Here is a 55,818-nt window from a genome sequence, read left to right on the forward strand (position 1 = left end):
GAGTACGCCGCCGCGTACTCGCCCTTGTGGAAGACCGCCTCGATCCGGTCGGTGTTCAGCGCGGGGTGGAACTCCTGCCCGGCGGTGCCGACGACGCAGTGCACCGGCCACGAGTGCACGTAGTCGGGGGTGTCGCTGAAGTGGTCGCCCGGGTCGATGTGGTGGTCCTGGGTGGCGACCACGTGGTCCCACGGCCCGGACAGCAGCGCGTCGGTCACCCCGGCCGCGACGGCCGCGCCGCCGGCCACCGCCAGGGAACCGCCCTCGCAGAAGTCGTTCTGCACGTCGACAATGATCAGTGCGCGCATCGCTAGTGTCCTTCGGTCACGCTGACGGGGATGGCCGGATCGCCCGGCGACAGCTTGAGGCCCTCCCACGGGATGGAGATCAGGCAGTCGCGCAGGTGCGCCCGGCTCTCCGCCAGCGTAGGCAGCCCGGCCACGACGGCGCCAGAGCGCACGTACGGCCGCTGGAGCGCCCGGTCCCCCGCCAGGGCCTCGGGCACGCCCTGGGACACCACGACCTCCTCGGTGGCCGTACCCGTGGGCTTGTGCCGGCGCACCGCCGTCTTGCGGCCACCGATGCTCGCCTTGTTCTCGCTGCGCTTCACCACGGGCCGGCCGTCGACCTCGACCAGCTTGTAGACCAGGCCGGCGGTGGGCGCGCCGGAGCCGACCACGACGGCCGTGCCCGCGCCGTACGCGTCGACGGGTTCGGCCGCCAGGGCCGCGATCGCGTACTCGTCCAGGTCGCCCGACACGATGATCTTCGTGTCGGGGGCGCCCAGCTCGTCGAGCAGGTCGCGGGACTGCTGGGCCATCACCGACAGGTCACCCGAGTCGAGCCGGATCGCGCCCAACCGGGGGCCCGCCACCTCGACGGCGTTGCGGATGCCCTGCCGGATGTCGTACGTGTCCACCAGCAGCGTGGTGCCCTCGCCGAGGGAGGCGACCTGCGAGGCGAACGCGGCCTTCTCGTCGTCGTGCAGCAGGGTGAAGGCGTGCGCGGCGGTACCGGCGGTCGGCACGCCGTAGCGCTGGCCGGCCGCGAGGTTCGACGTGGACGCGAACCCGGCGATGTACGCCGCCCGGGCGCAGGCCACCGCCGCCGCCTCGTGGGTGCGCCGCGAACCCATCTCGATGATCGGCCGGCCCCGGGCCGCCGTGACCATCCGGGCCGCCGCCGCCGCGATGGCGCAGTCGTGGTTCAGGATCGACAGCAGCAGGGTCTCCAGCACGACGCACTCGGCGAACGTGCCCGTGACGGTCAGCAGCGGCGAGCCGGGGAACCACAGCTCGCCCTCGACGTAGCCGTCGATGTCGCCCGTGAACCGGTAGTCGGCGAGCCACTCGGCCATCCGGTCGTCCACGATCCGCCGGGACGAGAGGAACTCCAGCTCCGCGTGGTCGAACCGGAAGTCCCTGAGCTGCTCGATGAAGCGGCCGGTGCCGGCCACCACCCCGTAGCGGCGGCCGTTGGGCAGCCGACGACCGAAGGCCTCGAACACACAGGGCCGGTCGGCGGTGCCGTCGCGCAGGGCGGCGGACACCATCGTGAGCTCGTACTGGTCAGTGAAGAAAGAGGCCGTCACGTTGATCAGCTTAGGCTCCGGGCGCCACCGGCCCCGGCCACACAGGGTGATCCGCGCCACGGGCCGCGGGCCTGGCCGGGCGCGGGGAGGCCGCCCGCGCCGGTCAGGGCCGCCCGGGGCTCCCGCAGGGCGCACGGAAACGGGCCCTCCCCCAGCTGGGGAAGGGCCCGCGTCACGATCCGTCTACTCCTTGGGGGAGCCACTCACAGCCGGCGGCTTGTACCCGGGGACCAGCTCCGGGAACTTCTCGTCGAAGGCCGGGCGCTCGGAGCGGATCCGGGGCATCGAGTCGAAGTTGCGCAGCGGCGGCGGGCAGGTCGTCGACCACTCCAGCGAGGCGCCGTAGCCCCACGGGTCGTTCTCGGTGACCGTCCGGCCGGCCTTGTACGACTTCCACACGTTCCACAGGAACGGCAGGGTCGAGAAGCCGGTGATGAACGCGCCGATCGTGGAGATCTGGTTGAGCGTGGTGAAGCCGTCGCGCTCCTGGTAGTCGAAGTACCGGCGCGGCATGCCCTCCGTCCCCAGCCAGTGCTGCACGAGGAACGTGGTGTGGAAGCCGATCGTGGTCAGCCAGAAGTGCACCTTGCCCAGGCGCTCGTCGAGCATCCGGCCGAACATCTTCGGGAACCAGAAGTAGATGCCGGCGTACACCGCGTAGACGATGGTGCCGAAGAGCACGTAGTGGAAGTGGGCCACCACGAAGTACGTGTCGGACACGTGGAAGTCGATCGGCGGGGCCGCGAGCAGCACGCCCGACAGGCCGCCGAAGAGGAACGTGACCAGGAAGCCCAGCGAGAACAGCATCGGCGTCTCGAAGGTCAGCTGCCCGCGCCACATGGTGCCGATCCAGTTGAAGAACTTGATACCGGTCGGGACCGCGATCAGGAAGCTCAGCAGCGAGAAGAACGGCAGCAGCACCTGGCCGGTGACGAACATGTGGTGCGCCCACACCGTCATCGACAGGGCCGCGATGCCCAGCGTCGCGCCGACCAGGCCCTTGTAGCCGAAGATCGGCTTGCGGGAGAAGACCGGGAAGATCTCGGAGACGATGCCGAAGAACGGCAGCGCCACGATGTACACCTCGGGGTGCCCGAAGAACCAGAACAGGTGCTGCCAGAGCATGGCGCCACCGGTCTCGGCGTCGAACACGTGCGCGCCGAGGATGCGGTCGGCGGCCAGCCCGGAGAGGGCGGCGGCCAGGATCGGGAAGACCATCAGCACGAGGAGGCTGGTGACCAGCAGGTTCCACGTGAAGATCGGCATCCGGAACATCGTCATGCCCGGGGCGCGCAGGGTCAGGATGGTCGTGACCATGTTGACCGCGCCGAGGATCGTGCCCAGACCGGAGATGATCAGGCCGACGATCCACATGTCCGCGCCGGCACCCGGGGAGTGCGCGACGTCGGTCAGCGGCGAGTACGCGAACCAGCCGAAGTCGGCCGCGCCGTTCGGGGTGGCGAAACCCAGGACGACGATCGTGCCGCCGAACAGGTAGAGCCAGTAGGCGAACGCGTTCAGCCGGGGGAACGAGACGTCCGGCGCGCCGATCTGGAGCGGGACGATGTAGTTGCCGAAGGCGAACACGATCGGCGTCGCGAACAGCAGCAGCATGATCGTGCCGTGCATCGTGAACGCCTGGTTGTACTGCTCCGCCGACAGGAACTGGCCACCGGGCTGGGCCAGCTCCGCGCGCATCAAGAGGGCCAGGAAGCCGCCGATGATGAAGAACGCGAAGGCCGTGACCATGTACATGATCCCGATCTGCTTCGCGTCCGTGGTACGGAGCAGCCGGGCGAACGCCGATCCCTTGATGCCCTGGTGCACTGGCCAGGGGCGGGTCACTATCGGCTTCGGCTCGACAGCAGTCACGATCCGTCCTCCATCGCTGCTGGTGTACTGGCAGGCCAGAAATAGCCTGGCCGTATCCCGGACGCAGAATAGTCCTTCAGGGCCGCTCCCACCCCAACGGGTGGCAAAAACGCGCCGAGAGATCGTTTGGTTACCACCAGTCACACCCTACCCACGAGTAGGTAAGGAGGGTATGTTACCGGCAAGTAGAGGAGGATGAATGTATGACGTGATCATCGTCGGCACCGGCTTCTCCGGGCTGGGAATGGCCATCGCCCTCAAGAAGGCCGGCCGGGACAACTTCGTGATCCTCGAGAAGGCCACGGACCTCGGCGGCACCTGGCGGGACAACACCTACCCCGGGTGCGCCTGCGACATCCAGTCGAACATGTACTCCTTCTCCTTCGAGCAGAACCCGTCCTGGACCCGGGCCTTCCCCCGGCAGGAGGAGATCTGGGACTACCTGCGCGCCACGTCCGACAAGTACGGGGTGACCCGGCACATCCGGTACGGGCAGGAGGTCACCGGGGCCGAGTTCGCCGACGACCACTGGACCGTCACCGCCGCGAACGGGGAACAGGTCAAAGCCCGCGCGGTGGTACTCGGGATCGGGGCGCTGCACCTGCCCTCGTACCCGAAGATCAAGGGGTTGGAGACCTTCGAGGGGCCCGCCTTCCACTCCGCCGAGTGGGACCACGGCGTCGACCTGCGGGGCAAGCGGGTCGCCGTGATCGGCACCGGGGCCAGCGCCGTCCAGTTCGTGCCCCGGCTCGCCGCCCAGGTCGCCCGGCTCGACGTCTACCAGCGCACACCCCCGTGGATCATCCCGAAGGCCGACCGCCGGGTCGGCAGGTGGGAACAGGCCCTCTACCGGGCCGTACCCGCCGTCCAGAAGCTCTACCGGGGCAGCGTCTTCTGGCGGCTGGAGGCCAGGGCGCTCGGCTTCGTGCACCCCCGGCTGATGGGCATCGCCGCCATGGTCGCCCGGGCCCACATGCGCCGCCAGGTGCCGTCCGCCGACCTGCGCGCCCGGCTCACCCCGGACTACACCATCGGCTGCAAGCGGATCCTGATCTCCAACGACTACTACCCCGCCCTCGGCCGGCCGCACGTCGACCTGGTCACCGACGGCATCTCGCACGTCACCCCCACCGGCATCGTCACCGGGGACGGCGAACACCGCGAGGTCGACGCGATCATCTACGGCACCGGCTTCCACGTCACCGACGCGCTCAACGGCCAGCGGATCACCGGCCGCGACGGGCTCGCACTCACCGAGGCGTGGAAGGACGGCATCGAGACGTACCTCGGGATCGCCATCGCCGGCTTCCCGAACGCGTTCGTCCTGCTCGGGCCGAACACCGGCCTCGGACACAACTCCGTCGTGTTCATGATCGAACAGCAGGTCCGGTACGTGATGCAGGCCCTCGCGCTGCTCGACGACGCCCGCACCGTCGAGGTCCGGCCCGCCGCCCAGAAACAGTTCAACGAGGACATCCAGCGCAAGCTGCGCGGCGCGGTGTGGAACGCGGGCGGCTGCCAGAGCTGGTACCTCGACGAACACGGCGTCAACCGGACCACCTGGCCCGGCTTCGCCTGGAGCTACCGCACCGCCGTCCGCCGACTCAACCGAGCCCACTACGAGGTGAAACGATGATCTGCCTGATCACCGGAGGGGCCTCCGGCATCGGCCTCGCCCTGGCCACCGAACTCCTGGCCCGCGGCGCGCGGGTCATCATCGCCGACAACTCCCCCGCCACCCTCGTCGTCGGCGAGAAGCTCGGCTGCTCCGCCGTCGAACTCGACGTCACCGACGCCGCCGCCGTCCAGTACACCTTCACCGACCTCTGGGACCGGCACGGCCGGGTCGACGTCGTCTTCAACAACGCCGGGATCGCCTCCGGCGGCGTCGCCGAGGAACTCACCCTCGACCACTGGAACCGCACCATCGACGTCAACCTGCGCGGCGTCATCCACGGCGTGCACGCCGCCTACCCGCTGATGCTCCGCCAGGGCCACGGCCACCTCGTCAACACCGCGTCGCTGGCCGGCCTCACCCCCGCGCCCCTGATGGCCCCCTACACGACCACCAAGCACGCCGTCGTCGGCCTCAGCCTGGCGCTGCGGGCCGAGGCGGCCTCCCGGGGCATCCGGGTCAGCGCCGTGTGCCCCAGCTTCGTCGACACCCCGCTGCTCGACAACGTCAACCCCGATCTGCCGGGTACGAGCATCGGGCGCGACGTCAGAGCCAGGATCCCCGTTCCGCTGTACTCCGCGGAGAAGCTCGCCCGGGACATCCTGCGGGGCGTGGCCCGCAACAAGGCGTTGATCGTGGCGCCGTTCTCCGGTCGGCTCGCCTGGTGGGGCTCGCGCCTCGCGCCGGGCCTGGCGACGCGGATCGCGGGAATGCAGGTGACCAGGCACAACGCGGCCCGCTAGTCGTCGCCGTCGGGGGTCCGCACGCAACCGGGTGGCCGGAATTCGTCCGGACTCCTAATGTGGACAGCACTCGATGACTGGGAGGTCTGCGATGCGGACGGCGGCGCGGACCACCGCGGTGACCGCGTGCCTGCTCGCCCTCGCCACGGTGCTCTACTCCGCGTCCACCGGCGAGGGCACCCTGCTCTGCCTGCTCGCCCCGCTCGCCGGGATCGGCATCCTCGCCGTCGCCGCCAGCAAGCACTCCGAACGGCCCGGCGACGACGAACGGTTCGCCGTCAAGGAGAACCGGCTCTACCAGGAGATCCAGGAGACCCGGGGCCGGGGCGAGGACCTGTTCCACCACACCCGGGCGAGTCTGTCGCTCTACCAGTTCGTCGAGTACCCGGACCCGATCCAGCGCCGCCAGCTCAGCCTCGCCCAGCTCCGCCGCTGCGAACAGCTCTTCGAACGCCTGATCCGCCGCGCCGAACTGACCGGCCAACCGCACACGGCGGCCGGCCTGCTGACCCTGGTCACGGAGGCGGCGCTCAGCGGGCGGCTGTGGCTCCTGGCGGACTGGGGGGACGCGCAGCTGGAACGGGCGTTGGGGGACTACGTGCGGCGCGGGGAGCTGCGGCGCGGCGACGGCACCGAGGTCAGCTTCCGCGCCTGAACCGGCGACGAGATCGCCGGAGGCGGCAGCTGGGAACCTGACCCGGCCGGCGGCCCGTCACCGCGAGGCGGCCCGGCGCCGGGTGCGTCGGCTGGTCGGCGATCCCCGCCTGGTGCGCGGGCCGTTGTCGTGACCGTCAGGTGGCCCGGACGCGGTGGGCGTCGAGGTGGGTCATCATCGTCTGGTTCGCCGCCCAGCCGTCCGGGAACTTCACCGGCACGTTCAGCGCCACCGGCCCCGCCGCCGGATGCGCGTCCAGCAGCTCCGCGATCCCCGCCCGCGCCACGACCAGGCACGCGTGCCGGTGCCGCGACGCCAGGACGCACAACCGGCCCGACTCCAGGTGGAACGCCGTCGCGTCCCGTCGGCCGGACAGCGGGTGCAGGACGATCGTCACGTCGTACTCGCGGCCCTGGAGTCTGTTCGCCGTGTCCACCGTGACGTCCACGCCCCGGTCCGCGAGCGCCGCGCGGATCGCCGCCACCTGGTCGCGGTGCGCCGCCCCGACCGCCACCCGGGCCGGGGTCAGCGGGTGCGCGCCCTGCTCGGAGTGCCCGACCGCGCCCCGGGCCAGCAGGCGGGCCGCCAGGTCGGCGACCGCGTCCACCGCCTCGGTGTCCGTGCGGATCGCGTGCCGGGCCGGCAGCTCGTAGAGGGCCCAGCCGGTGTCGGCGGCCAGGTCCAGCGCCCGGTCGAGGGGGGTGTCCGAGCCGGGGCCGAGGTCGAGGCGGCGGTCGCCGGGCCCCGTACCCGAGGAGAAGCCTGTGAAGGGGTAGAACGCCTCCGCGACCACGGGCGCCGCCGAGGCGGGCAGCCGCCAGGAGACCGGCAGCCGGTGCACGGGCAGGTCGGGATTGTGCCGGAGCAGGACGGACACCGCGCTCTGCAACGGGTCCCAGGACAGCCCCGACCAGCGCTCGGCCTCCACGGTGGAGAACGGATCGAGCTGCCCCGGGTCGCCGACGAACAACGCGCGCTCGAACCGGGGCGCGATCCGCAGCAGAGCGTCGGACCTCATCTGGTACGCCTCGTCCACGATCGCCCACGGCCACGAACCCTCGGTCAGGGTGCCCCACTTCGCGGCCGTCGCGATCGTGACCCGCGCGCCGTCGAGCTGGGCGACCTTCTGGCCGATCCGGACGTTGTCCCTGGTCACCCGCTCCGACGGCCGGTACGCCGAGGAGGACAGCCGGCCGATCGTGACCGTCGGGTCCTTCGTCGCCAACCGGTCGATCAGGTCGTCGACCTGCTCGTTGGTCTGCGCGACGATCATCAGGTCGCCGGTGAGGTGCAGGGCGGCGCGGACCACCAGGGTGGACTTGCCGGCCCCGGGCGGGGAGTCGACCACGACACCCCGGTGCCGGGTACTCGTCAGGTCGGCCAGGATCGCCTCAACCACGGGTCACCTCACCCCCACCGTGGGTCCAGGGGGTCTCGTCGGGGAACGCCGCCGGGCGTTGGAACGTCTCGCTCAGGGACGTGTACACGAGCTCCTCGCCCACCTCGGGCACGCTGCCCGCCGCCGGCACCGCCCCGCGCCCCATGCCGCTGGTCAGCGTCAGCACCACCCGCAGGCCGTCGACCTCGGTGATCTCGGCGGCCTGCGCGCGGCGGGCGGGACTGGTCACGGCCCCCCGCAGGTGTACGGGCCGGGCCGTCTCCACCGTGATCCGCGGCCGGAGCTTGCGCCCCTCCTTGCGGTCGGGCTCCGTGTCCACCACCGTGCCCCGGAACGCCGCCCCGGTCAGCTGGTGGCCTGCCATCACCAGCGGATCGTCGAACGCGCGCTGCGCCTCGACCCGGGCCTGGGTCCGTTCGAGGCGGTCGAGGCGCGCGGCGGCGGCCACCGGGGAGTCGCGGACCGGCTGGGGCGCGGACCCTGCGACGAAGCCCGCGTACTCCGACACGTCCCACAGCCAGCGTTCCGGCACGCTCCGGGCCTCGGGCAGCGCGCGGAGCAGGTCGACCGCGTGCCAGACCTGGGCCCAGACGGGTTCGAGAAGGGCACCGACGGCCTTGGCGATCTGGGGGGCGGCCTCGGGGTCGCCCGCGTCGTACGCGTCGATCAGCGGGGCGAGGACCTTGTTGTCGAAGTCGGGGTCGGTCTGCGGGCCGGCGGTGGCGGCGGCCTCGTCGGGGACGAAGGGGTGCCCGGCCAGCGCGGGTGGGTCGGCCGGGTCGGGTGACGCGTCATCCGTCGACCGGGGTGCCCCACCGGCGGGGAGGCCGTCGATCCAGGCGAGGACCGAGGCGAGGTGTGCGTCCTCCACGGCGCTCTGGCCGGTGGCCCAGTGGCTGGTCAGGGCCTCGGTGACCGGCAGCAGGAGGGACGAGTCGGGGTGCTCGGAGCGGTCGGCGAGGAAGGTCAGCCAGCGGCCGATCCGGTCGCCGTCGCGGAAGCGGGTGGCGCGGCCGAGGAGGCGGAGGAAGTCGACGCCGGACCGGTTGGGGACGATGACCTGCACGTCGGGGCCTGCCAGCTCGTCGGGGGCGGGGCCGTCCGGCTGGGCCCCGTCAGATTCCGGCCCCGAAGGCGCCGTGGTGCCCGGCTGGGCCCCGTCAGATTCCGGCCCCGAGGGCACCGTGGTCACCGGCCGGGCCCCGTCGGATTCCAGCGGGGAGGGAGACCCCGGGTGCTCGCCGCCGGAGTCGGAGACCCCGGGCAGACCGCTCCCCTGGGTACCCGGCTCCGGGGTACCCGGCTCCGGGGTTTCCGGCTCCGAAGTGGTGGCCAGGTCGCCGACGAGGCTGGTGACCACCCGGCACAGGTCGTCGAAGAAGGCGGCCCGGAGCGCGCGGTCCCTGGGCTGGGGCACGACGAGGAGCCGCGGATCCGACCGGTCGGTGCCGAGCAGCACGGCCAGGGGCGCGGCCGCCTCCCCCGCCAGCGCCAACGGGATGAGCACGAGGGGCCGCCCGCTGAGGTACACGTGCCGCACGCTCGCGATCGGCTGCGCCCGGCCGACGGCGAGCGCGTCCACCTTGGCCAACGCCGCGAACAGACTCACCGGCCACCCTCCGCTGTGCGGCCCACCGGACCGGGCCGCCTCACGGGGTCGCCTCCGCCCGCAACGCCCGCGCCGTGGCCAGCAGCTCCGCGATCTCCGGATGCTCCGCCGAGGTGCCCCCCGCCGCGAGCGCCCGCACCTCGGCCACCGTCGCCACCCCGCCGACCGCGTCCCGCACCGCCCGGCCCAGCGTGTCGGTCTCCCCCGCGCAGCGGGCCTCCTGCCGGCAGTAGAACGCCAGCTCACAGGCCGCGAGGCACTCGGGCGCGTACCGCGCGGGCACGCGGGCCACCGCCTCGTCCGCCGTGGCCCCGTCCGGCAGCCCCTCGGCGAGGTCGGACACCCGGGTCAGGCGGGCCAGCTGGCGTTCGAGGACGCCGAGTTCGCGCCGGACGTCGACCAGGTTCGCGACGGGGGCGTTGGAGAAGTTCTCCGGGCACACCAGGTACACCTCGTGGCTGGTGTCGTGGCCGAGGCGGCGCAGGGCCAGGACGTGCACGGCGGCCTGGCGCGCGGCGGCGGCGACCTTGTCCCCGGGGGCCTGGCCGTCGACGACCGCGAACGACTTGACCTGGACGACGTGCAGCCGGCCGGCGGCGCGCAGCACGACCAGGTCGGGTTCGAGGGCGGCGGGCTCGCCGGCGATGTCGATGGTCAGCTCGACGGTGACGACCCGCGCGCCGTCGAGGGCGACGGCGGCCAGCAGTTCCGCGTACCCGTCGGCTCTCAGACGTGCCTCGAAGCCGAGCGTGCGGGTGATCGCGAACCGGGACTGGCCGAACCGCGCGGGGTGGCCGAGCCGGTCCGCGAGGGCCTTCTTGTCCACGCCGGCCGCGTCGAGCAGCCCGCGCCGGGCGCAGCCGGGATTGGCGGTGAGCGCGGCGATGGTCCGGGCGGTGTACCGCACCGGCGCGGCCCCGCCCCGCAGCCAGCGCAGCCGTTCGGCGAGCTCCGTCACGTGGGTGTCCTCCCTGATCTGCGGAGATTAGCAGCGGGCACCGACAAGTCCCCGGATCCGGGGTGACAATGGAGCCCATGACGACCTGGTCGGCGGACCCGCATCCGGGCGAGAACCGGTTCGCGGCGAGTACCGCCATCGCGGTGATGATCGCCGCGCAGGTCGCGTTGAACCGGGAGCTGACGTTCCAGCCGTGGTGGCTGCTGCCCGGGGTGGAGTGCGCGCTGCTGGCGGTGCTGGTGGTGGCGAACCCGTCGCGGTTCGTCCGGGAGTCGACGCTGATCCGGACGGCGAGCCTGGCGCTGATCGGCGTGGCGAGCCTGATCACGGCGTGGGCGGCGGCCCGGCTGGTCTGGATGATCGCGACCGGGCACGCGCCGGGCGACCCGGCGGTGCTGCTGCTGAACGGCGCCGGGGTCTGGCTGACGAACGTGGTGGTGTTCGCGCTGTGGTTCTGGGAGTTGGACCGGGGCGGCCCGGCCGCGCGGGCGAAGGGCCGGTGCCCCGATCCGGATTTCCTGTTCCCGCAGATGTCGACGCCGGAGCTGGCCCGGGAGGGCTGGCACCCGCAGTTCATGGACTACCTGTACGTGTCGTTCACCAACGCCGCCGCGTTCAGCCCGACGGACACGATGCCCCTGTCGCGGTGGGCGAAGCTCACCATGATGGCCCAGTCGGCGATCTCGCTGGTCACGGCGGCGCTGGTGGTGGCCCGGGCCGTCAACGTCCTGCGCTGAGGCCCGGGCCAACTCCCGAGGGGCGCTACTTGAACTGGTACCGGTAGGTGACCGTCCACACGTGGGTCGCGCCGGAGTCGATCGCCTCGTCCTGGGCGATGGTGGTCTGGGTGGTGCCGTTCCAGCCGCCGGGGCTCTCGACGCGTCCGCCGTCGCCGACCACGCCGGAGGACACCAGCGTGAGGGTGGGCGGGATCTGCAGGGTGTCGCCCAGGGTGTAGAAGCATTCCTCGGGGCCGTTGTTGGTCACCGACAGGGTGTGCTTCCGCTCGCGCTGCTTCGGGAAGCCGGGCACGGGCGTCGGCTTCTGGGTCTCCTTGCGGACCAGGCTCAGGTCGCAGGGCTCGTCGCGGGCCGGGGAGGCCACGTGCGAGCCCCCGGTGCCGGTCCCGACCGCGCCCGCCGGGCCCCCGGTCAGCAGGACGCCGAGCAGGGTGACGGCGAGCGCGGTGAACACCTTTGCGTGTACAGATCTCATGTCTTCCCCCGTAGGTCGTTTACGGGCACCATAAGACCAATTCACACTATATCGCTAGGAAACGCACCCTAGTTGGCATGGGAAAATTCCACTTTGTCGGTACCGGCCTCCGCGAACGCCAACAGCCCCGCCCCCTCCTCCGCGAGCGCCTCCCGGTCGGCCGGCCGCAACTCCTCGAACGTGTCGACCAGGAGCACCCCGTCGGCGATCTTCCAGGTGCCGGCCACGAACCCGTCGACCAGGACGGTGGCGGGGATCAGCCCGTTGACCGTGAAGATCCGCTTGCGGTGGCCGTCGTCGAGGATCCGGGACCGGTCGGAGTGCGACAGGATCAGGTTGTCGAAGGCCGCCACGAACCGGGGCCGGACCGGCAGGTCCCCGCCGGGCAGCGGCGCGTCGGGCACGTCGAGCAGTTCGGCCCCGGACTCGGTGCGGAACGTCCGCAGCCGGGGGCGGAGCCGGTCCACGATGGCCTTGATCCCGGTCAGCCAGGACCAGGCCTGGATGTCCTTCGTGGTGGCCGGGCCGAACGCGGCGAGGTAGCGCAGCACCAGCTCGTCCGGCGCGGTGTCGGTGGCCACGGGCGCGCCGATCCAGTCCTCGACCGTGCTGAACTGGGGCTGGCCGGACGCGCCCCACAGCCCGCGCGGCGGGGTCTGCACCATCGGCACGTACATCCGGGCGGCGTTGGACAGCGCCTGGTGGTCGCGGTCGGGCCAGTGTTCGAGCAGCGCCCTGCCGATCTCCGCCGGGGTGGCCGCCCGGCCGGTGACCGCGGCCCTGCCTGCGGCGGCGATCTCGTCCCGGGTCAGACCGGCGAGCTTCTTCGAGTACGTGCTCAGCAGCGCCTTCTCCAGCATCCCCTGCAGCGCCGGCCGGACGGCCAGGTAGTCCCGCGCGCCCGCCAGGTGCAGCGTGCCGCGCATCAGGGTGCCCCGGACCAGGGTGCGGTCGGCGATCAGGTCGGACAGGTCGGCGGGCCGGAAATCCGTCAGCCGGGACCACAGTCCGAAGTACGGCGGCAGCGGGGCCTGGGCCTGGAGCCCGACGAGGTGCTCGACCATGTCGGGGACGGGCATGGCGACCCGGTCGACGAGGTGCTGGCGGGCGAGGAGGGCCCGGTTGAGGTCGCGGGTGGTCAGCACGGTCATCGCGCGTACCGTCCGCTCAGCTCGGTCCAGTCGGGGGCCGGCCCCGGTAGTGGTGGCGCGTCGGGGTCGCGGAGCGCGGCGAGGTACAGGGCGAGGTAGCGCCGGCGGAGCTGCCGCACCCGGTCGGCGTCCCCGACGGTGACGGTCTGGAGCTGCTCGAAGATGAGCGACAGGTCGCCGACGACGATGTCGGGCCGCAGCCCGCCCCCGGCGATGGTGCGGGCGATGATCGCGTAGGTGAGCTCCCCCGCGCGCCGCCCGGCCTGGTTCAGCGCGTCGCTCGGGGTGAAACTGCCGGCGAGCCGCGCCGTGAGCGAGCTGGTCCCGGCGTCGACGCACCGGCCCATGAACTCCGCGAACGCCCGCCACGCGTCCCCCTCGTCCGCCAGGCACCGCTCGGCCTCCGCCAGGTACCGGTCCAGGCCGTCCGTGGCGAGGGTGTGCAGCAGGTCCTCCTTGCTGGCGTACCGGCGGTACAGGGCGCTGATCCCGACGTTGGCCGCCTCGGCGACGGCGGAGATCGGGGCGTTCGGGTCGGCGAGGAAGACCGTGCGGGCCGCGTCGAGGATGCGCTGGTCGTTGAGCGCGGCCTGGGCCTTGCGACCACTCAGGGGTGCAGTCATGCCCCGCACCCTATCATCGGAACGTAGCGTTCCGCTCCAAACATTGGGACGGGCACCCCCTCCCCGGGGCACCCGTCCCGCGCCGGCCCACCGGGAGTCGGGCACCGTGCCGACCGGAGCCGGGCACGGTGCCCACCGCCGGGAGCCGGCAGCGTGGCGGCTAGATCGGGAGCCGCCACTGCTGGTTGGCCGCCCCGTTGCAGTCCCACAGCCCCACCGGCGACCCGTTCGTCGTGCCGTACCCGATGTTGTCCACGCACCTGCCGGCGTTCGCGTTGAACAGCACCCCGTTCGGCCGGACCTCCCACACCTGGTTCGCCGCGCCGTGGCAGTCCCAGATCTGGAACGGCGCGCCGTTGCCGGTACCGAAGTCGATGACGTCCAGGCACTTGCCGCCGTACACCCGCAGCGTGCCGTCCGAAGCCACGGTCCAGCGCTGCGCGGCGGTCCCGTTGCACGTGTACAGCTGCACCCGGGTGCCGTTGTCCTCAATGCCGCCGACCACGTCGAGGCACAGGTTCGAGTAGACGCTCGACAGCGGCCCGCCGGTCACGGGCGCGCCCACGGTGACGGTGCGGCAGCCGAGGGCGGTCGACGGCGGCTCGTAGCCGGTGGCGCCCGGCGGCCGGTAGTTGCGCGCCCAGGCGCAGACGGTGTGCGGCCCGTTGGCCAGCGGGAACGTGGTGGAGAACCCGTGGTTGGGCCCGTAGTCCGGCCCGAGGTACGCGCCGACGTCCGGCCGGTTCTGGTTCGCCGTCAGCCGGGGCGTGCTGTGCCCGTCCACGGAGATGTCGATCCGGACCGGGGTGGTGCGCGGGGCCATGTCCTCGTCGGCGGCCCAGCCCGCGACCCACAGCCCGCCGGGCTGCGCGGTGACGGCGTCGAGACTGCCCATCGGCGCGTGGTCGGTGACCACCGGGGGAACGTAGGTGTCGACGGTCAGCGTGAGCCCGTACGCGTTGAGGATCTCGTTCACCGGCTGGAAGTACGTGACCCCGCCGGAGGAGCAGTCGCCGCTGCCTCCGGACGTGACGCCCTGGGCCTGCTGGCCGGAGACGAGCGCGCCGCCGGAGTCGCCCGGTTCGGAGCAGACGTTGGTCCGGATCACGCCGAAGACCGTGCCCTGGGGATACGTGACGGAGGAGTTCCAGGCCGTGATCTGGCCGCAGTGCAGCCCGGTCCTCCCGCCCGACCGGCACACCGAGGATCCGACGACCGCCTCGGCCGAGCCCTTCACGGTGATGTGGCCGCCCGCGTGGTTGTTGACCCACGGCCGGGGCGTACTCCCCGGCGTGGCCACCCACGCGTAGTCGTCGTTCGGGAACCGCGAGCCCTGGAACGTGCCGGACGGCGAGCTGGTGGCCGTCCCGGGGGTCCCGCAGTGCCCGGCGGTGACGAACCCGCCGTTGTCGACGGCGAACCCGACGGAGCACCACCCGCCCTGCATGTCGTACCGGTTGCCGCCGATCACGTCGGCCGTCGGAGCGGGGGCCTCTGCGGACCCGACCACGGACACCGCGCCGACGGGTACCCCGCTGGCGAGCACCGCGGCCTGGACATCCCCGAGGATCTTGGGCCGGGCGTGCACGGCGACCCGGTTGGCCGCCACGTCCACGAACGTGACGACGACCGGCAGCCCGGCGGAGCCCAGCTCCTTGTCCAGGCTCTCCTGGACCCCGCGCAGGTCGGCGGCGCTGTAGGCCACGACGGTCGCCTCGGCCCCGGCGTCACGGGCCAGCTCGGCAGCCTCCTTGGTGGTGACCGCGACGTGCGTGACAGTCGCGTCCGCCGACAACCACGTCCCGGCATAGGCCCCACCCAGGCTGGCCCGGAGCCGCCTTTCGGTCTGGGCGGCGCGTTCCTCGTTGACGATCCGGGCCTCGGCCTGGGCGGCGGTGAGCCCCAGGTCGCGCTGCATCGCCGTGACCAGGGCGGACGGGGCCGCGCCGGGGGTGGCGTGCGCGGGGGTGCTGACGGTGGGCAGCGAGCCGGCGACGAGGGCCACCAGGGCCGCGCCGCACAGTCTGTTTCGCAGAGTTCGCATGCCCCGAGTCAAACCCGGATCCGATGGGTACCGGCCTGGTTGCCGCGTTCAGCAAGTGGACATGGCCACAACACGCCAGCTCGGACGGGTACGACGACATCGACGGTCATTTCTTGTCTTCAGTGGAGGAACAAGTGGCGTTTCGGTCACACGTGAAGCGCTTTCCCTTAAGCGTGTATACAGTCCACAATGTCACACGCGTACCGCCCCCTCTCCTCGCTAGGACTCCCATGCGCAAGGTTGTGGCCGCCCTCGGCCTCGCCGGCCTGATCCTCCTGTCCGCCGGCTGCTCCGACGGGGGCCTCACCCCGGAACCGCGCCCCTCGATCAGCCTGGACAAGACCGCCACGGTGCCGGTGTCCCAGCCCCTGACCCTGGACTCGACCCTGCTGGGCGACCGCTCCGAGATCGTCGTCACCGTACGGTCGGCCCGCACCTCGCCCACGGGCACCCACGAGTACGACAAGCCCCGCGGCGAGTACGTCGTCGTCGACATCCTCATCGAGTGCAAGGCCGGCAAGTACCACGCGAACCCGTTCAACTTCGGGATCGTGACCGGCGACGGCACCAAGGGCACCCCGACCCCGTCGATGTTCCCGCCCGCCCTGGAGTCCGTCGACCTGAAGGCCGGCGCGCAGGTCTCCGGCACCGTGGTGTTCGACGTCCCCAAGGGCGCCTCGAAAGGCGCCCGGATCGCGGTCCGCGACACCCTGGGCGCCCGCGACATCGGCTACTGGACCCTCTGACGGGGCGGCGCCGGAGGCCGTGGACGACCTCCGGCGACCCGTACCCGGAAAATGGTCTAGCGGAGCGCGTCGATTCCCGCCTGGGCGTACTTCTCGTCCAGGTCGCCGCTCGGCGCCCCGCCGACCCCGATCGCGGCGACCGCCACCCCGTCGACGGTGACCGGCACGCCGCCGGCCAGGAACAACGTCCCCGGGATGTCGCGCACCGAGGGGTTCGTGCCCCCGGCCCGGGCCACCAGCGCCGAGGTCGGCTGCCCGAACGACACGGCAGTGAACGCCTTCCGCTTCGCCGACTCGTCCGTCTGCGGCCCGGCCCCGTCGCCGTGCAGGGTGACCCGGACGACACCGGAACGGTCCATCACCACGACGGTGACCCGGTGCCCGCCCTTGGCGGCCGCCTCGAGCGCCTTCGACGCCGCCCGGCTCGCGGCATCGATGGTCAGGACCTGGGTGGACTGGGTGATCGGGGACTTCTTCGCGGCCGCCGGGGCCGGGTCGTTCGCCGCGAGGGCGACGCCGGTGGAGGCGACGACGGTGGCGAGGCCGGCCACGGTACCCAGAACTGCTGTGCGTCGGTTCATCATGGGTTCGAGCCTGCCCGGGCGGGGCCGGCCGCACCTGGTGCGGAGGATGGGTCCCCGAATCAACCCAATGGTTGATGCCATCCCACCGGGCCGATCTATGTTGGGGCCATGCGCAGTTGGATGCACGCCGGGTTCTACCTGCTGCTGGCCGCGTCCGCCTCCCGCTACGTCGCCCGGCACGGCCTGGCCGGCGAGGCCCCCCTGGTCCTCGGCCTGGCCGGCGCCCTGGCCATCGCCTACAGCGTCGGAATGCTCTGGCCCGTCCCCCGCACCCCGTGGTTCGCGGGCATGCTCGCCGGCTGGCTCGTCCTGGTCCTGCTGGCCCCGAGTTTCGCCTGGTGCGCGGTACCCCTCCTCTTCGTCGCCCTCGGCCAACTGACCACGACGGCGGCCATCGGCGTCGCGGCCGGCCTCACCGCCGCCGTGGTCCTCGCCCAGCTCCGGCTGGCCGACCGGTTCGACCCCAGCCTGGTCCTCGCCCCGGTGGCGGTGGCGACCATCGCGACCGCCGCGTACCTCCGCCTCGCCCGCACCAGCGAGGCCCTCGCCGTGAGCGAACGTCGCGCGGGGGTACTCGATGAGCGGCAGCGGTTGGCGCGGGAGATCCATGACACCCTCGCGCAGGGGCTGTCGAGTATGAATCTGCTGCTCCAGGCCGCCGATCGGGACTGGGTTGCCGCCCCGGAGGTCGCGCGGGGGCATGTGCGGCAGGCTTCGGCGGTGGCTCGGGAGAATCTGGTGGAGGCGCGGCGGGTCGTGGCGGATCTGACGCCTACCGCGTTGACGGAACAGACGTTGGTGGCGGCGCTGCGCCGGCTGTGCGCTGGTGCCGCCGGGCTGCACGGCTCCGGCGCCGGTGGCGGGCCGCCCACCTCCGGCACTGGTGCTGCCGGGCTGGCGGGTCCCGCTCTGTGCGCCCTGACCGTCGAGGGCGAGCCCTACCCGCTCGGTGGGGAGATCGACGTCGCGCTGCTGCGGGTCGCGCAGGGGGCGCTGGCGAACGTGGCCGAGCACGCGCGGGCCGGGCGGGTGGCCGTGACGTTGACGTATCTGCCGGACTCGGTGGCGTTGGATGTGCGGGACGACGGGGTCGGGTTCGACCCACTCGCGGTGGCTCCGGCGTCCGGGCGCGGGTTCGGGCTCGACGCGGTGCGGCAGCGGGTAGCCCTGCTCGGCGGGACCGTCTCCGTCGAAAGCGCCCCGGGCGAGGGCACCGCCATCGCGGTGACAGTGCCGACGGCCGGTGCGGCATGAGAGTGCTCCTGGTCGACGACCATCCCGTGGTACGCGCCGGCCTGCGTGCCCTGCTCGCCGGTCAGCCCGGGCTGGAGGTGATCGGGGAGGCGGGTACGGGCGAGGAGGGGGTCGCGCTCGCCGCCGCCCTGCACCCCGACGTCGTGCTGATGGATCTGCAGCTCGGCCCCGGTATCGACGGCGTGGCGGCCACGGAACGGGTGCTCGCGCTGCCGTACCCGCCAAGGGTCCTGATTCTGACCACATACGACACCGATGCCGACATCGTGCGGGCGGTCGCGGCCGGGGCGACCGGGTATCTGTTGAAGGACGCTCCCCCGGAGGAGCTGTTCCGGGCGGTCCGGGCCGCCGCTGCCGGGGAGACGGTGTTGTCCGGGCCGGTGGCGTCTCGGCTGGCCCGGCGGGTGCGGGAACCGGGGCTGACATTGAGTCCGCGGGAGGTGGAGATCCTGCAACTCCTCGCGGAGGGGCTGACCAATGAGCAGATCGCGGGGCGGTTGTTCATCAGCCGGGCGACGGTGAAGACGCATCTGGTGCACATCTTCGGCAAGCTGGGGGTGGACTCGCGCACGGCGGCGGTCACCACGGCCATGGAACGCCGCCTGATCCGCTGACCAGGGCGGTGCTCCGTGGCCGGGTCGGGGCCTTGGCTGGGTCAGGTCGGTTCCGGAAGGGTCGAACCCCGATCCTCATCCCGCTCTTTGCTCGAGCGCCAGCTGTGGCGGCAGCTCGGCATCGGCTCCGGCCTGCGGAGCGGGCGGGAACTCGGACGCTTTCGTATCGTCAGCGGCTATGCGTACCCGGATGGTGTTGATCAGGCATGGCGACTCGGTTCACAAGGCACAGCGGGTCATCGGTGGTCCGCGAGCATGTGGCGGCCTGACGCCTCTCGGCCACGAGCAGGCCGCGCAGCTCGCGTCGCGCGTCGAAGCACAGGCCGCAGGCTGGGGCCCGGTCGCGGTGTACTCCTCGACGCTGCGGCGCGCGCGGGAGACCGCCGCGCCGATCGCCGGCATGCTGGGCGTTGCCGCCGTCGCCGATTGCGGATTGTGCACGTGGCACACGCCCGCGTACGCCGACGGGATGCCGGTCGTCGAACTCCACCGCGACCACGGCCTCGAAGGTGGCGGAGTGTTCCGCCCGTTCGAACGCGACAACGAGACGTGGGCGGACCTGGTCACTCGGGTAGCCCGGGCGCTCGTCGACATCGCCGCACGTCACCGGGGCGGAACAGTCGTTGTGGTGGGGCACGCCGAGACGGTCGCGGCTTCCTTCAGCGGACTCGGCCTGCTCGGCCACTACTACCCCTTCGAGCTGGCGAACGTGCGCAACACCGCAATCACCGAGTGGGTCACCGAGGACGATCCGGCGCGGTTCCCACCGGCACGCTGGACACTCGTGCGCTTCAACGACGCCTCGTAGACGGCCTACCCGGGACGCAGGCGGTGCCGGTACCGCTCGCACGGGCGTAGCAGCCGGCGTTGTCGGCTCGGACGGTGCCCGGGTGCACCTCGTTCGTCGAGACTGGTCCGGCGCAGTACGGGATCGGAAGGGCGGCGCCACAGACGGCGAAGAGGCTCTGATCCGGAAATTGGATCAGAGCCTCGGTCGTTCCTCACAAGGGTGGAGCTGAGGGGACTCGAACCCCTGACCCCCACACTGCCAGTGTGGTGCGCTACCAGCTGCGCCACAGCCCCTTGCCACGTCCGCTCCCGCGTTCGCCTGGGCAATATTACACAGCCACCCCCCACCACGCGAACTCGGGGCAACCCCCACCCCACACCGGGGCAAATGATCAGTTCAGCGTCGGATCAGCCGGATAGTGCGCCAGAGCAGCCGTCAGCCCGCCCTGGCGTCGCAGCACCATCGCCCAGAGATCATCCGGCCGCGGCATGAACGGGTCCCCGGGCAGCGCGTCGTACACGAACCACGACCCCTCGGCGATCTCGTTCTCGACCTGGCCGGCGCCCCAGCCGGCGTACCCGGCGAAGACCCGCAGGCCCAGCAGCTGCTCACCGAGCCCATCGGGATCCCCCGACAGGTCGACCGTCCCGACCCCGGCGTGGATGGGCAGGAAGCCGGGGAGCTCCTTGGCGTCCGGCCGGGTGCGGGCCAGGCAGATCGCGGCCTCGGGCTGCACGGGGCCGCCCTCGAACAGCACCCCGGGCTCCCCCGCGAGCCGCCCCCAGGCGGGCAGGACCTCCAGGACGCGGACCTCGGTGGCCCGGTTCAGGACGACGCCCAGGGCGCCCGTCTGGTCGTGGCTGACGAGCAGCACGACGGTGCGCTCGAAGTTGGGGTCGCGCAGCATCGGGGAGGCGACGAGCAGCCGGCCAGCCAGCAACTCCACCGCCATCCCTCCGGTCATGTCCGGTTCGTGCCGCATACAGCGAACCTAGCGTTCAAGGCGGCCAAACGGGAGAGGGTCTTCGGAGATTCTGCGACAGAAAACAGGCCTGAGAATTGTCGACCCGGGACCTTCTCATCGATACTCACCGTTCCCCCGGGAACACGCCCCGGAATCGCGGCGGTACGGTGCGGCACGGATGGGGCCGCGCGGCGGAAGGACCGGCGACCGGTCGACCTCCCGACCCGGGCGACGTCGAGCCCCGGCCGCGCGGACCGGCCGCCGTCAGGCTCACCCCCCGGACCAAGGCCGACCGGTTTCGTGAGGCCGCTCACGATGAGTTACGTGAGTCCGGTTCGGGTGCCTAGACTTGCGGCTATGACAGCCCTGCGCACCCGTCCGCACCTCGACCGTATGGTCGTCGGTGTGATGACGCCGCGCGCCTGTCGAATGTGTAGCTGCCGACTCTAAGTCGCGCCCCGCCTGCACTCTCCGTGAAGTCTTCGCGCCGCTGAGGCGCATCCCCACCCTGCCTGACCGCCCATGGCGGAGCCTTGCGGCTCCAATATCCGTCATTTCAGGAAACCCCATGATCAAGATCAGGAACATCACCAAGAGGTACGGCGCCCACGCCGCCCTCGACGGCGTGGACCTCGATGTCGCCCCCGGCGAGGTCTACGGCATCCTCGGCCGCTCCGGAGCCGGCAAGTCGACCCTGTTACGCACCGTGAACGTCCTCGAGCGTCCGGACGCGGGGACGGTCACCGTGTTCGGGCAGGAGCTGACCAGTCTGGGCGAGGGCGACCTGGCCCGGGCGCGCCGGCGGATCGGCATGATCTTCCAGCAGTACCACCTGCTCCAGCGGCGTACCGTCGCGGCGAATGTCGCTCTGCCGCTCGAACTCGCGGGCCGCACCAAGGGTGACCAGCGTCGCCGGGTGGCCGAGCTGCTCGACCGGGTGGGTCTGGCCGACAAGGCGGGCGCGTACCCGGCGCAGCTGTCCGGCGGGCAGCGCCAGCGGGTCGCGATCGCCCGGTCGCTGGCCGCCGAGCCGCACGTGTTGCTGTCCGACGAGGCGACCAGCGCGCTCGACCCGGAGACGACCACCTCGATCCTGGGGCTGCTGCGCGACCTGAACCGCGAACTGAACCTCACGATCCTGCTGATCACCCACGAGCACGGCGTGATCCGCCAGGTGGCCGACACGGTGTCGGTGATCGAGGCCGGCCGGATCGTGTCCACGGAAACCACCGCGGAGTTCACGGCCCGCTCCGGGGCCCAGGCCGGCGACGCGACCGCTCCGGCGGCGTCCGACCTGGCCACGGCACCCGGCCCGTCGGCCCGCCCCGCAACGAACGGCCCCCAGTCGTGATCGACCTCCTCGGCCCCGCCACAGTGGAGACCCTGGAGATGGTCGCCGCCACCTCCGCCCTCGCGGTCCTCGGCGGCATCCCGCTCGGCGTCTTCCTCACCCTGGCCCCGAAGGCGATCGCCCGCCCCCTCGGCGCCGTCGTCAACGCCGGCCGGTCGCTGCCGTTCATCATCCTGCTCATCCTCGTGATGCCGCTGACCAGGGCGGTCGTCGGCACCACGATCGGCCCGGAGGCGGCGATCGTGCCGCTGGCGCTCGGGGCGATCCCGTTCTACGCCCGGCTGGTCGAGTCGTCGCTGCACGAGGTCGACCCGGGGCTGCTGGAGGCCGGCCGGTCGCTCGGCATGCGTACCTGGCACCTGGTCACGAAGGTTCTGCTGCCCGAGGCCCTGCCGAGCCTGATCCGCGGGTTCACGGTCACGGTGGTCGCCGTCATCGGGTACTCCGCGATGGCCGGCGTGGTCGGCGGCGGTGGCCTCGGCGACCTGGCACTGCGGTACGGCTACCAGCGCTTCGAGACCGACATCCTGCTGGCCACGGTGGCGCTGCTCATCGTGCTCGTGCAGGCCATCCAGTCGGGCGGCGACCTCCTCGCCCGACGCCTCGACCGCCGGGGCCCGAGCTGACCACCCGCCCCGGCCCGAGCCGCCCAACCCGGCCCGAGCCGAACAACCCAGTCTTCGCGGTCCCACCGCGAACCGCTGCCGGTCCCACCGGCCAGCACCAGTAACAACCAAGGAGAGAACGCAATGTCCCGTCGCATCATCACCGGCATCCTCGCCGCCACCCTCGCGACCGTCGGGCTCGCAGCTTGCTCCTCCGGTGACAGCAAGGACGAGCTCGTCGTCGGCGCCTCCCCGGTGCCGCACGCCGAGATCCTGAACTACGTCGCCAAGGAGCTCGCGCCCAAGGAGGGCCTGAAGCTCACCGTCAAGGAGTTCACCGACTACGTCCAGCCGAACGTGGCCCTCGACTCCGGCGACATCGACGCCAACTTCTTCCAGCACAAGCCCTACCTCGACGACTTCGCGGCCAAGAAGGGCGTGAAGCTCACCCCGGTGACGGCGGTGCACATCGAGCCGCTGGGCGCGTACTCGAAGAAGGTCAAGGCTCTGAAGGATCTTCCCGAGGGTGCCGAGGTGGCCATCCCCGCCGACAACACCAACGGTGGCCGCGCGCTCAAGTTGCTCGCCGCCAACGGGCTGATCGAGGTCAAGCCGGACGCGAGCACGGAGAAGGACATCACGTCCAACCCGAAGAAGCTCAAGTTCAAGGCACTGGAGGCGGCCCAGCTGCCCCGCGCGCTCGACGACGTGTCCCTGGCCGTGATCAACGGGAACTACGCCATCGAGGCCAACCTCAAGCCGGCGAAGGACGCGCTGGCGCTGGAGTCGGGCAAGGACAACCCGTACGCGAACCTGCTGGTCGCCAAGACCGGCAAGGAGAACGACCCGAAGATCCAGAAGCTGAAGAAGCTGCTGAACTCGCCCGAGGTGAAGAAGTTCATCGAGGACAAGTACGCGGGCTCGGTCATCGCGGCCTTCTAGAACCACCGGACGGGTACGCCACCCGGCGAGGTCAACGCCTGTGGCCGCAGGCGGTCGAGCAGTCGGCACGGGGAGTTCGGGCCCCGTGCCGACTGCCGTCCACGGCCTCGTGTCAGCTGCCATGCCCGGTTATCGCAGCGACCACCGCGAACGGTTCCGTACCCGCGCGCCCGGCCGGACCGCCCGGCAGCCGCACCAGGTCCGACTGGGGTGGTTGGTCCCGTGCCTCCTGCTTTAGATTGGGTACGTGATCGCAGACATCGCCGTCATCGGCGGCTCCGGCCTGTACTCCCTCATCGAGGGCGACGGCGCGCCGCACGACCTCGACACCCCCTACGGCAAGCCGTCCGACCCGATCGTCGTCGGGACGGTGGCGGGCCGGTCGGTGGCGTTCCTGCCCCGGCACGGCACGGATCACCGGTACCCGCCGCACAAGATCCCGTACCGGGCGAATCTCTGGGCCCTGCGTGAGCTGGGTGTCCGCCAGATCCTCGCCCCGTGCGCCGTCGGCGGCCTGCGCCCCGACCACGGCCCGGGCACGTTCGTCCTGCCCGACCAGGTCGTCGACCGCACCACCACCCGGGTCGGCACCTACTTCGACGAGGGCGCGCACCACACGAGCTTCGGCGACCCGTACTGCCCCGCCGGCCGCAAGGCCGTCCTCGAGTCCGCGGAGGTGGACATCGTCGACGGCGGCACCATGGTCGTGATCGAGGGCCCCCGGTTCTCGACCCGCGCGGAGTCCCAGTGGTACGCGGCCCAGGGCGCCTCCATCATCAACATGACCGGCATGCCCGAGGCGATCCTCGCCCGCGAACTGGGGCTGTGCTACACCTCGATCGCGCTGGTGACCGACCACGACGCGGGGGTGGCCGCGGGTGAGTCGGTGACGATGGAGGAGGTGTTCCGGGTGTTCGCGGAGAACACGGAACGCATGAAGTCCCTGGTCCTGCGCACGGTCTCGGCCCTGCCCCCGGAGCACACCTGCGTGTAGGCGCGTCGTGAGCCGGGTGACCGTTCACAGAGTCGCCCGGCCCGGCAGGTCCACCCGGCTGGACACGTCGGGGCGCGTGGTCCAGGCACGCGGATCACGGCCAGCCGCACGGAGGCGCGCGTCGCGCGACTCACGGTGCCGCGAGCCGCACCTCGAACCGGCACCCCCCCGACACGTTCGCCACATCGACCCGCCCGTGCTGCGCCTCCACCAGCCCCCGCACGATCGCCAGCCCCAACCCGGCCGAGTTCCCCAACCCGGTCCCGGCCGCGCCCGGCGTCCGCGCCGACTCCCCCCGGAACGCCACCTCGAACACCCGCGGCAGGTCGTCCGCCGGAATCCCCCCGCACCCGTCGGTCACCGCCAGCCAGGCCCCCTCGGAGTCCCGCCCCCCGGTCACCGTCACGGAGCCGTCGGCGGGCGTGTGCCGGATCGCGTTCACCAGCAGGTTTCCGACCACCCGGGACAGTTCCGGCTCGCTGCCGAGCACGGCCGGCCAGTCACCGGCGGCCGCCTCCAGCCGGACGTGCCGGGCCCCGGCGATCGGCGCGGCCCCGGCCAGCGCGTCGGACACCACATCGCCCAGGGCCACGCTCGCCAGGGTCAGTCGGAGCGCGCCGGCGTTGATCCGGGACAGTTCGAACAGGTCGTCGACGAGGCCGGTCATCCGGTCGGTCTCCAGGCGCATTCGCCGGTGGTACTCCGCGACGGTCTCCGGGTCGTCCACCACCCCGTCCTCCAGCGCCTCGGCCATGGCGCGCAGGCCGGCGAGCGGGGTCCGCAGGTCGTGGCTGACCCAGGCGACGAGTTCGCGCCGGGTGCTCTCCGCCTCGGCGGCCCACATCGCGTCGGCCGCGAACCGGCGGCCGAGCCAGAGCGCGACGGCGACGCTGACCACCCCGGAGGTGACCACGACGACGAGCAGCACGGTCAGGTCGTGCGCGTTGATGAACATGGCCAGCGCCGCGCCCACGATCCCGGCCGCGACGGCGGCGACGGCCAACCCGACGAGGGCGCCGACGTGCAGGGCGACGGCCCGGCGGCGCAGCCGGCTGAGCACGAACGCCCCGGGCAGCGCGACGGCGAGCGAACAGCCGAGCGCGAGCACGACGACCCCGAGGATGTCACCCATTGGCCGGCCCCCACCGGTACCCCACGCCCCACACGGTCTGGATCAGCACCGGCTCGGCCGGGTCGTACTCGATCTTCTCCCGGAGCCGCCGCACGTGCACCGTCACCGTCGACTGGTCCCCGAACGTCCAGCCCCACACGTGTTCCAGCAGCTCCGACCGCCGGTAGGCGCGCCCGGGGTTGCGCATGAGGAACACCAGCAGGTCGAACTCACGCACGGTCAGCGGCAGTTCCCTGCCGTCGAGGCGCACCTCGCGGCCGGCCACGTCGACCACGAGCGTGTCGTGGGTGAGGGTCTCGGCGACGACCTCGACCGGGGAGGCCGTCCGGCGGAGGACGGACTGGACGCGCAGCACGAGTTCGCGGGGGGAGAAGGGCTTGGTCACGTAGTCGTCGGCGCCGGTGGTCAGGCCGAGGATCCGGTCGGATTCCTCGCCGAGGGCGGTGAGCATGACGATGGGTACGTCGCCGTCGCGGCGGAGCCGGCGGGCCACCTCGATGCCGTCCATCCCGGGCAGCATGAGGTCGAGGACGACGAGGTCCGGGCGGATCCGCTTGGCGGCGGCGAGCCCGGTGGAGCCGTCGGGGGCGAGGGTGACCTCGATCCCGGCGCGTTCCAGGTACCGGCGGACCACATCGCTGACCGTCGGGTCGTCGTCGACGACGAGCACTCTCATCGTCCAAGCCTATTTCGTCCGGCGCGTTTCCGTGGACGCCGTTCGCAGACCGTAACAGTCAATAACAATGGGCCGGAAACACCCGAAGAAACAATTCAGCCGGGTACGCCGCTACGTCTCGCCCCCCAGATCCACTGTGTACGCCTCGTGCAGCAGTTGCGCGCCCCGCCGCTGGTGCCCGCGCAGCATCCGCAACAGCTCGGCGACCTCCTTGGCGAACCGGCGCCCCGGACCGGCTTCCAGCCGTTCGAACAGGGCGCTGATCGCGAGGGCGAGCCGGTCGTGCTCGGCGACGAGCTGGTCGACCCGGCGGGTGAGGTGCGGGGCGGTGGTGAGGATCTCCGCGTACGGGCCGGTCCGGGTCGAGTCCGGGTGCGCGGCGAGCGTCACGCGCAGGTGGCTGAGCAGCTGGTGCAGCTGTTCGACCGGCGCGCGGCCGGCGACGGCCCCCTCCAACGCCTGAGCGGTCCCCAGTACCCCCGTATCACGTGTGATCACAGCCATCGCACACCTCCTCGCGACGAAAGATATTCACCAAGAGTGACGGAATGATTGCCCAGTGTCTAGGATCCATCGAAGTCTGACACTTAACTACGCATATGGGATGAGGGATGCGAAAAGCGCGGCTGCAGCCCTTAAGAGGGGTGCGCGCCGCGCTGTTCGCTGTCGACCTGCCGTGCCGCCTGCCTACGGGCGGTGGCGGGTCGCGCCGTGGAGATGCCGGGAATCGAACCCGGGTCCTCCGTCGTATAACCAGGGCTTCTCCGAGTGCAGCTCACTATGTCCCTACTTGGCCCTGCCAATCTCGTGAGCGAGTTGGCACGACGGGCCCAGTAACTGTTTGGTTTCCCGCATGAACCCCGTCACCGGGCTCGGTTGGTAAGCCTTCTAGCTGATGCCAGGACCCGGGCCGAAGGCAAACCCGGACTGACAGAACTTGGCTAACGCTTAGGCAGCGAGAGCGAAGTTCGAGCGCGAATTCTTGGCGCTTATTGTTTTCCGACGACGATTAACGAGCTGACGTCGGCTATCTCGACTCGCTTCCCCTGACGCAACGAACGAAGTCGAAACCAGTCATCCCCATATGGTGTTGTGCCACCAGCCTAGCGCGATCCCGAACCCACTGTCACCTCGGTTACCGACGGCACGCCGGAACCGCCCCGCAGCGTCAGCCGTAGCGACACCGACTTCCCCGCCGCGATCCGCTCCGTCCACGATTCCGGGGTCAGCGTCACCGTCCGGCCCCTGGTGTCCTCTTCCGCGCCGGAGACGTCCCGCAGCTCGTGGCCGGCCGGCAGGGTCAGCACCAGCCGCCAGCCGGTGACGGTGGCCGTGCTCCGGTTCGTGATCGTGACCGTGCCGGAGTAGCCGCCGCTCCACCGGGTCTCCTCGCGGAAGCCCGCGACCAGCACCGACACGGACTCGGGGGTGGGCGAGGGCTTCGCGGACGTCGGCGCGGCCGAGGGTGACCGGGTGGGCGACGCCGATGCGGAGGGCCGCGGGCTCAGCGCCCCGACCGGCTGCGGACCGAGCGCCGCGACCTCGCTGGCCGGCGGGCCGTCCGTCGCGGTGGGTCCGGAGACGAAGGGCGCGGGATCGGCGCGCATGCCCAGGGTGACGACCGCGATGACACTGAGCACACCTGCGGCGGTGACGAGCGCGCCCATCAGACGGGACCGCCCGGAACGGCGGATGTGACGACCCACGCAAGGAACTTAACGGTCCCGTCAAGGATCACGCCATCGTGACGACGACCTTGCCCGTGGTGTGCTCCCGGGCGAACTCCACACAGGCCCGGCCGGCCTCGTCGAGGGGGTGGCTGCGGCCGATCGTGGCCCGGAGCCGACCGGCGGCGGCGTGCCCGGCGACCTCGCGCATCGCGCCGTGCTCCCCCGCCATGTCCAGGACCAGGGTCACCGTCACGTCGTCGCGGCCCGCCGCGTCCGGGCCGGGCGGCGGGAAGGTGATGGTGAGCAGCCGCCCGCCGGGGCGCAGCGCCCGCGCCGGGCCGGTCAGGTCGTCGCTGGGCAGCACCAGGTTCACCACCAGATCGACCCCCGACGGGTACCGCCGGAGCGCCTCCCCGACCGGGTCCGCCGCGCGGTAGTCGAGCACCTCGGTGGCGCCCAGGTCGCGGAGCAGGTCGCCGTCGTCCGGGGTGGCGGTGGCGAGCACCCGGGCCCCGGCGGCGGCGAGCAGGGGCAGGACCGTCGTGCCGACCCCGCCGGTCGCGCCGATCACCAGGACGGTCCCGCCCGGCCGGACCGCGGCGTGGTGCAGGAGGGCCAGCGCGGTGGAGCCGACGATGGGCAGCGCGGCGGCGGCCACGGGATCCAGCCCGGCGGGGCGGTGCGCGATGAACGGCGTGTCCGCCTCCACCACCACGTACTCGGCCAGCGCGCCGGTGCCCAGCGACGGACGGGGGCCGGCCATGGCCCGCAGCACCCGGGGCAGCGCGAACCCGAACACCTCGTCCCCGACCCGGTACGCCGACACGCCGTCGCCGACCGCCGTCACCGTGCCGGCGAAGTCGTTGCCCGGGACGTGCGGGAACGTCAGCGGCGCGACCTCGCGGAAGTCCCCGGCGGGCAGCCTGAGGTCGGCCGCGTTGAGCGCCGCCGCCGCGACCCGCACCTGGAGCTGCCCCGGGCCGGGTTCGGGCACGGGCAACTCGGCCAGTTCGTAGCTCTCCGGTGGGCCGTAGGCCCGCGCGACGAGTGCCTTCACGTCAACCTCCCCGGATACTAACCGGACCGCCCGGTCATGTTCGGGGACGCTAACAGTAACCGGACCGGGCGGTCAACTTGTTGTAGGCTGGGCGGCGTGACAGTCACGCGGCCGCTGCGGGCCGACGCCGCCCGGAACCGGGAGTCGCTGCTGGTCGCGGCCGCCGCCGAGTTCGCCGAGCGCGGGGCCGACGCCTCGATCGCGGACATCGCGCGGCGGGCCGGGGTCGGCAAGGGCACGGTGTTCCGGCACTTCCCCACCAAGGACCACCTGCTCGTGGCGATCGTCCTCGACCGGATGGCCACCCTGAGCGCGGTCGGGGAGGCACTGCTCGGGGGCGATCCGGAGGCGGGGCTGGTGGAGTTCCTGACCGTGAGCGCGGAGTACAAGCAGCAGCTCGATCTGTCTTTCCTGCTCGCCGCGAGCCCCGCCGTCGTGGACGACCCCGAGGTGACCCGGGCCCGGGAGCGGATGTTCCAGGCGACCTACGCGCTCGTGGAGCGGGCCCAGGAGCACGGGGTGGTGCGCGCGGACGTCACCGGGGCGGACGTGATCCTGCTGATGTGCGCGCCGAGCTATGTGGCCGGGCCGCTGCTGGACTCGGATCCGGAGCTGTGGCGGCGGTACCTGGCGATGCTGTTCGACGGGTTGCGACCGGCCGGGGCGCACCCGCTGCCGCATCCGGCACCGGACTCACCGGTGCCAGCCAGTACCCGTCGCTAGTCGTCCATGCCCTTGTTCTTGCGGCCCAGCACGCGCGCGATCTCCCGGTTGGCGTCCCGGGTCGCGATGTCCTGGCGCTTGTCGTAGGACTTCTTGCCCTTGGCCAGGGCCAGCTCCAGCTTGCACCAGCCGTTCTCGAAGAACAGCGACAGCGGGACCATCGTGAAACCGCCCTCGCGGCTCTTCTGCTCCAGCTTGACCAGCTCGGCCCTGTGCAGCAGGAGCTTGCGGGTGCGCCGGGGGGTGTGGTTCGTCCACGTGCCCATCACGTACTCCGGGATGTGCAGGCCGTGCAGGTACAGCTCGTGCCCGTTGAAGTGGGCGAACGCGTCGACCAGCGAGGCGCGCCCGAGGCGGAGGGACTTGACCTCGGTGCCCATCAGGGCCATGCCGGCCTCGAAGGTCTCGACGATCGTGTAGTCGTGCCGGGCCTTGCGATTCGTCGAGACGACCTTGCGGCCCTGCTCCCTCGGCACAACTCCACCTCTCCACCACCGACCGGACCCCACACGACCCGGCCGAACACCCTGTCCACCCGTCCGGACCACGCGGGGCCGGACGAGCAATGGTAGCCCTTGGGCGACCGGCGGCCGACCGGATATCGACAGGCCGGCGACCGGTCGTCAGCAGAAGCAGCCGGGCAGGAAGTCCAGCGGCTGCACCGGGGTGCCGTTGAGCCGCACCTCGAAGTGCAGGTGGTTGCCCGTGGACGCGCCCGTGGTGCCGATCCGGCCGATCATCTGCCCGGCCCGGACGTACTCCCCCCAGCCGACCGCGATGGACGACTGGTGCGCGTAGCAGGTGGCGATGTTGCGGCCCTCGTACTCGCCGTGGCTGATGCAGGTGTAGTTGCCGTAGCCGCCGTTCCAGCCGGCCTGCGCGACCCGGCCGTCGGCCACCGCGTAGATCGGGGTGCCCCCGTCGGCGGCGATGTCGACACCCGCGTGCAGCTGCCAGACGTGGTAGTACGGGTCGTACCGGCTGCCGAAGTCGGAGGACTTCCACCCGCCGCGGACGGGCATCGGGAAGTACCCGCCGTGGTAGCCCGAGGCGGCCGGCTGCTCGGCGGGCTGCTCGGATGGCTGCTCGTTCTGGGCCTGGGCCTGGATCGCGCGGAGCGTCGCCTCGATCCGGGCGCTCTCGGCCTCCAGCTCCGCGTACCGGGCGAGGGTCTCGGCCCGCTCCCCCTCGGCGGCCGCCAGGGCCTGGCGCTGCTGCTCGGCCAGCCGGACGGTCGCCTCGACGAGGGCGGCGGCGTCGGCCTCGGCGCGCCGGGCGACCTGGAGCGCGGCGGCGGCCGCCCGCTCGGCGCTCTCCGCGGCCTCCTTCGCCGAGTCGGCCTTGTTCTGGAGCACCTTGGACGCGAGCCGGGCCTGGGTGTAGTCCTGCAGGCTGCGGGCGCGGTTCTTCGACACCTGGTCGAGGTAGGTCAGCTTGTCGGCGAGGTCGGTCGGGGACTTCGAGGCGAGGACCACGTTCATCTGCATCAGCCCGGAGCCCTGGTACGCGCCGGCCGCGAACCGGGCGTTGAGCTCCCGGGCCTGGTCGACCTTCCCGGCGGCCGCCGTGTACGCCTCGCTGGCGACCTTGAACTCGCCGCGCGCCTTGTCCGCCGCCCCGCGCGCCTGGTCGGCGACGGCGGCCTGGGCGGCGGCGACCCCCTTGGCGGTGGCCGCGGCGGCGGTGACGTTGGGCAGGGCGGCGGTGGCCTCGTTGTAGGAGGCGGCCGCGGCGCGGGCCCGGTCGGTGGCCCCTTCGAGGAGCGAGTTGGTCTCGGCGAGCTGGGCGGCGACCCGTTGCCGGTCGGCCTCGGGGTCGGCGTGCGCAGGGGAGGACAGAACGGTGACAGCCAATAGAAACACAGCAAGCGGTGTCCATCGGTACATATCCGCCCCATTTCGTAGCGTGGGGACAGACTAACCAAGACGGACATAGATCGAGGCGCTCTCCGGCTGGACACGCCGGACAGCGCCTCGAAATGGGGTTCAGCCCCTGACCTGGGGCTTCTCCCGTCAGACCTTGATGTAGAACCGCAGCGTGATCCAGCCGACCACCGCGTTGATCACGCCGGCGACCACCGCGAGCAGCGGGAGCATCAGGTGGATGTTCTCCCACGGGATCGGCGTGATGATCGTGGCGTTCATCAGCGGTTTCAGGGCGCCGTCGAGCAGCAACCATCTGGCCAGGACCAGCACGATGTACGCCAGGAACGCGCCGATGATGCCCGCGAACGCGGCCTCCATGACGAACGGCGCCTGGATGAACCAGTTCGACGCGCCGACCAGGCGCATGATCGAGACCTCACGCCGCTTGCTGTACGCGGCGACCTGGATCGTGTTCCCGACCAGCAGCAACGCGGCCACGCCCTGCACGATGGCGATGATCAGCGCGAGCTTCTGCAGCGAACCGAGGATCGAGAAGATCTTGTCCAGCAGCTGTCTCTGGTCGATGATCTGCCCGACGCCGGGCTGCCCGTTGTACTTGTTCCGGATCTCGTCGACCTTGGTCGGGTCGTTGAGCTTCACCCGGAACGACTCCGGCAGCGCGTCCATCTGGGTGGCGTTGACCAGCTCGGGAGCGTCCTTGAACTGCTCCTTGAACTTCCGGTACGCCTGTTCCTTGCTCTCGTAGTCGGCCGTCTTGACCAGCGGGTCGGTCTTCAGCTTCTGCTGGAGATCGTTGCGCTGCTCCTCGGTGGCCTTCTCGAGGAAGATCGAGACCTCGACCTTGTAGTTGAAGTAGTCCTTCATGTCCTGGACCTGCCAGAACATGAGGAGGCTCGCCCCGAGCAGGGACAGCGAGACCGCCATCGTCATGATCATGGCGATGGTCATCGTCACGTTCCGCCAGAGGCCAACCATGACCTCGGCGAGTACGTATTTGGCGCGCATCGATTCCTCCGCCTAGCCGTAAACGCCGCGAGCCTGGTCACGGACGATGCGCCCGCCGTCGACTTCGATCACCCGTCGTCGCATCTGGTTGACGATGTTCGAGTCGTGGGTGACCATCACGATCGTCGTACCCGTCCGGTTGATCCGGTCGAGCAGTCGCATGATCTCGATGGACGTGTCCGGGTCGAGGTTTCCCGTGGGCTCGTCGGCCAGCAGGATCAGCGGACGGTTCACGAAGGCCCGGGCCACCGCGACACGCTGCTGCTCACCGCCGGACAACTCGTGCGGGAACCGGTGCTCCTTGCCACCGAGCCCCACGAGCTCCAACACCTCGGGCACCACCCGCCGGGCCACCGACTTCGTCTTCCCGATCACCTCGAGGGCGAACGCGACGTTCTCGAAGGCCGTGCGGTTCGGCAGCAGGCGGAAGTCCTGGAACACGCAGCCGATGGAGCGGCGGAAGTTCGCCACCTTCCAGCTGTGCATGCTCGTGATGTCCTTGCCGTTGACGTAGACCTTCCCCTTGGTCGGGGTGATCTCACGCAGCATCAGCTTGACGATCGTGGACTTGCCGGAGCCGGTGGGGCCGATGAAGAAGACGAACTCGCCCTTCTCGATCGAGACCGTTGCGTCCTCGATCGAGGGCCTGCTCGCCTTCGGGTACGTCTTGGTAACGTGCTCGAGCCGGATCACGGTTGGGAAGTCTACGTCACCCGGCTGAGTCGTCCAGTCTCGCGGCCGCGGGCGACCTGTCCCGTTACCGCCCGCCGCCCGTCCGGTTACTGCCCGGCGGCGCGCTCCCGCTGTTTGCGCCACCGGATCCCGGCCTCGATGAAGCCGTCGATCTCCCCGTCGAGCACGGCCGCCGGGTTCCCGGTCTCGAACTCGGACCGGAGATCCTTCACCATCTGGTACGGGTTGAGCACGTAGTTGCGCATCTGGTCGCCCCACGAACCGGCCACGTCCCCGCGGAGCGCGTCGATCTTCGCGGCCTCCTCGGCCTGCTTGCGCGCGAGCAGCTTGGCCTTGAGGACGACCATCGCGGTGGCCTTGTTCTGGAGCTGTGACCGCTCGTTCTGACAGCTCACGACGATGTTCGTCGGAATGTGGGTCAGCCGGACCGCCGAGTCGGTGGTGTTGACGCCCTGGCCGCCCGGGCCCGACGCCCGGTAGACGTCCACCCGGATCTCCTCGTCGGGGATCTCGATGTCGTCGGTCTGCTCGACCACGGGCACGACCTCGACGGCGGCGAAGCTGGTCTGCCGGCGACCCTGGTTGTCGAAGGGGCTGATCCGGACCAACCGGTGCGTACCGGCCTCGACGGACAGCGTGCCGTACGCGTAGGGCACCTTGACCGCGAAGGTGGCGGACTTGAGCCCGGCCTCCTCGGCGTAGCTCGTGTCGTAGACCTCGGTCGGGTAGCCGTGCCGCTCGGCCCAGCGCAGATACATCCGCATGAGCATCTCGGCGAAGTCGGCCGCGTCCACCCCGCCCGCGCCGGACCGGATCGAGACCAGGGCCTCGCGGACGTCGTAGGGCCCGGACAACAGGGTGCGGACCTCGAGCTCGTCGATCGACTTGCGGAGCTTCGCGATCTCCTCGACGACTTCTTCGAGGACCCCCGGATCGTCCTCCGACTCGGCCATCTCCAACATGATGCCCGCGTCGTCGATCCGGGACCGGAGGCCCTCGACCCTGTTGATCTCCATGTTCACGTAGCTCAGCCGGGACGTCACCGCCTGCGCCTTCGTCTGGTCGTCCCACAGATCGGGCGCGGACGCCTCCTCTTCGAGCGCCGCCTTGTCCTTGCGGAGTTTGGCGACGTCGAGGACGACCTCGATGTTGTGCAGGGTGGCATCGAGTCCACGGATGGCTTCGGCGAGTTCGAGCGTGGTGGTCACCGTCCCAGGGTACGCGGGCTGGCCCTTCGGCCAGCCCGCCCGTCCCCGTCTGGTGGTTGTGGGTCTTTCGGCGGCTGAGAAGACTCAGGCGCCCGGCCAGGACCTGCCGGGCGATTGAGCTACTTTGCCGTCTTCAGCCAGGCCAACACAGCTTTGTGGTAGCCGACCGCGAAGTCCAGCGCCGTGGCGCCGGCCTCGTCCCCATCCTTCTTGGCGTTCTTAGCCTGTTCCCGGACCTCTGCGAGAGAGTTGGTGTGGTAGGACACCGCCTCCTCGTACATGTCCTTCTTCTCGCCCTTGGGCATGAGGCTGCTGAACGCCGTACGCAGAACGACCGGGTTCCTGACCTGGTCCTTCCCCGCCGGTTCCGCGAGCCACTTGCCAAAGGCTCGCTTGCCGGACGCCGTGACCGAATAGGGCTGACTGGAACGCGGCCCCGGCTTGCCGAGGCGCAGGTATCCACGCTCGGCAAGCACGGGAAGCTCCCGGTACACCTGGGAACGAGTCATCGTCCAGTAGGCACCCAGGCGCCGCTCCGCTTCGGCCATGAGCTGGCCGCCGGTCATCGGTCCATCGTGTAGCAGTCCCAATAGGGCTGCCGCTGTCGCATTAAGGCCAGTATCTGCCATACCTATAACGGTGCCACTCTGAGCTGCGAAAATCCAGCGAACGCGCAGGTTCCATTACAGACAGTGAAGGCATTGTTGGTCCAAATCGGAAGAGGGCATGATCACATTCTGATCCCGATCAGGTGATCTTGTTGTAACGACCTTTTCATATTGGACATTTTGGTCAGGCGATCCGTGTCGATACGAGATCGACCGGCGTACCCCGCGCGTGTTATTGTCAGTCAGTCTTACTAACGATTGGAGCAGGGCTGTGGCGACCTCCCGTCACCTGCGCGCGCTGAACGAAGGCGCAGCTCTGGAGCAGTTGCTGGCCCGGGGCAGCCTGACCCGGGGCGAGCTGCGCGAGCTCACCGGGCTGTCGAAACCGACCGCCTCGGAGCTGCTGCGCCGCCTGGTGGAGAGCGGTCTCGCGGTGGTGACCGGGCATGTCACCGGCCGGCCGGGCCCCAATGCGGAGATCTACGCCCCGCACCCCGAAGCGGCTCATGTCGCCGCGATATCACTCCGAGTGAAGTCACTCTCCGTAGCCATTTGTGATCTTGTCGGCGGGGTCCAAACGGAGTTCAAGGCCGAAACCATCGCGGAAGTCCTCGACAGACTGGCCGCCGGCCCCCTCCGTCCGGCCCATATCCAGCTCGCCGTGCCCGGTTCCTACGACCCCGCGACCGACACCATCCGGCACATCGACACGCCGGGCTGGGACCGTCCCGGGCTGATCGGCGAGCTGCGGACCCGAGTGGACTGTTCCCTCGACGTCGACAACGACGTGAACCTCGTCGCGATCGCCGAGCGGCAGTTCCAAAATGGGCCGTTCACTCTGTTGTGGGTCGACGAGGGCCTGGGGCTCGCGATCGACCTGGGTGGACAGCTGCTGCGCGGCGCGTCCGGCGGGGCCGGCGAGATCGGCTACCTGCCCGTGCCGTTCCGCGGGGGCGGCGGCGGAGACCTCCAGAGCCTGATCGGCGCGCCCAACCTGGACGGCCTGACCCTCGAGGAGATCGCCGAACGGCTCGTCGTGCCCCTGGTCGCCATCATCGCCATCATCGACCCGCCCCGGATCGTGCTCGCCGGGAGCGTGGCCCGCGCCGGGGGCGAGGCGCTGCGCGAGGCGGTCGAGAAGGCCATGGCCCTCCGGCCCTTCAACGTGCCCATCGAGATCACCCGGGTCGACGGGGACCCCGTGCTCACCGGCGCGCTCCGTGCCGGCCTGGCCACCGTACAAAGAAGACTGATCCAAGGAGACATTTCATGAAGGTCGCGGTCGTCGGCGGCGGTTCGACGTACAGTCCGGAACTCATCGACGGGTTCGCCCGGCTCGGCTCGCCGGTGACCGAGTTGGCGCTGATCGACCCGGCGGCCGACCGGCTCGGGATGGTCGGGCCGTTCGGCGCCCGGATCTTCGCGAAGTACGGGCACGCCGGTAAGGTCACCTGGACCTCGGACCTCGACAAGGGGCTCGACGGCGCCGACGTGGTGGTCATCCAGCTCCGGGTCGGCGGGCAGGACGCCCGGATCGGGGACGAGACGTTCCCGCTGGAGTGCGGCTGCGTCGGCCAGGAGACCACCGGCGCGGGCGGGCTCGCGAAGGCGCTGCGCACCGTGCCGGTCGTCCTCGAGGTCGCCGAGCGGGCCCGCAAGCTCGCCAACCCCGGCGCGTGGATCGTGGACTTCACCAACCCGACCGGCATCGTCACCCGGGCGCTGCTCGACGCCGGGCACAACGCGGTCGGGCTGTGCAACGTGGCGATCGGGTTCCAGCGCCGGTTCGCCAAGCTGCTCGGCGTGGCCCCGGAGGCGGTGCTGCTCGACCACGTGGGGCTCAACCACCTGACGTGGGAGCGGGCCGCGTACGTGGACGGGGTGGACCGGCTGCCCGAGCTGCTCACCACCCACCTGGACGAGCTGGCCGCCGACCTGTCGCTGCCGCCGAAGGTGCTCACCCAGCTCGGCAACGTGCCCTCCTACTACCTGCGGTACTTCTACGCCCACGACAACGTGGTCGAGGAGGAACGCGGGGCCGAGACCCGGGGCGAGAAGGTGGCCGCGATCGAGGCGGAACTGCTGAAGATGTACGCGGACCCGACCCTGGACACGAAGCCCGAGCTGCTCTCGAAGCGGGGCGGCGCGTTCTACTCCGAGGCGGCGGTCGGCCTGATCAACTCGCTGACCGGTCAGACCCCGGGCATCCACCCGGCGAACGTGCGGAACAACGGCGCGCTGCCGTTCCTGTCCGACGACGCGGTCATCGAGGTCCAGTGCGACGTGTCGGAGGCCGGCGCGGTCCCCCGCCCGATCGCGCCGCTCGCACCCGAGCTGGCCGGCCTCGTCGCGCACGTGTCCGGCTACGAGGAACTGGCCGTCCAGGCGGCCGTGCACGGCGGGGCCGACCGGGTCTACCGGGCGCTGCTGGCCCACCCGCTGGTCGGGCAGCACGACCTGGCCGAGCAGCTCACCGCGACGATGGTCCGCGATCGGCTCCTGAAGTGGTAGCCCGGCACTATGTCGCCGTCGACGGCGGCAACTCGAAGACCGACGTGCTGATCGGCGACTCCGACGGCCGGATCCTCGCCCGGGTGCGCGGCGGCGGCTCCTCGCCGTTCCACCTCGGGTTCGACGGCACGACCGCGCTGCTGGACAAGCTGATCGCCGACGCGCAGGCCCAGGCGGGAGGGGTGCGGCTGGACCGGGCGGAGCTGTATCTCGCCGGCGCGGACCTGCCGCACGAGGTGACGGCGCTCCAGGCGGGCGCGGACGGCGCGAACTGGGCGGACACCCACCTGGTGGACAACGACACGTTCGCGCTGCTGCGGGCCGGTACCGACAATCCCGACGCCATCGCCGTGGTGTGCGGGGCCGGCACCAACTGCGTGGGGCGGGCCGCCGACGGGCGCACGTCGCGGTTCCCGGCGCTCGGCGAGACCACCGGCGACTGGGGCGGCGGGCACCACCTGGCCCGGCTGGCGCTGTGGCACGCGGTCCGGGGCGAGGACGGCCGGGGCCCGGCCACCGCGCTCACGGCGGCCGTGGCGGCGCACTACGGCCGGGACGGCGCGGAGGCCGTCGGGGTCGCCCTGCACCTCGGGGAGATCGACGTGGACCGGATCCCGGAGCTGGCCCCGCTGCTGTTCACGGTCGCCGAGGCCGGGGACGAGGTCGCGCTGGGCGTGATCGAGCAGCAGGCGAAGGAGATCGTGGCGCAGGCGACCGTGGCCGCCCGCAGGCTGGACCTGCTGGAGAAGCCCCATGCGGTGGTACTGGGCGGCGGCGTCCTCCAGTCGGCACAGCCGCTGCTGCTGGCCGGGGTGCGCTCGCGCCTCGTGCCGGCCGCCCAGCCGGTGGTCGTGACGTCTCCCCCGGTGCTGGGGGCGGCGCTGCTGGCCCTGGACGGGCTGGGCGCGTCGGCGGAGTCGCACGCGCGGCTCCGGAGCGCCTTCTGAGGACACGGCACGAGGGGGGTACCGCGGGCCGGCGGTACCCCCCTCGACGTCTTTCTAGAGCGCGGAGCGCAGCGACCAGAGCTCCGGGTAGCAGCGGAGCGCGATCCGGGAGCGCAGGTACGCGCCGCCCGCGCTGCCGCCCGTGCCCGGCTTGGTGCCGATCTGGCGCTCGGCCATCAGGACGTGCCGCGAGCGCCACAGGGCCAGGGCCTGGTCGTGCGCGATGAGCGCCTCGGCGAGGTCCCACAGCGCGCCGTACTTCTCCCGGTCGTGCGCGATCTGCTTCAGCGCGGCCTCGCGCTCCTCCTCGCTGGCCACGGAGAACCCGTGGTGCGCGAGCAGGGTCACGTAGCCGTCCCACAGGCTCGGCTCGTCCAGCCGGAGGCGCAGCCGGCCCTCCTCGGCCTCGGTGAGGCCCCGGAACCGGTCCAGGTAGGTCGGGTCCTTGAGGTTCGACAGGAACTCGATCTCGCGGAACTGGACGGACTGGAACCCGGACGCGGGCGCGAGCTTCTCCCGGAAGGCGAGGAAGTCCTGCGGCGTCATGGTGTCGATCACGTCCACCTGGCTGACCAGTACCCGCATGATGGCCTGGCTGCGTTCGAGGCGGACCCGGGGCGCGTACGCCTCGCCGGTCAGCATCCGGTCCCGGGCGTCGGTCAGCTCGTGCAGCATCAGCTTGAACCACAGCTCGTACACCTGGTGGATGGTGATGAACAGCAGTTCGTCGTGTGCCGGGGGCGACGACTCGGGGATCTGGAGCTCGAGCAGCTCGGGGACGCGGAGGTAGCTCCCGTAGGTCAGCTTCCCGCCCTGCTCGCCGAACAGTGGGCATGTCTCATCGGTCACGATCGTCACCGTACCGCGATATCGGCGGGACGGCACGGGGGCCCGGGAGTTCACGTTCCGTGACGGCCAGCCTAGCTGGGGCGTTAGGCGCGGTTTGGCCCACGGTGGCCGGAGCCTCGCGCTGCGTCGCGGGCCCGCACGGTTGCAACCAGGCCAGATTCAGAGTCGTAAATCACATTCGGGTACCGGCATCCCCCCTTTTGCCGCCAACGGATGCACGCTGGACCCGTGCAGGAAACCAACGAGCCCGGCGACGAGGATCCCTTACTCGCATGGGCGGCCCAGGGACAGTCCCGGGCCTACTCCCACGGCGACGCGTTCGCCGTGGCGTCCCCCGCGCTCTACCAACGCGACCGCCTCGCCGTCGCCGGTTCGGCCGACGACCTCGCGGTGCTGGTCCCGAAGGTGCTGGCCGAGGTGGGCCCCAGCTACCGCACGATCGGTGACGCCCCCCTGATCCGCGAACTCGCGAACCGGGTGCCCGGCGTGACCATGGTCGACACGTTCGGCTGGATGGAGACCTCCCGCCGGCCCGCCGTCGTACCGAGCTCCGCCCGCTGGCTGACCGCCGACGACGACCGGGACATCAGCAAGCTGCTCGACGCCGCGTGGCCGTCCGCCAAGGCCCGCCCCCGGGTCGAGGGCGTCCGGCGCTGGGCTGGGCTGCGGGACTGCGGGGGCCGGCTCGCCGCCGTCGCCGCCGACGCGTGGAGCGCCCCGACCGTCGGCTTCCTGTCCGGCGCGGCCACCCACCCGCAGACCCGGGGCCGGGGGCACTCCGCCGCGACCTGCGGGTTCCTGGTCGACGAGATGCTCACCGAGTACGGGCGGGTCGGGCTGCTCGTGGACGGGTGGAACTGCGGGGCGATCCGGCTGTTCCGCCGCCTCGGGCTGACGTACCGGCCGTTGGCGTCGCTGCGGGTCCGCTAGCTGGGGCCCGGCGGGCCGCTCAGACCTCCACCGGCCCGCCCGAGCGCCAGTACACGCCCGCGTCGCGGGTCAGCAGGACGTTGTCGATCAGGGTGCGGCGCAGGGTCACGTAGTCCTCGGACCAGGCGCGCAGGATCGCGTTCACCTCGCGCTCCGGGTAGCGCACCCCCGGCTCGAAGCCCGCCACGATGTGTTCGAGCACCAGCCGCAGCTTGGCCCGCGCCACGGGCATGTGCACCAGGCGGCCGTCGCGGATGAACGCCCGCAGGACCGCGTCGCGCTTCGGGTCCGGGTCCAGCGGCGTGACCGGGGGCTCGGTGGCGGCGGCCAGCCGGATCGCGTCCTTGAAGGGGGCGGCGTCGGCGGCGTACCGGCCGTCCACCAGGGAGAGCAGGCCGCCCCGGTGCAGGCGGCGCAGCGCCTTGAGGACGGTGTCCATGTCCACGCCCGACCGGTCGGCGATCTCGCTGGGCAGGCCCGCGCCGAGGACGACGGCGGCGTACACCCGGAGGCGTTCCGGCTCGGCCAGCAGACCGCAGGCGGCGTTCGGAGTCATGCCCAGAATTTAGTACCGCCCCCGGCGTGGGCCGGGGGCGGTACGTGTCTCACCTAGCTGTTACAGGTGCCCAGGTCTTCCCAGACCGCGGCGGTACCGGGCGTCTCGCCCTGGGTCCACCACTTGGCGCGGTACTTCTTCCCGTTGTGGACCACCACCGCTCCGCCGGAGTACGCGGTCGTGGTGACCCACGGCGGGGTGGTGCACGTCCCGGGCGGGGACGAGGTCGCCGGCCCACAGGCCGAGATGTTCTCCCACACCGCCGCCACTCCGGGCGTCTCTCCCTGCGTCCACCACTTCGCCTTCCAGATCCGGCCGTTGTAGGAGGCCTGCGCTCCGCCGTTGTAGACCGTCGCCGCGGTCCACGCCGCCACCGAGCAGGTCGGGGGCTGGGTGGTCGGCGGAGCCGTCGTCGGAGGCGCCGTCGTCGGGGGCCGCGTGGTCGGCGGGGCCGTCGTGGGCGGAGCCGTGGTCGGCGGCGCGGTGGTCGGGGGCCGGGTCGTCGGCGGAGCCGTGGTCGGCGGCGCCGTCGTCGGGTTCGTCGTACCGCCGCGCGGGTGGTCGGCCGAGAGGCGGTAGGACGTACCCCCGAACGTGAGGGTGTAGTTGGACGGTCCGGACACCGGCAGCTTCCAGGTCATGACGACCTCGGCGGAAGCACCCTTCGGAATCGTCTGCCAGCTCGGCAGGGTCATCGTCACGTGGTGGAAGTCGGCCTTCAGACCGCCGGAGTTCGAGCCGCTGCGCCCCGGGGTGACGGTGAGCGTCCACCCGGTCTGCTGGCCGATCTCCGCCGTGGTGCTGACCGGCATGTCGAACTCGAGCTTCGCGCTGCCCGGGATGTCGACGGTCGAGCGGTTCGTGACCTTCATCTTGCCGGTGATCGGGTAGTTGGAGTCGCCGACCGGGAAGCCGCCCACGTCGATCCCGACGTCCAGCGTCGCGGTCGGCATGGTCTTGTTCGACTTCGTCGCGCCGTACGGGGCGCCGGTCTGGAGCTTGTCGTACAGCGCGGTGGTCAGCGTGTTGCCCATGAAGTACTGGCCCTTGGCCGCGTCCCACGCGTAGTCGCCGGCCAGCTCCCACATCATCGCGCCGCCGTACCCGTTGTCGGCGATGTACTGCGCCTTCGTGTTCACCGACACGTCGTCCTCGGTGGACAGGAAGACCTTCTTCTGGTCGTTCCACAGCCACGGGGCGGCCATGGTGGCGTTGTAGTTGCGGGTGTACGTACCCGTCAGCTTGTTCTTCGGCAGGTTCGGGTCCAGGCCGTACTTGGCCAGGTAGTCACCCGGGATGCCCTGCTGGAGGTTCTTCGCGTGCCACATCGGGTTCGAGCCGGCCGGCTCCTCCTCCGTGGTCCCGGGCTTGTCGTCGTGCCACAGGTTGTCGATGCCGATCGCGCCCGCGCCGCAGACCGTGGTGCCGGCCGGGCACGGTGAGCCCTTCGAGGTGCCCCACAGGCCGTTGGTCCCGCCGGTCACCTTCTCCCAGCCCCGGGTGTAGTACGGCAACCCGAGGTTGATCCGGCCCGCGGGCATGCTGCCCCGGAAGTAGTGCAGTGCCCAGTCCCCGTTGAGGTAGCCGATCTGGCCGTACGAGCTGTAGACGCTCCCGGCGATCATCTCGGAGTCCTGGCCGTTGTCGAACAGCGCGGCGTTCGGGCCCACGTACTCGTTCCAGGCGCCGTGCAGGTCGTAGGTCATGACGTTCACGTAGTCGAGGTACTGGGTGACCTGGTAGACGTCCATGCCGCGCAGCAGCCAGCCCGAGGCGGGGACGGCGGCGGTGAGCATGTAGTACTTGCCGTCAGCGGCGCTCGCGGCGTCCAGCTTCTGCTTCAGGGTGCGCATCAGGTTCACGTAGCCGGCCATGAGCTGGCCCCGCTTGGCGTTGGCGACCGTGAAGTCCAGCGGGTTGCCCGCGTCCTTGTTCGACGTCGGGTACTCGTAGTCGATGTCGACGCCGTTGAACCCGTACTGCCGGATGAACGAGACGGCCGAGTCCGCGAAGGTGTCGATCTTCGCCTGGCTCTCGGTCATCGTGTAGAAGCCGCCCGAGGCGACCCGGGTGCCGTTGTCGTCGAAGTAGCCGCCGGTCTCGGCCCAACCACCGACGGACACGAGCGTCTTCACGTTCGGGTACTGCTTCTTGAACTTGTTCAGCAGGTTGAAGTGCCCCTGGTACGGGAAGCTCGGGTCCATCTCGGCCCCGGGCACGCCCGGCCACGTCATGCCGGTCGAGGCGTTGGCCGCCCCGCCGCCGCCGACCGAGAGCTTGTTGGCCCCGTCGACGTGCGCGAACGCGTAGTTGAGGTGGGTGACCTTGTTCCACGGGATGTTGTTCACCAGGTACGCGGGGGCGCCGTTGGTCCCGGTGCGCCAGTTGGTGAAGTAACCGATCACGCGGCGGTTGACGCCGGCGCCCATCTTCTCGCGGCCGTTGGTGTCGTAGGCGGCGCAGTACGGGGCGTCGACGCCCGCGCTCCGGGCCAGTCCGTCGGGGCGACAGTCCTCATTGGCTGCGGCGTACGACGGTCCGATGTTGAAGGTGAACACGGCTGCGGCCAGTGCCGCACAGGCGGCGACGACGGCCGGCAGGACTCGTCTGGACAACTTCGGCTCCCGAGGGGTGAGGAGACGGAACAACTCTTAGGAATGTTTCCTAAATTATTCGATGACGTTAGCGCCGTCACACCTGGTGGTCAATAGTTGATCACCAATACGGCCCTTGTCGCACCCTTGCACCGTGGTCGATGGGTCGGCGGGGTCCTCGATCGACCGCGCTCAGCGCCCGCCAGCGGCGTCCCCCGGACACGCCACGGGGCGGATGCCGTCGACCGACATCCGCCCCGTGGGCTCCAGCTACGACCTCGCGGCCGCCTCACCGTCCCGCGCTACGACCCCTCGGTCGCGACGTTGTCCGCCCCGCCTGAGCCCGCGAAGGAGCCCTGGGTGGCGATGTTGTCCGGGCCCGCGAACGAGCCCTGGGTCGCGGTGTTGTCCGGGCTGACCACCGACCCGTGGGTCGCGGTGTTGTCCGGGCTGACCACCGACCCGTGGGTGGCGACGTTGTCCGTGCCGGACGTGCCGGGATCGGCCGCGGCCGGGCCCGCCATCCCGAACACCCCGGCGACGAAGACGGCTGCGACCAACAGAGATTTACGCATGACAGTGTCCTTTCCCCGTGTGACTGTCCCCCACAGTCTCGGCACGCGCCCGGATCCCCGCAAGACCCGCCAGCCCGGGGTGGGACGTATCCGCAGGTCGGGGCGGTGGAACGGCCGGGCTCCCCGGCCACCTCGTCCCCGGAAGGTCAGTCCTCGATCGGTGTCATCCGCGCAGTTCGGTCGACCAGGCGACCAACCGGTCGCGGAGCTCGCCCACCTGCTCAGCACTGAGGTCGTAGTGGGCGAACGCGCTCGCTGGGAGCCGGTCTACCGCAGCCAGCGCCTCGGCGAACAGGACCGGGTCGAACCCGGGATCGTGTTCGATGGCCAACCGAAGCAGCTCAGGCCCGGTGAACCGACCGCTGGCCAGCACGCCGCCGATGTCCACGTAGTCGCGGACGGCAGCACGACCGTAGAGGGCCCCGAGCTTGTTCGCTACCGCGTCGGCAGGGTGGAGCACCGGGCCGATGTCCATGATCGTCGGCGGGTGCGCCCGCCAGTCGATGGCGAGTTCCAGCTTGGCCTCGGCGACCTGGTCCGCGGCATGCAGGCGGGCGAAGGACTCACTGCGGATCTCGACCCGCACCGTCAACCCGTCGGCCGTGAGCGCCTGGACCACCGTGTCCACAGCCTCGGGAAACCGCGCCTCGGCCGCCGCCTCCGTGAACAGGTCCACGTCCTCGGAACGCCGGTGGACCATGCCGTGCGCCTGGATCGCGTAGCCCCCGGCAAGGCAGAAGCCGAAAGGTGCCGCCGCGCGCAGGGCGACCCGGGCGATCCGCTCGTGCAGCGGGTCCACTACTCGGCCGCCCGCAGCTCGTCGAAGCGGGTCTCCCAGAGCTGGCGGACCCTGACCGGAAGGTAGACCCGTCGCCAGACCCGGCGCAGGGTACGGCCGTCGAGGTATGCCCGCAGGTCCTCCGGGCGCAGGGACTCCCGGAGAACGACCTCGTACATCAGGCTGAGTTCCGCCGGGTCGGACAGGTCGTAGCGGCGCTGCTCCGACCAGTCCAGGCGCGGGGGAAGCTCCACGACGCCCTCGGTCGGGCCGGTCAGCTCCGCGAGGGAGTCCGGGACCGTGTAGGGCCGCCGGTCCCCGTACAGCACCCGCCGTTCGGTCATGTGTCCAGTATGCCGGAGACCCGAACGGCCGGGCTCCCCGTGGGGAACCCGGCCGGGTGGTGCGCGGAGAACTAGCCCATGTGCGGGTAGCGGTGGTCCGTCGGCGGCACGAACGTCTCCTTGATCGTGCGCGGCGACATCCAGCGGAGCAGGTTGTGCCAGGAGCCGGCCTTGTCGTTGGTGCCCGACGCGCGCGCCCCACCGAACGGCTGCTGGCCGACGACCGCGCCGGTCGGCTTGTCGTTGATGTAGAAGTTGCCGGCCGAGAACCGCAGCTCGTTGGCCGCCCAGTCCACGATCCGGCGGTCGTCGGCGAAGATCGAGCCGGTCAGCGCGTACGGCGAGGCGTTCTCGGCCTGCTTGACGACCTTCTCGAAGTCCGCGTCGTCGTAGACGTAGACGCCCATGATCGGGCCGAAGTACTCGGTCGTGAAGATCTCGTGCGTCGGGTCGGTGGACTCGATCAGGGTCGGGCGGACGAAGTAGCCGACCGAGTCGTCGGTCGTGCCGCCGGCCAGCACGGAGACCCCGGACGCGCCGCGCACCCGGTCGAACACGGCCGCGTGCTTGTCGAACGCGCGCCGGTCGATCACCGCGCCGCCGAAGTTGGAGAAGTCGGAGACGTCGCCGTAGGTGAGGCCCTCGGTGGTGGCGACCAGGTCGTCCTTGATCGCGTTCCAGATCGAGCGCGGCAGGTACGAGCGGGAGGCCGCCGAACACTTCTGGCCCTGGTACTCGAACGCGCCCCGGACGATCGCCGTGCTCACCGCCGCCGCGTTGGCCGACGGGTGCGCGATGATGAAGTCCTTGCCGCCGGTCTCGCCGACGATCCGCGGGTAGCCCCGGTAGTTCGAGATGTTGTTGCCGATCGTCGTCCACAGCTTCTGGAACGTCGGCGTGGAACCGGTGAAGTGCAGGCCGGCGAAGTCCGGGTCGGCGAGGGCGACCTCGGAGACCGCGAGGCCGTCGCCGGTCACCATGTTGATCACGCCGGGCGGCAGGCCGGCCGCCTCGAACAGCCGCATCGTGAAGTGCGCGGCGAACTGCTGGGTCACCGACGGCTTCCACACGACCGTGTTGCCCATCAGGGCCGGGGCCATCGGCAGGTTCGCGCCGATCGCGGTGAAGTTGAACGGCGTGATCGCGAGCACGAAGCCCTCGAGCGGCCGGTGGTCGAACCGGTTCCAGATCCCGTCGGAGGACTTCGGCTGGTCGGCGAGCAGCTGGGAGCCGAACGCCACGTTGTACCGCAGGAAGTCGATCAGCTCGCACGCCGCGTCGATCTCGGCCTGCTGGACGGTCTTGGACTGCCCCAGCATCGTCGCGCCGTTCAGGGTGTCCCGCCACGGGCCGGCCAGCAGGTCGGCGGCGCGCAGGAAGATCGCGGCCCGCTCGCTGTACGGCAGGGCCCGCCACATCGGCGCGGCGTCCTTGGCGGCCCGCACGGCGGCCCGCGCGTCGGCGGTCGTGGCGTTGGCCGTGACGCCGAGCACGTGCGCGTGCTTGTGCGGCTGCACGACGGGCAGCTCCTCGCCGCCGGCCATCCGCTGCTCGCCGCCGATCGTGGAGGTGAGCTGGAGCTGCTCGCCGGCCAGTTCGGCGAGCCTGGTCTGCAGGCTGGCCCGCTCGGGGCTCCCCGGGGCGTACGAGCGGACCGGTTCGTTGCGCGCGTCCGGAACGGTGAAGAGGGCGTCCATCGCTACTCCTGATAGCTCGACTTCGCTGGCGGGCGGAGCCAATCATCCCACGTCTCGGCTGGTCATCGTCACCTGACGGACACCACACTCGTTTGCCCGGTAGGGCAAGTCCTCTCGCCCGCCACGTACCCTCGGATGCTGTCACCCCCGCGTCGATGGAGTGAGCCCCTGATGACCGACTCTCCTCCCGCCCCACTCAAGCCCGGCAACGCCGCGATCCTGCTCGGAATCGGCCTCGCCTGGCTGTTCGCCCTCCTCTGGGCGCTTCGTGCCTCCCTCGCCGAGAGCGGCGGCATGGACTCCGGCCTGATCAGCGCCGCCCAGAACCTGTTCCAGCTGGTCGCGGTGGTCCTCGCGGCCGGAGCCGCGGCCGGCCTGTGCGCCGTGGCCACGCTCCGGTTCGCCACCACGGGCCCGAAGCGCCTCGCGGTCAGTGCCGGAGCAGGACTCCTCTTCGGGGTACTGGCCGGCGCGCTCGCCCTCGCCATGATCCGCGACACCCGCAGCTCCGCCGTGATCGCGGTCTGCCTGGTGGCCGCGGCGCTGGTCGGCGGCCTGTTCGCCGCGATCCGCCCCGTCCGGCTGATCGCGGCCGGCATCGCGGGCACGTACGCCGCGTTCCTCGCCAAGGTGATCCTGAACATCTTCGGCCCGAAGATCGCGCCCCTGTTCGGCGCGGGCAAGACCATCGACACGGTCAACGCGGCCGAGAACCGGATGCTCCTCGCGTTCGGCGTCCTCGCGGGCATCGTCGCCGGGGTGGTCGCCTTCCGGTACCTGGTGCGCGGCCCCGCCCTGCACTGGGCCGCCTACCTGGCCGCCGGGGGTGTCGCCGGGTTCCTGGCCATCCTGTCCGAGGGCTTCGCCTGGCTGACCGCCCCCCGGCTCGTCGCCCCGCTCGCGGACCTATCCGTGATCGCCGAGGAACTGCTGTCCACGAAGATCGGGCCCCGGGTCAACTCGGGGATCGCGCTGCTGTTCGCCGGGGCGATCACGGCCACGATCCTGATCGGGCGCACCATGCGGCCGGCCGGCGCCGACGAGCCGCCCGCCCCGAAGCCCGAGGCCGTGGCGTTCCCTGCCGACGCGGACCAGCCGGAACCGGTGTCGGTGTTCGGGACCCCGCTGCCGGCCACCGCTCCGGCCGCTGTGACGGAGAGCCGCGAGGAGGCCAGCAAGTCCTGAACCAGGGCGGCCACGGGGCGCGGGGCCGGTGAGTGCCGGGGCGCGGGTCCCTCGTACCCCTCGGAGGTCTGGGTCAGGAGCCGTTGAGGAGCTGGTCCAGCTCCGAGACGTCGAACCAGGCCAGGTCGTGGTCCTCGGTGCCGTCCACCGTGAACTGGGCGTCCTCGTCGCCGGCCAGCGCCTCCAGGATCACGTCCACCGCCGCCGTGACGTCCGGCGCGGCGTCCGCGTCGTCCACGTGCAGCGACACGACCGCCTTCAGCCCCACCGGGGAACTCAGCTCCACCAGGCTCGACCCGAGCTCCTGCTCCGGCTTCACGTGCGCGTCCGGCACGTCGGCCGCGATCACCACCCGGCGGCGCGGGGCCGCCGCGTCGAACCGGAGCAGCTGGAGAGCCGCCTGGGCCGCGGCGGTGAACGCCACGAACTCCAGCTCCTCCTCGTCGCCCTCCACATACCACTCCCGCAGGCCCGGGGTCACCGCGTGCGCGGCGAGCGGGCCGGGGCCCAGCTGACCGTCGGCGCGCAGGGCGGCGAGCAGGGGAAGAGTGCCCGGCAGGTAGACCCGCATGTGCTGCTCCTCAACGCCATCGGTGGCAAACTAAGGAAACCGTACCCCTCGCCCCGGAGGCGCACCCCATGGAGCCACGGTTCCTGCAGTTGGCGGACGTCGCCGACCTGCTGAACGTCTCGACCTCCCAGGTCTACCACCTGGTCCGCAGCGGTGAGCTGCGCGGGATCAAGATCGGGGGGCGGGGCCAGTGGCGGGTCGAGCGCACCGAGGTCGAGAGCTACATCGAGCGGATGTACGCCGAAACGGCCGTCTGGATCCGCGAGAATCCCCTCATCGCCGACGATAGTGTCGGATAGGCGATCCAGTCTGGCGCGTGCCTGTCGGAGCTCAGTAGAACGTCCCAGACGCAAACGGGGGTAAACGTAGGCTTCGGGAGGCTGTATGCACGTCATGATCGGGCCCGTTCCGCCGTCCGAGCCCCCGTACGAGCAGGAGTCGTGCTGCGCGGGGGTGTGCTGCGGGGGCCTGTGCCTGGAGGAGCCGGGGATCGCGCGGGTGGAGGTCCGACGGTTGGCGGCGGCGCCGCAGGTGGGGGTCCATCCGGCAGCGACGGGGAGCGCCGTGGCCGGGGGCTCGGCGCCGGGCAGGCGACCGGTCGGCCCGCAGCCGGCCCGGCCCGACCCCGACACCACCCGGACCCCCACCGCCGGCCGCGCCGGCACCCGCCCCTCCGGCCCCGCCGGCACCCGCCCGGGCCGCACCACCATCCGGGGCCCCGAGGGCTGGGCCACCCGGGCCGCCGGAGTCTTCCTCCGCCTCTACCTGGAGGCACTCACCGGCCACCGCCCCGCCCAGGCACTGCGGGCCGTCTGCTCCCCCGACGCGCACCGCCAACTGGTCCTCGACATCGACCAGCAACGGGGCACACCGGGTACGGCGCGGGTCTCCTCGCTCCGGGTGTCCTCCCCCGCCCCGTCGGTGATCGAGGCGGTGGTGATGCTGCACCGGTCGAGCCGGATCTGGGCGATGACCCTGCGGCTGGAACGCCCGGCCGACACCTGGCTGTGCACCCACCTCCAGTCACTGCGCCCGGGCGGCCCGGCGAAGCCCGACACCCACTGAGACGGGTACTCCCACAGGCTCTGACGCGTGGCCGACGAGCGGGCCACGCGTCAGAGCCTGGCCTGGGATGATCGGCCGGTGACCAACACCGGGCAGTACCCGCCGGAACTCGTCCTCGGACTGCGACTTCCCCCGGCCCTGGGAGCGGCGATAGCCGCAGACGAGTGGAGAGCTCCCGCCGACCGGGACGTCATCGAGGCTGTCTTCGCGGACGAGGCCGCGCTGCCGTACTTCTACGGCCCCGCCGCCATCGAACGGGAAACGCTCAGCATCCGCGACCCGACCCCCGACTACTACGAGCTCTTCGTGGGCAAGCCGCCCTATGACATCGACCTCGACCAGTGCCTGTTGATCGGCGATCTCGGCCCGGACCAACCCTTCGCCCTGGACTACCGCCGCGCCACCACGGCCCCGCGAGTCCTCTACCTTCGAGAGATCGGTTGGATCGAAGTGGCCCCGGACATCGAGACACTGATGGCCCGACTCCGCATCGGCCCGATCCCCGCGGGCGGATGGCCTGCCGCCGATCCGCCGCCCTGACGGCGGCCCCGCCCCGGGCCGAACGTGCCCCGGACAGCGAACGACCCCCGGCACCAGTGGTGTCGGGGGCCGGACGTCACAGGTCACTCCCCTTCGGAAGCCCCGTGGCAACGCTTGTACTTCTTGCCCGAGCCACAGGGGCACGGCGAGTTCCGCGAGGGCCCCCCGCCGACCTTCTGGCCGGGCGCCGGACGCTTGGCACCGGCCGACATCGGGGACGCCGGACCGACGCCGAGACCGAGCGCCGGAGCCTCCTCGTGGTGCACGACGCCGCCCGCGCCGGCCTCACCGTCGATGGTGGGGGCCGAGTAGTGCAGCTGCTGCGGGCCGCGGCCGCCGAGGCCCTTGGCGCGGATCTCGACGTGCTCGGGCTCGCCGCCGAAGCCCTCCGGGAGCGGGGTGATGGTGTCACCGGGCTCGGCGGCGGCGGGGGCCGGCTCCTCGACCTTGACCTCGAGGTTGAACAGGTAGGAGACGGTCTCCTCCTTGACGCCCTCGAGCATCTGGTTGAACATGTCGAAGCCCTCGCGCTGGTACTCCACGAGCGGGTCGCGCTGGGCATACGCCCGGAGGCCGACACCCTCCTGCAGGTAGTCCATCTCGTAGAGGTGCTCGCGCCACTTGCGGTCGATGACGGCGAGGAGGACCTGACGCTCCAACTCGCGGAGCGGGGCCTCGCCGAGCTCGGTCTCCCTGTTGTCGTACGCGGTGTGCGCGTCCTCCTTGAGGCGCTCCAGCAGCCACTCGGCCTCGATGCCGCCCCGGCCGTCGACCTCGTCCTCGAGCTCCTCGATCGTGACGCCGACCGGGTAGGTCTGCTTCATGACCGTCCAGAGCTGCTCCAGGTCCCAGTCCTCGGCGTAGCCGTCGGCGGTGGCACCCTGCACGTAACCGGCGATCGTGTCGTCGATCATGTGCCGGACCTGCTCGTGCAGGTCCTCGCCGTCGAGCACCCGGCGGCGCTCGGCGTAGATGACCTGGCGCTGCTTGTTGAGCACCTCGTCGTACTTCAGGACGTTCTTGCGGACCTCGGCGTTCTGGCCCTCGATCTGGGTCTGCGCGCCCTTGATCTGGCGGGACACCATCTTCGACTCGATCGGCACGTCGTCCGGGATGTTGAACCGGTCCATGACGGCCTCGACGGCGCCCGAACGGAACCGGCGCATCAGCTCGTCCTGCAGGGACAGGTAGAACCGGGACTCGCCCGGGTCGCCCTGCCGGCCGGAACGGCCCCGGAGCTGGTTGTCGATCCGGCGGGACTCGTGCCGCTCGGTGCCGAGGACGTAGAGCCCGCCGGCCTCGATGACGGCCGCGTTGTCCTCGGCGCAGGCTTCCTCGGCGCGCTCGAGGGCGGCCTCCCACAGCTCCGCGTACTTCTCGTCCTCCTCGGTGACGCCGGCGTTGCGCAGCTCAGCCGCCGCCGTGTACTCCGGGTTGCCGCCGAGCAGGATGTCCGTACCCCGGCCGGCCATGTTCGTGGCGACCGTGACGCCGCCCTTGCGCCCGGCCTGGGCGACGATCTCGGCCTCCCGCGCGTGGTACTTCGCGTTGAGGACCGCGTGCGGGATGCCGCGCTTCTTCAGCAGGCCGGAGATGAGCTCCGAGTTCTCCACGGAGACGGTGCCGACCAGGACGGGCTGGCCGAGGGTGTGCCGCTCGACGATGTCCTCGACGACGGCCTCGAACTTGGCCATCTCCGTCTTGTAGATGACGTCGGCCTTGTCGACGCGGATCATCGGTCGGTGGGTCGGGATGGACACGACGCCGACGCTGTACACCTTGTTGAACTCGGCGGCCTCGGTCTGGGCCGTACCGGTCATGCCGCCCAGCTTCTCGTACAACCGGAAGTAGTTCTGGAGGGTGATCGTCGCCAGGGTCTGGTTCTCCTGCTTGATCTCCACGCCCTCTTTGGCCTCGATGGCCTGGTGCATGCCCTCGTTGTAGCGCCGGCCGTGCAGGATGCGGCCCGTGAACTCGTCCACGATCAGGACCTCACCGTCGGAGACGATGTAGTCCTTGTCCTTCTTGTAGAGCTCCTTGGCCTTGATCGCGTTGTTCAGGTAGCCGACGAGCGGGGTGTTGGCCGACTCGTAGAGGTTGTCGACACCGAGGACGTCCTCGACCCGGGAGATGCCCTTCTCCGAGATGGAGACGGTCCGCTTGGACTCGTCGACCTCGTAGTGGCCATCCTCGCCCTTGGTCATCCGACCGACGACCCGGGCGAACTCCTCATACCACCGGCCGGCCTGGTCCGCCGGGCCCGAGATGATCAGCGGGGTCCGGGCCTCGTCGATCAGGATCGAGTCGACCTCGTCGACCACGGCGAAGTAGTGGCCGCGCTGGACCATCTCCTCCTTCGACCACGCCATGTTGTCGCGCAGGTAGTCGAAGCCGAACTCGTTGTTCGTGCCGTAGGTGATGTCGGCCTCGTAGGCGGCCTTGTGGTCGGCGGGCGACTGGTTCGGCAGGATGGCGCCGACGGTCAGGCCGAGGAAGTGGTGCACCCGGCCCATCCACTCGGCGTCCCGCTGGGCGAGGTAGTCGTTGACCGTGATGACGTGCACGCCCTTGCCGGCCAGCGCGTTGAGATACACCGGGAGCAGACACGTCTGCGTCTTGCCCTCACCGGTCTTCATCTCGGCGATGTTGCCGAAGTGCAGGGCGGCGCCACCCATGATCTGGACGTCGTAGTGCCGCTTGCCGAGGACCCGCTTGGTCGCCTCGCGGACGACCGCGAACGCCTCCGGGAGGAGGTCGTCGAGAGTCTCACCCTCGTCGAGCCTCTCCTTGAAGAGGGTGGTCTGCTCGCGCAGCTCCTCGTCACTGAGGTCAACGTAGTTGTCCTCGATCGAGCTCACGGCGTCGGCGATGGCCTTCAGCCTGCGCACCATGCGGCCTTCGCCGGCGCGGAGAAGCTTTTCAAAAATCGACACGGGTCAGCACTCCCTGGGAGGTATTCGCTTGACCATCGTAGGCGGCAATCCCCCCAGTGACGACCCCACCCTGGTGTTCCGAAAAATCCTGTTCGCTCACAGCTGATGTCAGCACGCATGATCTGGTGGTGGAAATCAAGACCGATTCTTTTGTACTCCGCGCGTGGCGCGGCTCCGACGCCGACCAGGTCCTCGCCGCGTGCCAGGACCCTGCCATCCAGCGGTGGACCAGGGTGCCCGTCCCGTACCTCAGGGAGCACGCCGTCGGCTTCGTCACCGGCGCGGCTTCTGGGCAGTTCGGCATCTTCGACCACGACGGCCTGCTGCTGGGCTCCATCGGCGTGGTGGACCACGACGTCGAGGCCCGGGTCGCCGAGATCGGCTACTGGGTCGCCCCGGGCGGCCGGGGCCGGGGCGTGACCACCGAGGCCCTCAAGCTCGTCTCCCGCTGGGCGTTCGACACCCTGCACGTGCAGCGGCTGCTCTGGCGGGCCAGGATCGGGAACCTGCCGTCGCAGCTGGTCGCCGAGCGCGCCGGCTTCGTGATGGAGGGCGTGCAGCGCGAGGCCCTGATCGAACGGGACGGGGAGCCGGTCGACGGCATGGTCGGCGCGCTGCTGCCGGCCGACCTGGCCCGGATGGAGAAGCACGGCTTCCCGACGGTCGACGGCCGTCGTACCCGGGTGTTCAGCTCTCCGCCGCCGGTACTCGTCGAGGGTCCCGTGACCCTCCGGGCCCCCGAACCGCGCGACGCCGACGACATGCTGGTCGCGTGCGTGGACCCCGAGATCGTGCGGTGGACGTCCATGCCGCTGGACTACACCCGGGAGATGGCCGAGGGCTTCGTCGGGCGGACCGCCCAGGGGTGGCGGCGAGGCGAGGCGGCCATCTTCGCGGTGTGCGGCCCGGACGGCCGGTGGGCCGGCAACATGGACCTGCGGATCATGGGTCCGACCCTCGGCGAGGTGGGCTTCCTGACCGCCCCGTGGGCCCGCGGCCAGGGATACTGCACCGCCGCCCTGCGCGCCGTCACCCGCTGGGGCTTCGAGGAACTGGGCCTCGTCCGGATCGAGTGGAACGCATTCGTCGGCAACGACGGGTCGCGGCGGGCCGCCGAGAAGGCCGGGTTCGTGGTCGAGGGCACGCAGCGCGGGAAGCTCCGGCACCGCGGCGAGCCGGTCGACTCCTGGATTGGCGCGAAACTCGCCACCGACCCCCGCTAGGACCCTCCGACGGGCACGAGGTGCCGCTGGGCCGTCGGGCGCCTACCGCCCGCCCGGCGGCACCTGCACCTCGGGGCCGGCCTCCGCTCGACGCGCGGCCCGGGTGGCCGGTAGCCGTTGGGCGGACCTAGCCGGGGAAGCGGGCCCAGAGGATGTCGTCGATCCGGGTGCCGTTCGGGCCGGGCAGCCGGGAGCGGGTGTAGCCCTCCCGGACGAAGCCGGCCTTCTCCAGTACCCGCTGGGAACCGATGTTCTCCGGGGCCGTGCCCGCGATCAGGCGCATGACGCCCACCTGCGCGAACGCCCATTCGGCGACCAGGTTCGCGGCCCGGGTCGTGTACCCCTTGCCGCGGAAGGCGGGCAGCGCCGAGTACCCGATCATGGCCTGTTGGGTCGGGGGCTCGTGGTAGTAGAGGCCGATCTCGCCGACGAACGCGCCGCTCGCCGCCTCCCAGATGCCCAGGTCCACGCTGACGCCGGTCAGCCACCCGCCGGGCGCGAGCCGGCAGCGCTCCTCGACCTCCTCGCGGCTGAGCTCCACCGGCGGCACATTGCTCTTCACGACCTCCGGCAGGTTGCGCAGCGCGAACATCGCGTCCGCGTCCGCCGGCCCGATCGGGCGGATCGTGATCACGCCGTCGGTCAGCTCGCCGCCCGGCAGGTCCGGGATCAGCCGGCGGGTCGGGCCGGGCGGATCCGAGGGCAGCCGGGACCAGACCAGCATGTCGTGCCGGCCGCCGCCCCTGCTCTGCTCGGCGGCACGCCGCAGGCCCTCGCTCCGGAAGCCGGCGGCCAGGGCGACCCGCTGGCTGATCACGTTCTCGGGGTGGGTGGTCAGTTCGAGCCGCTCGTACCCGTGCGCGAACGCCCAGGCCGTGCCCTGCCGGGTCGCCTCGGTGGCGACCCCCCGGCCGCGGGCCCACGGGGCCACCCAGTAGCCCAGGGTGCCGGGCTGGGTGGCGACACTGCCGAGCAGCCGGTCGTCGGCCGGGTCGACGATCGCCCAGATCTGGCCACCCCGGGCGGCCACGGTCGGCGCGCCGTCCCGGATCCACCAGAGGGCGTGTTCCCGCGAGTACGGCGCCGGGAGGCTGGGCACGAACCGCTGGATCAGCGGGTCGTTGCACGCGGCGGCGAGGTCCTCGGCGTCACTGTCGCGGAGCGGTCGAAGAGTGATCACCCGGCCGACCCTACCTTCCCCGCGCCGCTCCGTCGCCGACGTTCACCCCCGAAGATCCACCGCTCGACGGGTACCGGCCGCCGGTGTGCCCTACCCGATCCGTGCGTCCCGTCCTGCCGTCCCGGTCCGGTGCACCGTGCGGGCCTAAGTGGCGCTGGCTGTGGCACGCGGGGTTAGTAATGGGGCTCGGCTCGGCTCGGCTTCGCTCGGCTCGGCTCGGCTCGGCTCGGCTCGGGGTGGGGTGGGGTGGGGTGGCTCGGGGTGGGACACCGGGTGGGGCGGGGGGGGGGGGGGGGGGGGGGG

At 71.2% G+C, this 55,818-nt stretch carries 55 protein-coding genes, 1 tRNA gene and 1 other RNA gene (1 of these 57 running past the window's edge); 22 read left to right on the forward strand and 35 right to left on the reverse strand.

Translation table 11 applies throughout. The features are described from left to right. The 3 genes from PT931_RS04285 to ctaD form a co-directional block, all read right to left on the reverse strand. Window positions 1-308: the 5' portion of an isochorismatase family protein gene (locus PT931_RS04285; protein ID WP_456244375.1), read on the reverse strand. Its footprint begins 238 nt before the window's first position; the window shows 308 of its 546 coding nt (coding positions 1-308); its start codon is at window positions 306-308; its stop codon lies off the left edge, out of view. 2 nt (window positions 309-310) lie between these two features. Next, window positions 311-1,591, reverse strand: a complete 1,281-nt coding sequence (locus PT931_RS04290; protein WP_456244376.1) for a nicotinate phosphoribosyltransferase — start codon at window positions 1,589-1,591, stop codon at window positions 311-313. 183 nt (window positions 1,592-1,774) lie between these two features. Then, complete coding sequence (gene ctaD, locus PT931_RS04295; protein WP_456244377.1) at window positions 1,775-3,463, reverse strand: aa3-type cytochrome oxidase subunit I; 1,689 nt, start codon at window positions 3,461-3,463, stop codon at window positions 1,775-1,777. A 199-nt stretch (window positions 3,464-3,662) separates the two neighbouring features. Here ctaD and PT931_RS04300 point away from each other — a divergent pair, with 199 nt between their 5' ends. From PT931_RS04300 to PT931_RS04310, 3 genes are all read left to right on the forward strand, one after another. Continuing rightward, a complete protein-coding gene (locus tag PT931_RS04300; RefSeq protein WP_456244378.1) occupies window positions 3,663-5,099 on the forward strand; it encodes a flavin-containing monooxygenase in 1,437 nt (478 codons plus the stop codon). Then, window positions 5,096-5,881 carry an SDR family NAD(P)-dependent oxidoreductase gene (locus PT931_RS04305; RefSeq protein WP_456244379.1) on the forward strand — a complete coding sequence of 262 codons (786 nt, stop codon included), beginning with the start codon at window positions 5,096-5,098 and terminating at the stop codon, window positions 5,879-5,881. The genes PT931_RS04300 and PT931_RS04305 overlap by 4 nt, the downstream gene beginning before the upstream one ends. A gap of 73 nt (window positions 5,882-5,954) precedes the next feature. Continuing rightward, a complete protein-coding gene (locus tag PT931_RS04310; protein WP_456244380.1) occupies window positions 5,955-6,536 on the forward strand; it encodes a hypothetical protein in 582 nt (193 codons plus the stop codon). 136 nt (window positions 6,537-6,672) lie between these two features. Here PT931_RS04310 and PT931_RS04315 read toward each other — a convergent pair whose 3' ends face one another. The 3 genes from PT931_RS04315 to PT931_RS04325 are packed head-to-tail and all read right to left on the reverse strand — an operon-like array spanning window position 6,673 to window position 10,502. Further along, window positions 6,673-7,935, reverse strand: coding sequence for an AAA domain-containing protein (locus PT931_RS04315; protein ID WP_456244381.1), 1,263 nt, complete (start codon window positions 7,933-7,935; stop codon window positions 6,673-6,675). Beyond that, entirely contained in the window at window positions 7,928-9,544 is a 1,617-nt protein-coding gene (locus tag PT931_RS04320; RefSeq protein WP_456244382.1) for a hypothetical protein, read from the reverse strand. Before PT931_RS04320 ends, PT931_RS04315 begins: the two co-directional genes overlap by 8 nt. A 40-nt stretch (window positions 9,545-9,584) precedes the next feature. Continuing rightward, a complete protein-coding gene (locus tag PT931_RS04325) occupies window positions 9,585-10,502 on the reverse strand; it encodes a hypothetical protein (RefSeq protein WP_456244383.1) in 918 nt (305 codons plus the stop codon). Window positions 10,503-10,579: 77 nt separating this feature from the next. Here PT931_RS04325 and PT931_RS04330 point away from each other — a divergent pair, with 77 nt between their 5' ends. Beyond that, on the forward strand, window positions 10,580-11,239 hold the full coding sequence (locus tag PT931_RS04330; protein ID WP_456244384.1) for a hypothetical protein: 660 nt from the start codon (window positions 10,580-10,582) through the stop codon (window positions 11,237-11,239). Between the two features lie 25 nt (window positions 11,240-11,264). On the opposite strand, the gene PT931_RS04335 is transcribed toward PT931_RS04330, so the two are convergent. From PT931_RS04335 to PT931_RS04350, 4 genes are all read right to left on the reverse strand, one after another. After that, window positions 11,265-11,717 carry a hypothetical protein gene (locus PT931_RS04335; protein WP_456244385.1) on the reverse strand — a complete coding sequence of 151 codons (453 nt, stop codon included), beginning with the start codon at window positions 11,715-11,717 and terminating at the stop codon, window positions 11,265-11,267. 68 nt (window positions 11,718-11,785) lie between these two features. Continuing rightward, entirely contained in the window at window positions 11,786-12,868 is a 1,083-nt protein-coding gene (locus PT931_RS04340) for a winged helix DNA-binding domain-containing protein (protein WP_456244386.1), read from the reverse strand. Then, on the reverse strand, window positions 12,865-13,491 hold the full coding sequence (locus tag PT931_RS04345) for a TetR/AcrR family transcriptional regulator (protein ID WP_456244387.1): 627 nt from the start codon (window positions 13,489-13,491) through the stop codon (window positions 12,865-12,867). Before PT931_RS04345 ends, PT931_RS04340 begins: the two co-directional genes overlap by 4 nt. 160 nt (window positions 13,492-13,651) lie before the next feature. Beyond that, window positions 13,652-15,535, reverse strand: a complete 1,884-nt coding sequence (locus tag PT931_RS04350) for a ricin-type beta-trefoil lectin domain protein (RefSeq protein ID WP_456244388.1) — start codon at window positions 15,533-15,535, stop codon at window positions 13,652-13,654. A gap of 230 nt (window positions 15,536-15,765) precedes the next feature. On the opposite strand from PT931_RS04350, the gene PT931_RS04355 reads away from it, so the two are divergent. Next, window positions 15,766-16,281: a DUF4352 domain-containing protein gene (locus tag PT931_RS04355; protein ID WP_456244389.1), complete on the forward strand. Its 516-nt coding sequence runs from the start codon at window positions 15,766-15,768 to the stop codon at window positions 16,279-16,281. Between the two features lie 56 nt (window positions 16,282-16,337). Here the strand turns inward: PT931_RS04355 and PT931_RS04360 are convergent, their stop codons facing one another. Next, window positions 16,338-16,865: a GlcG/HbpS family heme-binding protein gene (locus PT931_RS04360; RefSeq protein ID WP_456244390.1), complete on the reverse strand. Its 528-nt coding sequence runs from the start codon at window positions 16,863-16,865 to the stop codon at window positions 16,338-16,340. 108 nt (window positions 16,866-16,973) lie between these two features. Here PT931_RS04360 and PT931_RS04365 point away from each other — a divergent pair, with 108 nt between their 5' ends. From PT931_RS04365 to PT931_RS04375, 3 genes are all read left to right on the forward strand, one after another. Beyond that, entirely contained in the window at window positions 16,974-18,119 is a 1,146-nt protein-coding gene (locus PT931_RS04365; RefSeq protein ID WP_456244391.1) for a sensor histidine kinase, read from the forward strand. Then, a complete protein-coding gene (locus tag PT931_RS04370) occupies window positions 18,116-18,733 on the forward strand; it encodes a response regulator (RefSeq protein ID WP_456244392.1) in 618 nt (205 codons plus the stop codon). The genes PT931_RS04365 and PT931_RS04370 overlap by 4 nt, the downstream gene beginning before the upstream one ends. Before the next feature lie 178 nt (window positions 18,734-18,911). After that, window positions 18,912-19,541: a histidine phosphatase family protein gene (locus PT931_RS04375; protein ID WP_456244393.1), complete on the forward strand. Its 630-nt coding sequence runs from the start codon at window positions 18,912-18,914 to the stop codon at window positions 19,539-19,541. Between the two features lie 202 nt (window positions 19,542-19,743). On the opposite strand, the gene PT931_RS04380 is transcribed toward PT931_RS04375, so the two are convergent. Both PT931_RS04380 and PT931_RS04385 read right to left on the reverse strand, forming a co-directional pair. Continuing rightward, window positions 19,744-19,816 (reverse strand) — tRNA-Ala (locus tag PT931_RS04380). A gap of 98 nt (window positions 19,817-19,914) precedes the next feature. After that, a complete protein-coding gene (locus tag PT931_RS04385) occupies window positions 19,915-20,505 on the reverse strand; it encodes a YqgE/AlgH family protein (protein WP_456244394.1) in 591 nt (196 codons plus the stop codon). Between the two features lie 550 nt (window positions 20,506-21,055). On the opposite strand from PT931_RS04385, the gene PT931_RS04390 reads away from it, so the two are divergent. The 4 genes from PT931_RS04390 to PT931_RS04405 all read left to right on the forward strand — a co-directional run bounded on the left by PT931_RS04390 (window position 21,056) and on the right by PT931_RS04405 (window position 24,379). Next, window positions 21,056-21,838, forward strand: coding sequence for a methionine ABC transporter ATP-binding protein (locus PT931_RS04390; protein ID WP_456244395.1), 783 nt, complete (start codon window positions 21,056-21,058; stop codon window positions 21,836-21,838). After that, the gene (locus tag PT931_RS04395; protein WP_456244396.1) at window positions 21,835-22,464 is read left to right on the forward strand and encodes a methionine ABC transporter permease; all 630 of its coding nucleotides are present in this window, start codon (window positions 21,835-21,837) and stop codon (window positions 22,462-22,464) included. The genes PT931_RS04390 and PT931_RS04395 overlap by 4 nt, the downstream gene beginning before the upstream one ends. 123 nt (window positions 22,465-22,587) lie before the next feature. Further along, entirely contained in the window at window positions 22,588-23,385 is a 798-nt protein-coding gene (locus PT931_RS04400; protein WP_363727844.1) for a MetQ/NlpA family ABC transporter substrate-binding protein, read from the forward strand. 247 nt (window positions 23,386-23,632) lie between these two features. Next, entirely contained in the window at window positions 23,633-24,379 is a 747-nt protein-coding gene (locus tag PT931_RS04405) for an S-methyl-5'-thioadenosine phosphorylase (protein WP_456244397.1), read from the forward strand. 130 nt (window positions 24,380-24,509) lie between these two features. On the opposite strand, the gene PT931_RS04410 is transcribed toward PT931_RS04405, so the two are convergent. The 6 genes from PT931_RS04410 to PT931_RS04435 form a co-directional block, all read right to left on the reverse strand. After that, window positions 24,510-25,511, reverse strand: a complete 1,002-nt coding sequence (locus tag PT931_RS04410; RefSeq protein ID WP_456244398.1) for a sensor histidine kinase — start codon at window positions 25,509-25,511, stop codon at window positions 24,510-24,512. Beyond that, window positions 25,504-26,187, reverse strand: a complete 684-nt coding sequence (locus PT931_RS04415; RefSeq protein WP_456244399.1) for a response regulator transcription factor — start codon at window positions 26,185-26,187, stop codon at window positions 25,504-25,506. The genes PT931_RS04410 and PT931_RS04415 overlap by 8 nt, the downstream gene beginning before the upstream one ends. 111 nt (window positions 26,188-26,298) lie before the next feature. Beyond that, window positions 26,299-26,685, reverse strand: a complete 387-nt coding sequence (locus tag PT931_RS04420; protein WP_456244400.1) for a hypothetical protein — start codon at window positions 26,683-26,685, stop codon at window positions 26,299-26,301. 211 nt (window positions 26,686-26,896) lie between these two features. Further along, window positions 26,897-27,269: a transfer-messenger RNA gene (ssrA, locus tag PT931_RS04425) on the reverse strand. 21 nt (window positions 27,270-27,290) lie between these two features. Continuing rightward, window positions 27,291-27,893, reverse strand: a complete 603-nt coding sequence (locus tag PT931_RS04430) for a cellulose binding domain-containing protein (RefSeq protein WP_456244401.1) — start codon at window positions 27,891-27,893, stop codon at window positions 27,291-27,293. 28 nt (window positions 27,894-27,921) lie between these two features. Continuing rightward, window positions 27,922-28,914 (reverse strand): NADP-dependent oxidoreductase, encoded by a 993-nt coding sequence (locus PT931_RS04435; RefSeq protein ID WP_456244402.1) that lies wholly within the window; start codon window positions 28,912-28,914, stop codon window positions 27,922-27,924. Between the two features lie 96 nt (window positions 28,915-29,010). Here PT931_RS04435 and PT931_RS04440 point away from each other — a divergent pair, with 96 nt between their 5' ends. Further along, a complete protein-coding gene (locus PT931_RS04440; RefSeq protein ID WP_456244403.1) occupies window positions 29,011-29,637 on the forward strand; it encodes a TetR/AcrR family transcriptional regulator in 627 nt (208 codons plus the stop codon). Here the strand turns inward: PT931_RS04440 and smpB are convergent. From smpB to PT931_RS04470, 6 genes are all read right to left on the reverse strand, one after another. Beyond that, on the reverse strand, window positions 29,634-30,113 hold the full coding sequence (gene smpB, locus PT931_RS04445) for an SsrA-binding protein SmpB (protein WP_456244404.1): 480 nt from the start codon (window positions 30,111-30,113) through the stop codon (window positions 29,634-29,636). The two genes, PT931_RS04440 and smpB, sit on opposite strands and share 4 nt — an antisense overlap. A 147-nt stretch (window positions 30,114-30,260) precedes the next feature. Next, window positions 30,261-31,490 (reverse strand): M23 family metallopeptidase, encoded by a 1,230-nt coding sequence (locus PT931_RS04450; protein WP_456244405.1) that lies wholly within the window; start codon window positions 31,488-31,490, stop codon window positions 30,261-30,263. 159 nt (window positions 31,491-31,649) lie between these two features. After that, the gene (ftsX, locus tag PT931_RS04455; RefSeq protein WP_363727835.1) at window positions 31,650-32,528 is read right to left on the reverse strand and encodes a permease-like cell division protein FtsX; all 879 of its coding nucleotides are present in this window, start codon (window positions 32,526-32,528) and stop codon (window positions 31,650-31,652) included. Window positions 32,529-32,540: 12 nt separating this feature from the next. Continuing rightward, a complete protein-coding gene (gene ftsE, locus PT931_RS04460; protein ID WP_197006967.1) occupies window positions 32,541-33,221 on the reverse strand; it encodes a cell division ATP-binding protein FtsE in 681 nt (226 codons plus the stop codon). An 86-nt stretch (window positions 33,222-33,307) separates the two neighbouring features. Continuing rightward, on the reverse strand, window positions 33,308-34,429 hold the full coding sequence (prfB, locus tag PT931_RS04465) for a peptide chain release factor 2 (protein ID WP_456244406.1): 1,122 nt from the start codon (window positions 34,427-34,429) through the stop codon (window positions 33,308-33,310). A gap of 119 nt (window positions 34,430-34,548) precedes the next feature. Beyond that, a complete protein-coding gene (locus tag PT931_RS04470; protein WP_363727833.1) occupies window positions 34,549-35,058 on the reverse strand; it encodes a PadR family transcriptional regulator in 510 nt (169 codons plus the stop codon). Between the two features lie 250 nt (window positions 35,059-35,308). Between PT931_RS04470 and PT931_RS04475 the strand changes: the two genes are divergently transcribed. Genes PT931_RS04475 through PT931_RS04485 form a run of 3 tightly spaced genes read left to right on the forward strand, consistent with a single transcriptional unit; the run spans window position 35,309 to window position 38,495 of the window. Continuing rightward, window positions 35,309-36,310 (forward strand): ROK family transcriptional regulator, encoded by a 1,002-nt coding sequence (locus PT931_RS04475; protein WP_456244407.1) that lies wholly within the window; start codon window positions 35,309-35,311, stop codon window positions 36,308-36,310. Continuing rightward, the gene (locus PT931_RS04480) at window positions 36,307-37,548 is read left to right on the forward strand and encodes a 6-phospho-beta-glucosidase (protein ID WP_456244408.1); all 1,242 of its coding nucleotides are present in this window, start codon (window positions 36,307-36,309) and stop codon (window positions 37,546-37,548) included. The genes PT931_RS04475 and PT931_RS04480 overlap by 4 nt, the downstream gene beginning before the upstream one ends. Then, the gene (locus PT931_RS04485) at window positions 37,542-38,495 is read left to right on the forward strand and encodes an N-acetylglucosamine kinase (RefSeq protein ID WP_456244409.1); all 954 of its coding nucleotides are present in this window, start codon (window positions 37,542-37,544) and stop codon (window positions 38,493-38,495) included. Before PT931_RS04480 ends, PT931_RS04485 begins: the two co-directional genes overlap by 7 nt. Before the next feature lie 54 nt (window positions 38,496-38,549). Here PT931_RS04485 and PT931_RS04490 read toward each other — a convergent pair whose 3' ends face one another. Further along, window positions 38,550-39,344: a tryptophan 2,3-dioxygenase gene (locus PT931_RS04490; RefSeq protein WP_456244410.1), complete on the reverse strand. Its 795-nt coding sequence runs from the start codon at window positions 39,342-39,344 to the stop codon at window positions 38,550-38,552. Between the two features lie 228 nt (window positions 39,345-39,572). On the opposite strand from PT931_RS04490, the gene PT931_RS04495 reads away from it, so the two are divergent. Continuing rightward, window positions 39,573-40,274: a GNAT family N-acetyltransferase gene (locus PT931_RS04495; protein WP_456244411.1), complete on the forward strand. Its 702-nt coding sequence runs from the start codon at window positions 39,573-39,575 to the stop codon at window positions 40,272-40,274. 19 nt (window positions 40,275-40,293) lie between these two features. On the opposite strand, the gene PT931_RS04500 is transcribed toward PT931_RS04495, so the two are convergent. From PT931_RS04500 to pruA, 6 genes are all read right to left on the reverse strand, one after another. Beyond that, a complete protein-coding gene (locus PT931_RS04500) occupies window positions 40,294-40,830 on the reverse strand; it encodes a DUF2087 domain-containing protein (RefSeq protein WP_456244412.1) in 537 nt (178 codons plus the stop codon). A gap of 53 nt (window positions 40,831-40,883) precedes the next feature. Next, window positions 40,884-43,445 carry a glycosyl hydrolase family 18 protein gene (locus PT931_RS04505; RefSeq protein ID WP_456244413.1) on the reverse strand — a complete coding sequence of 854 codons (2,562 nt, stop codon included), beginning with the start codon at window positions 43,443-43,445 and terminating at the stop codon, window positions 40,884-40,886. Between the two features lie 281 nt (window positions 43,446-43,726). After that, on the reverse strand, window positions 43,727-43,999 hold the full coding sequence (locus PT931_RS04510) for a hypothetical protein (protein WP_456244414.1): 273 nt from the start codon (window positions 43,997-43,999) through the stop codon (window positions 43,727-43,729). Window positions 44,000-44,162: 163 nt separating this feature from the next. After that, window positions 44,163-44,798: a nucleotidyl transferase AbiEii/AbiGii toxin family protein gene (locus PT931_RS04515; RefSeq protein ID WP_456244415.1), complete on the reverse strand. Its 636-nt coding sequence runs from the start codon at window positions 44,796-44,798 to the stop codon at window positions 44,163-44,165. After that, a complete protein-coding gene (locus tag PT931_RS04520; protein ID WP_456244416.1) occupies window positions 44,798-45,121 on the reverse strand; it encodes a hypothetical protein in 324 nt (107 codons plus the stop codon). The genes PT931_RS04515 and PT931_RS04520 overlap by 1 nt, the downstream gene beginning before the upstream one ends. 71 nt (window positions 45,122-45,192) lie before the next feature. Then, window positions 45,193-46,818, reverse strand: coding sequence for an L-glutamate gamma-semialdehyde dehydrogenase (gene pruA, locus PT931_RS04525; RefSeq protein ID WP_456244417.1), 1,626 nt, complete (start codon window positions 46,816-46,818; stop codon window positions 45,193-45,195). A 171-nt stretch (window positions 46,819-46,989) separates the two neighbouring features. On the opposite strand from pruA, the gene PT931_RS04530 reads away from it, so the two are divergent. Beyond that, the gene (locus tag PT931_RS04530; protein WP_456244418.1) at window positions 46,990-48,003 is read left to right on the forward strand and encodes a hypothetical protein; all 1,014 of its coding nucleotides are present in this window, start codon (window positions 46,990-46,992) and stop codon (window positions 48,001-48,003) included. Between the two features lie 73 nt (window positions 48,004-48,076). Here the strand turns inward: PT931_RS04530 and PT931_RS04535 are convergent, their stop codons facing one another. Beyond that, the gene (locus PT931_RS04535; RefSeq protein ID WP_456244419.1) at window positions 48,077-48,574 is read right to left on the reverse strand and encodes a DUF6912 family protein; all 498 of its coding nucleotides are present in this window, start codon (window positions 48,572-48,574) and stop codon (window positions 48,077-48,079) included. A gap of 68 nt (window positions 48,575-48,642) precedes the next feature. On the opposite strand from PT931_RS04535, the gene PT931_RS04540 reads away from it, so the two are divergent. The 3 genes from PT931_RS04540 to PT931_RS04550 all read left to right on the forward strand — a co-directional run bounded on the left by PT931_RS04540 (window position 48,643) and on the right by PT931_RS04550 (window position 50,179). Continuing rightward, complete coding sequence (locus tag PT931_RS04540; protein ID WP_363727819.1) at window positions 48,643-48,873, forward strand: helix-turn-helix transcriptional regulator; 231 nt, start codon at window positions 48,643-48,645, stop codon at window positions 48,871-48,873. A gap of 85 nt (window positions 48,874-48,958) precedes the next feature. Beyond that, window positions 48,959-49,639: an Rv3235 family protein gene (locus PT931_RS04545; RefSeq protein ID WP_456244420.1), complete on the forward strand. Its 681-nt coding sequence runs from the start codon at window positions 48,959-48,961 to the stop codon at window positions 49,637-49,639. Window positions 49,640-49,666: 27 nt separating this feature from the next. After that, window positions 49,667-50,179, forward strand: coding sequence for a hypothetical protein (locus PT931_RS04550; RefSeq protein ID WP_456244421.1), 513 nt, complete (start codon window positions 49,667-49,669; stop codon window positions 50,177-50,179). An 83-nt stretch (window positions 50,180-50,262) separates the two neighbouring features. Here the strand turns inward: PT931_RS04550 and secA are convergent, their stop codons facing one another. Beyond that, entirely contained in the window at window positions 50,263-53,112 is a 2,850-nt protein-coding gene (gene secA, locus PT931_RS04555) for a preprotein translocase subunit SecA (RefSeq protein WP_456244422.1), read from the reverse strand. A gap of 128 nt (window positions 53,113-53,240) precedes the next feature. Between secA and PT931_RS04560 the strand changes: the two genes are divergently transcribed. Next, on the forward strand, window positions 53,241-54,335 hold the full coding sequence (locus tag PT931_RS04560) for a GNAT family N-acetyltransferase (protein WP_456244423.1): 1,095 nt from the start codon (window positions 53,241-53,243) through the stop codon (window positions 54,333-54,335). A gap of 127 nt (window positions 54,336-54,462) precedes the next feature. On the opposite strand, the gene PT931_RS04565 is transcribed toward PT931_RS04560, so the two are convergent. Then, window positions 54,463-55,515 carry a GNAT family N-acetyltransferase gene (locus PT931_RS04565; RefSeq protein ID WP_456244424.1) on the reverse strand — a complete coding sequence of 351 codons (1,053 nt, stop codon included), beginning with the start codon at window positions 55,513-55,515 and terminating at the stop codon, window positions 54,463-54,465. Between the last annotated feature and the right edge of the window lie 303 nt (window positions 55,516-55,818).

Source organism: Longispora urticae, assembly GCF_053902585.1.

What these genes read in the sequence shown, in the direction of transcription:
- PT931_RS04400 (WP_363727844.1), top strand. Translation starts at nt 22,588, where the DNA reads ATGTCCCGTCGCATCATCACCGGCATCCTCGCCGCCACCCTCGCGACC.
- PT931_RS04350 (WP_456244388.1), bottom strand. Translation starts at nt 15,535, where the DNA reads ATGCGAACTCTGCGAAACAGACTGTGCGGCGCGGCCCTGGTGGCCCTC.
- PT931_RS04410 (WP_456244398.1), bottom strand. Translation starts at nt 25,511, where the DNA reads ATGGGTGACATCCTCGGGGTCGTCGTGCTCGCGCTCGGCTGTTCGCTC.
- PT931_RS04330 (WP_456244384.1), top strand. Translation starts at nt 10,580, where the DNA reads ATGACGACCTGGTCGGCGGACCCGCATCCGGGCGAGAACCGGTTCGCG.
- PT931_RS04510 (WP_456244414.1), bottom strand. Translation starts at nt 43,999, where the DNA reads ATGCGTAAATCTCTGTTGGTCGCAGCCGTCTTCGTCGCCGGGGTGTTC.
- PT931_RS04355 (WP_456244389.1), top strand. Translation starts at nt 15,766, where the DNA reads ATGCGCAAGGTTGTGGCCGCCCTCGGCCTCGCCGGCCTGATCCTCCTG.
- PT931_RS04375 (WP_456244393.1), top strand. Translation starts at nt 18,912, where the DNA reads ATGCGTACCCGGATGGTGTTGATCAGGCATGGCGACTCGGTTCACAAG.
- PT931_RS04390 (WP_456244395.1), top strand. Translation starts at nt 21,056, where the DNA reads ATGATCAAGATCAGGAACATCACCAAGAGGTACGGCGCCCACGCCGCC.
- PT931_RS04340 (WP_456244386.1), bottom strand. Translation starts at nt 12,868, where the DNA reads ATGACCGTGCTGACCACCCGCGACCTCAACCGGGCCCTCCTCGCCCGC.
- PT931_RS04385 (WP_456244394.1), bottom strand. Translation starts at nt 20,505, where the DNA reads ATGCGGCACGAACCGGACATGACCGGAGGGATGGCGGTGGAGTTGCTG.
- PT931_RS04345 (WP_456244387.1), bottom strand. Translation starts at nt 13,491, where the DNA reads ATGACTGCACCCCTGAGTGGTCGCAAGGCCCAGGCCGCGCTCAACGAC.
- PT931_RS04520 (WP_456244416.1), bottom strand. Translation starts at nt 45,121, where the DNA reads ATGACCGAACGGCGGGTGCTGTACGGGGACCGGCGGCCCTACACGGTC.
- PT931_RS04415 (WP_456244399.1), bottom strand. Translation starts at nt 26,187, where the DNA reads ATGAGAGTGCTCGTCGTCGACGACGACCCGACGGTCAGCGATGTGGTC.
- PT931_RS04365 (WP_456244391.1), top strand. Translation starts at nt 16,974, where the DNA reads ATGCGCAGTTGGATGCACGCCGGGTTCTACCTGCTGCTGGCCGCGTCC.
- PT931_RS04545 (WP_456244420.1), top strand. Translation starts at nt 48,959, where the DNA reads ATGCACGTCATGATCGGGCCCGTTCCGCCGTCCGAGCCCCCGTACGAG.
- pruA (WP_456244417.1), bottom strand. Translation starts at nt 46,818, where the DNA reads ATGGACGCCCTCTTCACCGTTCCGGACGCGCGCAACGAACCGGTCCGC.
- PT931_RS04530 (WP_456244418.1), top strand. Translation starts at nt 46,990, where the DNA reads ATGACCGACTCTCCTCCCGCCCCACTCAAGCCCGGCAACGCCGCGATC.
- PT931_RS04300 (WP_456244378.1), top strand. Translation starts at nt 3,663, where the DNA reads ATGTATGACGTGATCATCGTCGGCACCGGCTTCTCCGGGCTGGGAATG.
- PT931_RS04540 (WP_363727819.1), top strand. Translation starts at nt 48,643, where the DNA reads ATGGAGCCACGGTTCCTGCAGTTGGCGGACGTCGCCGACCTGCTGAAC.
- PT931_RS04335 (WP_456244385.1), bottom strand. Translation starts at nt 11,717, where the DNA reads ATGAGATCTGTACACGCAAAGGTGTTCACCGCGCTCGCCGTCACCCTG.
- PT931_RS04500 (WP_456244412.1), bottom strand. Translation starts at nt 40,830, where the DNA reads ATGACTCCGAACGCCGCCTGCGGTCTGCTGGCCGAGCCGGAACGCCTC.
- PT931_RS04470 (WP_363727833.1), bottom strand. Translation starts at nt 35,058, where the DNA reads ATGGCAGATACTGGCCTTAATGCGACAGCGGCAGCCCTATTGGGACTG.
- PT931_RS04305 (WP_456244379.1), top strand. Translation starts at nt 5,096, where the DNA reads ATGATCTGCCTGATCACCGGAGGGGCCTCCGGCATCGGCCTCGCCCTG.
- PT931_RS04310 (WP_456244380.1), top strand. Translation starts at nt 5,955, where the DNA reads ATGACTGGGAGGTCTGCGATGCGGACGGCGGCGCGGACCACCGCGGTG.
- ftsX (WP_363727835.1), bottom strand. Translation starts at nt 32,528, where the DNA reads ATGCGCGCCAAATACGTACTCGCCGAGGTCATGGTTGGCCTCTGGCGG.
- PT931_RS04480 (WP_456244408.1), top strand. Translation starts at nt 36,307, where the DNA reads ATGAAGGTCGCGGTCGTCGGCGGCGGTTCGACGTACAGTCCGGAACTC.
- PT931_RS04370 (WP_456244392.1), top strand. Translation starts at nt 18,116, where the DNA reads ATGAGAGTGCTCCTGGTCGACGACCATCCCGTGGTACGCGCCGGCCTG.
- PT931_RS04360 (WP_456244390.1), bottom strand. Translation starts at nt 16,865, where the DNA reads ATGATGAACCGACGCACAGCAGTTCTGGGTACCGTGGCCGGCCTCGCC.
- PT931_RS04535 (WP_456244419.1), bottom strand. Translation starts at nt 48,574, where the DNA reads ATGCGGGTCTACCTGCCGGGCACTCTTCCCCTGCTCGCCGCCCTGCGC.